The organism is Lysobacter korlensis (genome assembly GCF_042434515.1).
Window position 1 is genome coordinate 568372 of sequence record NZ_JBHLTG010000003.1, and the last position, 56803, is coordinate 625174.

The 56803-nt window shown below is 67.4% G+C and carries 53 protein-coding genes and 1 other RNA gene (2 of these 54 running past the window's edge); 29 read left to right on the forward strand and 25 right to left on the reverse strand.

What is annotated here, in order from left to right; genetic code table 11:
• The 6 genes from ACFFGH_RS15655 to arsJ form a co-directional block, all read left to right on the forward strand.
• Positions 1-5003, forward strand: partial view of an NAD-glutamate dehydrogenase gene (locus ACFFGH_RS15655; protein WP_386669851.1) — the 3' portion only. 1 nt of this gene lie to the left of the window's left edge; the window shows 5003 of its 5004 coding nt (coding positions 2-5004); only part of the start codon is in view: it crosses the left edge, with 2 bases visible at positions 1-2; the stop codon is at positions 5001-5003.
• A 189-nt stretch (positions 5004-5192) separates the two neighbouring features.
• Positions 5193-5990: an NAD kinase gene (locus ACFFGH_RS15660; protein WP_386669854.1), complete on the forward strand. Its 798-nt coding sequence runs from the start codon at positions 5193-5195 to the stop codon at positions 5988-5990.
• Between the two features lie 58 nt (positions 5991-6048).
• A complete protein-coding gene (locus tag ACFFGH_RS15665) occupies positions 6049-6957 on the forward strand; it encodes a 5'-nucleotidase (protein ID WP_386669856.1) in 909 nt (302 codons plus the stop codon).
• Positions 6958-7286: 329 nt separating this feature from the next.
• Positions 7287-7646, forward strand: coding sequence for an ArsR/SmtB family transcription factor (locus tag ACFFGH_RS15670; RefSeq protein WP_386669858.1), 360 nt, complete (start codon positions 7287-7289; stop codon positions 7644-7646).
• 36 nt (positions 7647-7682) lie between these two features.
• Complete coding sequence (locus ACFFGH_RS15675; protein ID WP_386669860.1) at positions 7683-8687, forward strand: ArsJ-associated glyceraldehyde-3-phosphate dehydrogenase; 1005 nt, start codon at positions 7683-7685, stop codon at positions 8685-8687.
• A gap of 7 nt (positions 8688-8694) precedes the next feature.
• Entirely contained in the window at positions 8695-9924 is a 1230-nt protein-coding gene (gene arsJ, locus ACFFGH_RS15680) for an organoarsenical effux MFS transporter ArsJ (protein ID WP_386669862.1), read from the forward strand.
• Between the two features lie 18 nt (positions 9925-9942).
• Here arsJ and ACFFGH_RS15685 read toward each other — a convergent pair whose 3' ends face one another.
• The 16 genes from ACFFGH_RS15685 to asnS all read right to left on the reverse strand — a co-directional run bounded on the left by ACFFGH_RS15685 (position 9943) and on the right by asnS (position 24218).
• The gene (locus ACFFGH_RS15685) at positions 9943-10521 is read right to left on the reverse strand and encodes a DUF2939 domain-containing protein (RefSeq protein WP_386669865.1); all 579 of its coding nucleotides are present in this window, start codon (positions 10519-10521) and stop codon (positions 9943-9945) included.
• A 1-nt stretch (position 10522) separates the two neighbouring features.
• Complete coding sequence (locus tag ACFFGH_RS15690; RefSeq protein WP_386669867.1) at positions 10523-11206, reverse strand: DUF2461 domain-containing protein; 684 nt, start codon at positions 11204-11206, stop codon at positions 10523-10525.
• A 12-nt stretch (positions 11207-11218) separates the two neighbouring features.
• Positions 11219-12661: an exodeoxyribonuclease I gene (sbcB, locus tag ACFFGH_RS15695; protein WP_386669870.1), complete on the reverse strand. Its 1443-nt coding sequence runs from the start codon at positions 12659-12661 to the stop codon at positions 11219-11221.
• 41 nt (positions 12662-12702) lie between these two features.
• Complete coding sequence (locus tag ACFFGH_RS15700) at positions 12703-14082, reverse strand: FAD-dependent oxidoreductase (protein ID WP_386669872.1); 1380 nt, start codon at positions 14080-14082, stop codon at positions 12703-12705.
• Positions 14072-15346 carry a kynureninase gene (gene kynU, locus ACFFGH_RS15705; RefSeq protein ID WP_386669875.1) on the reverse strand — a complete coding sequence of 425 codons (1275 nt, stop codon included), beginning with the start codon at positions 15344-15346 and terminating at the stop codon, positions 14072-14074. Before kynU ends, ACFFGH_RS15700 begins: the two co-directional genes overlap by 11 nt.
• Before the next feature lie 79 nt (positions 15347-15425).
• On the reverse strand, positions 15426-16436 hold the full coding sequence (locus tag ACFFGH_RS15710; protein WP_386669877.1) for an amidohydrolase family protein: 1011 nt from the start codon (positions 16434-16436) through the stop codon (positions 15426-15428).
• Positions 16437-16581: 145 nt separating this feature from the next.
• Entirely contained in the window at positions 16582-17112 is a 531-nt protein-coding gene (locus ACFFGH_RS15715) for a 3-hydroxyanthranilate 3,4-dioxygenase (RefSeq protein WP_386669879.1), read from the reverse strand.
• A gap of 14 nt (positions 17113-17126) precedes the next feature.
• Positions 17127-18083 (reverse strand): sodium-dependent bicarbonate transport family permease, encoded by a 957-nt coding sequence (locus ACFFGH_RS15720; protein WP_386669881.1) that lies wholly within the window; start codon positions 18081-18083, stop codon positions 17127-17129.
• 1 nt (position 18084) lies between these two features.
• Positions 18085-18525: a RidA family protein gene (locus ACFFGH_RS15725; RefSeq protein WP_386669883.1), complete on the reverse strand. Its 441-nt coding sequence runs from the start codon at positions 18523-18525 to the stop codon at positions 18085-18087.
• A complete protein-coding gene (can, locus tag ACFFGH_RS15730; RefSeq protein ID WP_386669885.1) occupies positions 18525-19187 on the reverse strand; it encodes a carbonate dehydratase in 663 nt (220 codons plus the stop codon). The genes ACFFGH_RS15725 and can overlap by 1 nt, the downstream gene beginning before the upstream one ends.
• A 6-nt stretch (positions 19188-19193) precedes the next feature.
• A complete protein-coding gene (locus tag ACFFGH_RS15735; protein WP_386669888.1) occupies positions 19194-20618 on the reverse strand; it encodes an aldehyde dehydrogenase in 1425 nt (474 codons plus the stop codon).
• Between the two features lie 77 nt (positions 20619-20695).
• On the reverse strand, positions 20696-21484 hold the full coding sequence (locus ACFFGH_RS15740; RefSeq protein WP_386669889.1) for an SDR family oxidoreductase: 789 nt from the start codon (positions 21482-21484) through the stop codon (positions 20696-20698).
• 10 nt (positions 21485-21494) lie between these two features.
• On the reverse strand, positions 21495-22115 hold the full coding sequence (locus tag ACFFGH_RS15745; protein ID WP_386669891.1) for an FMN-binding negative transcriptional regulator: 621 nt from the start codon (positions 22113-22115) through the stop codon (positions 21495-21497).
• Between the two features lies 1 nt (position 22116).
• On the reverse strand, positions 22117-22428 hold the full coding sequence (locus ACFFGH_RS15750) for a hypothetical protein (RefSeq protein ID WP_386669894.1): 312 nt from the start codon (positions 22426-22428) through the stop codon (positions 22117-22119).
• Between the two features lie 7 nt (positions 22429-22435).
• On the reverse strand, positions 22436-22744 hold the full coding sequence (locus ACFFGH_RS15755; protein WP_386669896.1) for a hypothetical protein: 309 nt from the start codon (positions 22742-22744) through the stop codon (positions 22436-22438).
• Positions 22745-22817: 73 nt separating this feature from the next.
• On the reverse strand, positions 22818-24218 hold the full coding sequence (gene asnS / locus ACFFGH_RS15760) for an asparagine--tRNA ligase (RefSeq protein ID WP_386669897.1): 1401 nt from the start codon (positions 24216-24218) through the stop codon (positions 22818-22820).
• Between the two features lie 321 nt (positions 24219-24539).
• On the opposite strand from asnS, the gene ACFFGH_RS15765 reads away from it, so the two are divergent.
• The 9 genes from ACFFGH_RS15765 to ACFFGH_RS15805 all read left to right on the forward strand — a co-directional run bounded on the left by ACFFGH_RS15765 (position 24540) and on the right by ACFFGH_RS15805 (position 32247).
• Positions 24540-24878 carry a HesB/IscA family protein gene (locus ACFFGH_RS15765; protein ID WP_386669899.1) on the forward strand — a complete coding sequence of 113 codons (339 nt, stop codon included), beginning with the start codon at positions 24540-24542 and terminating at the stop codon, positions 24876-24878.
• Between the two features lie 96 nt (positions 24879-24974).
• The gene (locus ACFFGH_RS15770) at positions 24975-26771 is read left to right on the forward strand and encodes a DUF885 domain-containing protein (protein ID WP_386669901.1); all 1797 of its coding nucleotides are present in this window, start codon (positions 24975-24977) and stop codon (positions 26769-26771) included.
• Between the two features lie 198 nt (positions 26772-26969).
• Positions 26970-27395: a 30S ribosomal protein S6 gene (rpsF, locus tag ACFFGH_RS15775; RefSeq protein ID WP_386669904.1), complete on the forward strand. Its 426-nt coding sequence runs from the start codon at positions 26970-26972 to the stop codon at positions 27393-27395.
• A 25-nt stretch (positions 27396-27420) separates the two neighbouring features.
• The gene (gene rpsR / locus ACFFGH_RS15780) at positions 27421-27651 is read left to right on the forward strand and encodes a 30S ribosomal protein S18 (protein ID WP_031372470.1); all 231 of its coding nucleotides are present in this window, start codon (positions 27421-27423) and stop codon (positions 27649-27651) included.
• Between the two features lie 193 nt (positions 27652-27844).
• Positions 27845-28297, forward strand: coding sequence for a 50S ribosomal protein L9 (rplI, locus tag ACFFGH_RS15785; RefSeq protein ID WP_386669908.1), 453 nt, complete (start codon positions 27845-27847; stop codon positions 28295-28297).
• Between the two features lie 321 nt (positions 28298-28618).
• Positions 28619-30031, forward strand: a complete 1413-nt coding sequence (locus tag ACFFGH_RS15790; protein WP_386669911.1) for a replicative DNA helicase — start codon at positions 28619-28621, stop codon at positions 30029-30031.
• Between the two features lie 9 nt (positions 30032-30040).
• Positions 30041-30256, forward strand: coding sequence for a KTSC domain-containing protein (locus ACFFGH_RS15795; protein ID WP_386669913.1), 216 nt, complete (start codon positions 30041-30043; stop codon positions 30254-30256).
• 56 nt (positions 30257-30312) lie between these two features.
• Positions 30313-31389, forward strand: coding sequence for an alanine racemase (gene alr, locus ACFFGH_RS15800; RefSeq protein WP_386669915.1), 1077 nt, complete (start codon positions 30313-30315; stop codon positions 31387-31389).
• 150 nt (positions 31390-31539) lie between these two features.
• Positions 31540-32247 carry a YiaD family glycine zipper/OmpA-like lipoprotein gene (locus ACFFGH_RS15805; RefSeq protein WP_386669918.1) on the forward strand — a complete coding sequence of 236 codons (708 nt, stop codon included), beginning with the start codon at positions 31540-31542 and terminating at the stop codon, positions 32245-32247.
• Between the two features lie 125 nt (positions 32248-32372).
• Here ACFFGH_RS15805 and ACFFGH_RS15810 read toward each other — a convergent pair whose 3' ends face one another.
• The gene (locus ACFFGH_RS15810) at positions 32373-32864 is read right to left on the reverse strand and encodes an MgtC/SapB family protein (RefSeq protein ID WP_386669920.1); all 492 of its coding nucleotides are present in this window, start codon (positions 32862-32864) and stop codon (positions 32373-32375) included.
• 98 nt (positions 32865-32962) lie between these two features.
• On the opposite strand from ACFFGH_RS15810, the gene ACFFGH_RS15815 reads away from it, so the two are divergent.
• The 6 genes from ACFFGH_RS15815 (at position 32963) to ACFFGH_RS15840 (ending at position 41535) form a co-directional block, all read left to right on the forward strand.
• Positions 32963-33976 (forward strand): ligase-associated DNA damage response exonuclease, encoded by a 1014-nt coding sequence (locus ACFFGH_RS15815; RefSeq protein WP_386669923.1) that lies wholly within the window; start codon positions 32963-32965, stop codon positions 33974-33976.
• Between the two features lie 28 nt (positions 33977-34004).
• The gene (locus tag ACFFGH_RS15820; protein ID WP_386669925.1) at positions 34005-35597 is read left to right on the forward strand and encodes an ATP-dependent DNA ligase; all 1593 of its coding nucleotides are present in this window, start codon (positions 34005-34007) and stop codon (positions 35595-35597) included.
• Positions 35594-38197 carry a ligase-associated DNA damage response DEXH box helicase gene (locus ACFFGH_RS15825; protein ID WP_386669928.1) on the forward strand — a complete coding sequence of 868 codons (2604 nt, stop codon included), beginning with the start codon at positions 35594-35596 and terminating at the stop codon, positions 38195-38197. Before ACFFGH_RS15820 ends, ACFFGH_RS15825 begins: the two co-directional genes overlap by 4 nt.
• Positions 38181-38837: a ligase-associated DNA damage response endonuclease PdeM gene (gene pdeM, locus ACFFGH_RS15830; RefSeq protein ID WP_386669931.1), complete on the forward strand. Its 657-nt coding sequence runs from the start codon at positions 38181-38183 to the stop codon at positions 38835-38837. Before ACFFGH_RS15825 ends, pdeM begins: the two co-directional genes overlap by 17 nt.
• 86 nt (positions 38838-38923) lie before the next feature.
• Positions 38924-39277: a transfer-messenger RNA gene (ssrA, locus tag ACFFGH_RS15835) on the forward strand.
• Positions 39278-39336: 59 nt separating this feature from the next.
• Complete coding sequence (locus tag ACFFGH_RS15840; RefSeq protein WP_386669933.1) at positions 39337-41535, forward strand: CHASE domain-containing protein; 2199 nt, start codon at positions 39337-39339, stop codon at positions 41533-41535.
• A gap of 12 nt (positions 41536-41547) precedes the next feature.
• On the opposite strand, the gene smpB is transcribed toward ACFFGH_RS15840, so the two are convergent.
• Positions 41548-42060: an SsrA-binding protein SmpB gene (gene smpB, locus ACFFGH_RS15845; protein WP_386669936.1), complete on the reverse strand. Its 513-nt coding sequence runs from the start codon at positions 42058-42060 to the stop codon at positions 41548-41550.
• 61 nt (positions 42061-42121) lie between these two features.
• Here smpB and ACFFGH_RS15850 point away from each other — a divergent pair, with 61 nt between their 5' ends.
• A complete protein-coding gene (locus tag ACFFGH_RS15850; RefSeq protein ID WP_386670263.1) occupies positions 42122-42565 on the forward strand; it encodes a type II toxin-antitoxin system RatA family toxin in 444 nt (147 codons plus the stop codon).
• On the forward strand, positions 42562-42825 hold the full coding sequence (locus ACFFGH_RS15855; RefSeq protein ID WP_386669938.1) for an RnfH family protein: 264 nt from the start codon (positions 42562-42564) through the stop codon (positions 42823-42825). The genes ACFFGH_RS15850 and ACFFGH_RS15855 overlap by 4 nt, the downstream gene beginning before the upstream one ends.
• A gap of 53 nt (positions 42826-42878) precedes the next feature.
• On the opposite strand, the gene ACFFGH_RS15860 is transcribed toward ACFFGH_RS15855, so the two are convergent.
• The gene (locus tag ACFFGH_RS15860; RefSeq protein WP_386669940.1) at positions 42879-43280 is read right to left on the reverse strand and encodes an outer membrane protein assembly factor BamE; all 402 of its coding nucleotides are present in this window, start codon (positions 43278-43280) and stop codon (positions 42879-42881) included.
• Positions 43281-43409: 129 nt separating this feature from the next.
• Here ACFFGH_RS15860 and fur point away from each other — a divergent pair, with 129 nt between their 5' ends.
• On the forward strand, positions 43410-43814 hold the full coding sequence (gene fur, locus ACFFGH_RS15865; RefSeq protein WP_386669942.1) for a ferric iron uptake transcriptional regulator: 405 nt from the start codon (positions 43410-43412) through the stop codon (positions 43812-43814).
• A gap of 78 nt (positions 43815-43892) precedes the next feature.
• Here the strand turns inward: fur and ACFFGH_RS15870 are convergent, their stop codons facing one another.
• From ACFFGH_RS15870 to ACFFGH_RS15895, 6 genes are all read right to left on the reverse strand, one after another.
• On the reverse strand, positions 43893-45521 hold the full coding sequence (locus ACFFGH_RS15870) for a carboxyl transferase domain-containing protein (RefSeq protein WP_386669944.1): 1629 nt from the start codon (positions 45519-45521) through the stop codon (positions 43893-43895).
• 372 nt (positions 45522-45893) lie between these two features.
• Positions 45894-46196 (reverse strand): hypothetical protein, encoded by a 303-nt coding sequence (locus tag ACFFGH_RS15875; protein ID WP_386669946.1) that lies wholly within the window; start codon positions 46194-46196, stop codon positions 45894-45896.
• A 159-nt stretch (positions 46197-46355) separates the two neighbouring features.
• The gene (locus ACFFGH_RS15880; RefSeq protein ID WP_386669948.1) at positions 46356-46703 is read right to left on the reverse strand and encodes a hypothetical protein; all 348 of its coding nucleotides are present in this window, start codon (positions 46701-46703) and stop codon (positions 46356-46358) included.
• Positions 46704-46828: 125 nt separating this feature from the next.
• Positions 46829-48004, reverse strand: coding sequence for a thiolase family protein (locus ACFFGH_RS15885; RefSeq protein ID WP_386669951.1), 1176 nt, complete (start codon positions 48002-48004; stop codon positions 46829-46831).
• A gap of 273 nt (positions 48005-48277) precedes the next feature.
• Complete coding sequence (locus tag ACFFGH_RS15890) at positions 48278-49435, reverse strand: isovaleryl-CoA dehydrogenase (protein WP_386669952.1); 1158 nt, start codon at positions 49433-49435, stop codon at positions 48278-48280.
• Between the two features lie 100 nt (positions 49436-49535).
• Positions 49536-50639, reverse strand: a complete 1104-nt coding sequence (locus ACFFGH_RS15895) for a Glu/Leu/Phe/Val dehydrogenase dimerization domain-containing protein (protein ID WP_386669955.1) — start codon at positions 50637-50639, stop codon at positions 49536-49538.
• A 395-nt stretch (positions 50640-51034) separates the two neighbouring features.
• Between ACFFGH_RS15895 and ACFFGH_RS15900 the strand changes: the two genes are divergently transcribed.
• From ACFFGH_RS15900 to ACFFGH_RS15920, 5 genes are all read left to right on the forward strand, one after another.
• Complete coding sequence (locus tag ACFFGH_RS15900; RefSeq protein ID WP_386669957.1) at positions 51035-51796, forward strand: cupredoxin domain-containing protein; 762 nt, start codon at positions 51035-51037, stop codon at positions 51794-51796.
• 10 nt (positions 51797-51806) lie between these two features.
• Positions 51807-52838 carry a hypothetical protein gene (locus ACFFGH_RS15905; RefSeq protein WP_386669959.1) on the forward strand — a complete coding sequence of 344 codons (1032 nt, stop codon included), beginning with the start codon at positions 51807-51809 and terminating at the stop codon, positions 52836-52838.
• Positions 52839-52990: 152 nt separating this feature from the next.
• Positions 52991-53932 (forward strand): DUF3034 family protein, encoded by a 942-nt coding sequence (locus ACFFGH_RS15910; protein ID WP_386669962.1) that lies wholly within the window; start codon positions 52991-52993, stop codon positions 53930-53932.
• A gap of 19 nt (positions 53933-53951) precedes the next feature.
• The gene (locus ACFFGH_RS15915; protein WP_386669964.1) at positions 53952-54437 is read left to right on the forward strand and encodes a group I truncated hemoglobin; all 486 of its coding nucleotides are present in this window, start codon (positions 53952-53954) and stop codon (positions 54435-54437) included.
• A 279-nt stretch (positions 54438-54716) separates the two neighbouring features.
• A protein-coding gene (locus ACFFGH_RS15920) for a methylmalonyl-CoA mutase family protein (protein WP_386669966.1) crosses the window boundary here: on the forward strand, positions 54717-56803 show its 5' portion. Its footprint extends 1369 nt past the window's final position; only the first 2087 of its 3456 coding nucleotides appear in the window; its start codon is at positions 54717-54719; its stop codon lies beyond the right edge, outside the window.

Genomic DNA, 56803 nt, shown 5'->3' on the forward strand with positions numbered 1-56803 from the left:
TGAGCCCGAAAACGAGCAAGCCCACCGCAGCCAAGCCCGCCGCCCGCAAATCCGTCGCGAGCCGTGCAGGCGCCGCGGCGCAGGACGTCGCCGCACGCGAAGCGGTGGCGCTGGATCCGATCATCGCAGCGGTGCGCAAGCGCCTGCCGAAGGCACGGCAGGACGAAGGTGAGGCGTTCACCCGTGCGTTCTACAAGCGCATGTCGGCGGACGAGCTGCCCCAGCACGGCCCCGATCAGTGGGCAGCGCTCGCGGCGGACTACCTCGAGTTCGCGCGCGGCCGCAAGCCGGGCTCGGCCCTGGTCCGCCTGTTCAATCCCACCGTCGCGACGCACGGCTGGGAGTCGGCGCACACGGTGCTGCAGATCGCCAACGACGACATGCCGTTCCTCGTCGACTCGGTCACGATGGCGCTGGCCGAGCAGGGCATCGGCGTGCACGTGCTCGGGCATCCGGTAGTCGAATTCGAGCGTGATCGCGCCGGCCGCGTCGTCGCCGTCGGCCGCGGCGAGTGCGAGTCGCTGATGCACCTGGAAATCGATCGCCACAGCTCCGACGAGATGCCGGCGATCAAGAGCCTCGTCGAGAATGTGCTTGCCGATGTGCGGTCGATCGTGCGCGACTGGGCTCCGATGCGCGAACGCATGCTCGCGATCGCCGACGAACTGGGCTCGCGCGTGATGCCGGTCGACGACGAGGGTCGCGCCGAGGCACAGGAGTTCCTCCGCTGGGCGGCCGACAACCACTTCACGTTCCTCGGCTACCGCGAGTACGAGGTGGCGAAGGACGGCCGCAACGAAGTGCTGTGCGCCGTCGAGGACAGCGGCCTCGGCCTGCTGCGTTCGAAGGATGTCGGCAAGCCGCGCCTGCTGACCTCGCTTGCGGCGCATTTCATGCAGAACTCCGGCGCGGTCGACGCCCTGATCCTGACCAAGACGAATGCACGTGCCACGGTTCATCGCCCGGGGTACATGGACTACATCGGCATCCTGCGCTTCGACGAGTCGGGCAAGCCGACGGGCGAGCAGCGCTTCCTCGGCCTCTACACGTCGAGCGCCTATAACCGCCGGCCGTGGGACATCCCGCTGGTGCGCCAGCGCCACCAGTACGTGATGCAGCGGTCGGGCCTTGCGCCGAACAGCCACAGCGGCAAGGCGCTGCGCCATATCCTCGAGACGCTGCCACGCGAGGAGCTGTTCCACTCCAGCGAGGAAGAGCTCTACCGCACGGCAACCGGCATCCTTGGCCTGCAGGAGCGCGTGCGCAGCCGTCTGTTCCTGCGCCGCGACCGATACGGCCGGTTCTTCTCGGCGCTGGTCTATATCCCGCGCGAGCGCATGAGCACCGATGTGCGTCACCGCATCGAGAACATGCTCAAGCGCGTGCTCCACGGCGAGCGGGTCGACACCAATGTCGTGCTCGGTGAGTCGCCGCTTGCCCAGCTGCACCTGATCATCCGCCCCACCTCGGGCGAAGCGATCCAGGTCGACACCGCCGCGATCGAGGCCGAGCTGGCCGGCATCGTGCGCAACTGGGCGGATGAACTGCGCGAGCAGCTGATCGCGCGACAGGGCGAACAGCGCGGCCTGGCGATCGCGAGCAAGTTCGGGCGTGCGCTGCCGGCGGGCTACATCGAGAACGTCTCGGCCGAAGTCGCCGCGAGCGACGTCGAGCACCTCGCCGCACTGACGGGCCCGGACGATCTTCGCCTGAGCCTGTGCCGCGCGCGTCAGGGCGAGGGCGGCCTGCGATTCAAGCTCTACCGTCAGTTCGACGATATTCCGCTGTCCGACGCGCTGCCGATGATGGAGAACATGGGGCTGCGGGTGATCTCCGAGCACCCGTACCGTATCGAGGTCGCCGGTGACGTGCCGGTCTATATCCAGGATTTCGAAGTCGAGGTCGTAGGGCCGGAACGCGACATCGACGCGATCGATGAGCAGTTCGAGGAAGCGTTCGCGAAGATCTGGCGCGGGCAGGCCGAGAACGACGGCTTCAACCGCCTGGTGATCGCGGCAAACCTGTCCTGGCGTCAGGTCGCGATGGTGCGCGGTTACAGCAAGTACCTCATGCAGGTCGGCGTGCCGTTCTCCCAGTCCTACGTCGAGCAGACGTTCGCGCACTATCCGCTGCTCGCGCGCCTGATGGTCGAACTGTTCGAGGCGCGCTTCCATCCGCGCACCGGCAGCGAAAGCAAGGCCGAGATCAAGGCCGGCGTCGAGCGTTTTACGCGCCAGTTGCAGGGCCTTGCCGGAGGCGAGGATGCGCTTCTTGCCGCGGTGCAGCCGGTCATCGATGCACGCTCGGGCAAGCGCCAGGCGCAGGTCGCAGCGACGCGCGCGGCGATTCTCGGCTTGCTCGACCGCGTGTCCAGCCTCGACGAGGACCGCATCCTGCGCAGCTTCATCGGGGTGATCGACGCGACGCTGCGCACGAACTACTACCAGCCGGCTGACGATGGCGGCGAGCGCAGCTACATCAGCTACAAGTTCGACTCGGCGCTCGTTCCGGATCTGCCAAAGCCGCGTCCATACCGCGAGATCTTCGTCTACAGCCCGCGCGTGGAAGGTATCCATCTGCGCTTCGGGCCCGTGGCGCGGGGCGGCCTGCGGTGGTCCGACCGCCGCGAGGATTTCCGCACGGAGGTGCTCGGCCTGGTCAAGGCGCAGATGGTCAAGAACACGGTCATCGTGCCGGTCGGCTCGAAGGGCGGATTCTTCGTCAAGCGGCCGCCGGCGGGCGACCGCGATGCGATCCAGGCCGAAGGCATCGCCTGCTACAGCATCTTCATCAACGGCCTGCTCGACATCACCGACAACATCGACACCGCCGGCAACATCGTGCCGCCGCGTGATGTGGTGCGGCACGACGGCGATGATCCGTACCTCGTGGTCGCGGCGGACAAGGGAACCGCGACGTTCTCGGACATCGCGAACGGCATCGCGCGTGAGCACGGCTACTGGCTCGACGACGCATTCGCGTCCGGTGGCTCGGTCGGTTACGACCACAAGGCGATGGGCATCACCGCGCGCGGCGCGTGGGAGTCGGTCAAGCGCCACTTCCGTGCGATGGGCCGTGATTCGCAGAAGCAGGACTTCACTGTCGTCGGCATCGGCGACATGTCGGGCGACGTGTTCGGCAACGGCATGCTGCTGAGCAAGCACATCCGCCTGCTGGCCGCGTTCGACCACCGCCACATCTTCCTCGACCCGAACCCCGATGCGGCGGTGACGTTCAAGGAACGGCTGCGCATGTTCAAGCTGCCGCGCTCGAGCTGGGAGGACTACAACAAGGCGCTGATCAGCGAAGGCGGCGGCGTGTACCCGCGCTCGGCGAAGTCGATCACGCTGACGCCACAGGTCAAGGTCGCGCTCGGGATCGACCTGGAGATCGAGGCCATGAGCCCGGCCGAACTGATGAGCGCGATCCTCAAGGCGCCGGTCGACCTGCTGTGGAATGGCGGCATCGGGACCTACGTGAAGGCCAGCGGTGAAACCCATGCGGACGTGGGCGACCGCTCGAACAACGCACTGCGCGTCAACGGGCGCGAGCTGCGCTGCAAGGTGGTGGGCGAGGGCGGCAACCTGGGCCTCACCCAGCTCGGTCGCATCGAGGCCGCGCAGCATGGCGTGCTGCTCAACACCGACTTCATCGACAACTCCGCCGGTGTGGATACCTCGGACCACGAGGTCAACATCAAAATCCTGCTCAACGGGCAGGTGCAGGCTAAGAAGCTCACGCTGGACGAGCGCAACAAGCTGCTCGCGTCGATGACGGACGAGGTGGCCGACCTCGTCCTCAACGACAACTACCGCCAGAACCAGGCGATCAGCCTGATGGAGCGCATGAGTGTCACGCGGCTGGGCTCGAAGCTGCACTTCATCAAGAGCCTGGAACAGCAGGGCCTGCTCGATCGGCAGATCGAGTTCCTGCCGTCGGATGCCGAGATTGCCGAGCGCAAGACGCGTGGCCAGGGCCTGACCCGTCCGGAACTCTCGGTGCTGCTGTCGTACGCCAAGCTGGTGCTGTTCCAGCAGCTGGTCGATTCGGACGTGCCGGAGGATCCGTACCTCTCGAAGGAGCTGGTGCGCTATTTCCCGCAACCGCTGCAGGAGAAGTACGCCAAGGCGATGCAGGGTCACCGGCTCAAGCGCGAGATCATTGCGACCGCGGTGACGAACTCGATGGTCAACCGCATGGGTGCGACGTTCGCGTTGCGTATGACCGAGGACACCGGTCGCAGCCCCGGCGAGGTTGCCGAGGCGTACACGATCAGCCGCGAAGCACTCGACGCGCGTAGCCTGTGGGCGCAGATCGACGCGCTCGACGGCAAGGTGCCGGAAGCCGCACAGCTGGACGCTTTGCAGACGATCTGGCATCTGATGCGCACGATGACGCGCTGGCTGCTGTCGCGCCCGGGCAAGCTGCCGGAGATCACCGCCGCGATGACGCGCTACGGCGAGGGTTTGCGTGCGGTGCGCGATGCCGTGCCGGCGACGCTGTCCGAGGCACGCCGCACTGCCTACGAGGCACGTCTGCGCGAGTGGAAGGACAAGGGCATGCCGAACGCACTCGCGACCGAGTTGGCGGCGCTGCCGCTGCTCGAGTTCGGCTGCGATATCGTCGAGGTTGCGCAGTCGCGCAAGCTGGCCCCGGCCGAGGTCGCCAAGGCGTTCTTCTCGCTCGGTGCCGCACTGCAGCTGCCGTGGCTGTACGAGCAGATCGAAGCGCTGCCGGTGGACGGGCGTTGGCAGGCCCTGGCCCGCGGCGCGCTGCGCGACGAGCTCAGCCGCCAGCAGCGCACGCTGGTCAGCGAGATTCTGGCCGAGGGCGGCCGCAAGCCGACCGAAGCGAAGGTCGACACGTGGCTGCAGCGCGATGATGCGAATCTGCGCTTCACGCTGGCGATGCTGACCGAGATGCACAACCAGAAGACGCTCGACTATCCGACCGTGTCGGTCGCGGTGCGACGCCTGGCACAGCTCGGCTCGGCCGGGCACTGACAGGCGTCACGACCGTCCGTCCGTGCAGGGAGCAGGTGATCGCTCCCTGCACGGATCGACTGACAGACGTGCGCAGGTGTAACTCCGGTCGAGATCGCTGCGGCGATTGGCACAAGGTCATGTCACGACCGCCTCGACATTGCGAGGCGGCACGGCGGGTATGCTCTGCTCGAGTGAATGGAGCTGCCGATGACCACGACGTCGCCACGCCTCGCTTTCCTTGCCAGCCCGGCGGAAGAAGCGCAGCGCCTTCTGAAGGAGCTGGCCGACCACCACGGCGCGCATGCACCGCAGGATGCGGACGTGCTCGTCGCGCTGGGCGGCGACGGTTTCATGTTGCAGACGCTGCATCGCCACGCGTCGCTCGGCAAGCCGGTCTACGGCCTGAAGCTGGGCACGATAGGCTTTCTGATGAACCACCAACGCGACGGGTCCAGCGCCGTTCCGGGCCACGGCCTGATCGAGCGCATCCATGCGGCCGAGCCCGCGGTGCTGCGTCCGCTGGAGATGGTCGCCCAGACCGAATCCGGCGCGACCGTCGGTTCACTCGCCTACAACGAGGTGTCGCTGCTGCGTCAGACGCGTCAGGCGGCGCATCTGCAGATCGATCTCAACGGGCAGACGCGGCTGGACGAGCTGATCTGCGACGGCGTGCTGGTGGCGACGCCCGCTGGCAGCACGGCGTACAACTTCTCCGCGCACGGGCCGATCCTGCCCTTGGGCGCGAACGTCATCGCGCTGACCCCGATCGCGGCATTCCGTCCTCGCCGATGGCGCGGCGCGGTGCTCAAGGCCGATACCGAGGTTCGATTCCGCGTCAGCGACCCGTACAAGCGGCCGGTAAGCGCCACCGCGGATTCGCACGAGGTGCGCGATGTGGTCGAGGTAATGATCCGCGAGTCGCAGGACCGAACGGTGACGCTGCTGTTCGACCCCGAGCACAACCTCGAAGAGCGCATGCTGGCCGAGCAGTTCAACAGCGGCTGAGCCACGCCGCTGCGGCTGGATCGCAGCAGCTGCGATGCGAGCGGGCACAATAGGGGGCATGCCTGACCGTGATGCCAATCCCCTGATCGTCGCGATCTCTTCGCGAACCTTGTTCGACATGGAGGACAGCCACCTGCTGTTCGAAAGCGAGGGGCTGGACGCGTACGCGGCCTACCAGCGCAGCCACGAGGACGATGTGCTCGCGCCGGGCATCGCGTTCCCACTGGTGCGCAAGCTGCTTGGGCTCAATCGCGATGCGCCGCCCGAAGCGCCGCATGTCGAGGTGATTCTGATCTCGCGCAATTCGGCGGACACCGGGCTGCGCATCTTCAACTCGATTGCGCACCATGGCTTGGCGATCAAGCGCGCAGCCTTCAGCAACGGCGCGCCGCCGTTCCCGTACATCCGGCCTTTCGGTGCGGACCTGTTCCTGTCGGCCAACGGCGAGGACGTGCGCAATGCACTCGCCGCCGGAGTGGCAGCGGCGACGCTGCTGCCGGCGAAGGCCGCGCAGCATCGGCACGATCAGCTGCGCATAGCGTTCGACGGAGACGCGGTTATCTTCGACGACGAGGGCGAACGCGTGTCTCGCGCAGGGGGCCTCGCGGCATTCGCCGAACACGAACGTTCACGGGCGGGCGAGCCGCTGTCGGGCGGTCCGTTCCGTGGCTTTCTCGATGCCTTGCATCGGCTGCAGGCGGCGTTTCCGACAGGACCCGACGCGCCGATCCGCACGGCACTCGTCACGGCACGTTCCGTGCCGGCGCACGAGCGGGTGATCCGCACGCTGAGGGAGTGGGGTATCCGCCTGGACGAGGCGCTGTTCCTCGGCGGACGCGCGAAGGGTCCGTTCCTCGATGCGTTCGGCGCCGACATCTTCTTCGACGACTCCGAGCACAACATCGCGTCCGCGCGTGGCCTGGTGGCGGCGGGGCATGTACCCCATGGGGTTGCGAACGGGGTGTAGGGCAGGGCCTGCGCCAGCGAGAGCTCGCTTTAGCTGGCGGTGGGCTGCCTTGGGCTGGGCTCGGCCATATTCGGACAGGCACGTCGGCACAAGCAGCGATCTCAAGTGCACGCCGGGGCCGCGCACGGAGGGGCCACGCCGTGGCGCGGGGCGCGGCCCCGGGATTGACGAAGTAAAGGGCGGTCCCCGGCCCACTGGATCAAAGCGCAGCCCCGCCACCAGTCCGGCACGTACTGCGAGCCACCGCCCCGAGCGCGGCGGCGAAGCAAGTTCTAGGTCCGCCAGGCAGCGGTCATATAACTGCCATACGGTTCCACGATACTGGAACTATGGATATACAGACTGCAGTGTCAGCTCTCGGGTCCCTCGCCCAGGCGTCGCGCCTGGCGGTGTTCCAGCGTCTCGTCGAACTCGGTCCGGAAGGGGCTTACCCGGGAGATCTGGCGCAGGCGCTGCAGATCCCCGCCACGACCCTGTCGTTCCACCTGAAGACCCTGTCGCACGCGGGGCTGATCGAGGCGGAGCAGCAGGGCCGCTTCATCCGTTATCGCGCGAACTTCGAGCGGATGCAGGCGTTGATCGACTTCCTGACCCGCAACTGCTGCGGCGGCGACGCGGCTCGCTGCCTTCCCGTCGCGCCGGACTGCGCGGTGGTCGCTGGCCCATCGACGGCCCGAAAGCGCTGCTGACCTCCGCGCGACCCGACTCAACCAACGGAGTCTTCCGTGACATTACGCATCGGCATCAACGGCTTCGGCCGCATGGGTCGCCTCGCCCTGCGTGCGGCCTGGGGCGACGACGGCCTCGAGTTCGTCCAGATCAACGACCCGGCCGGCGACGCGTCCACGTTCGCGCACCTGCTCGAGTTCGATTCCGTACACGGTCGCTGGACGCGTGAAATCCGCACGGAATCGGACGCGCTCGTCATCGACGGCAAACGCATCGCGGTCAGCCGCAATACGGATATCGCTGCCACCGATTGGTCAGGCTGCGACGTGGTAATCGAAGCATCAGGCCGGTTCCGCAAGCCCGACGTGCTGCAGTCTTACCTCGACCAGGGCGTGAAGCGCGTCGTCGTTACCGCGCCGGTGAAGTCGGCCGGCGCGCTCGACATCGTGATAGGCGTGAATCACGATCGTTTCGATCCGGCGTTGCACCGCATCGTTTCGGCAGCCTCGTGCACGACCAATTGCCTTGCGCCGGTCGTCAAAGTGATCCACGAAGGCCTCGGCATCCGCCATGGCAGTCTCACGACGATTCATAGCCTGACGAACACGCAGGTGATCGTCGACGCGCCGCACAAGGACCTGCGCCGGGCACGAGCCTGCGGAAGCAGCCTGATTCCCACCTCGACCGGATCGGCAACCGCGATTGCCGAGATCTTCCCGGAACTCAAGGGGCGGTTGAACGGCCACGCCGTGCGCGTGCCGCTGACGAATGCGTCGCTGACTGACTGCGTGTTCGAGGTAGAGAGGCCGACGAGCGTCGACGAGGTCAACGCGCTGCTGCAGCGTGCGGCCGAGGGCGAGCTGCGTGGCGTGCTCGGCTACGAAACGCGGCCGCTGGTGTCGATCGACTTCCAGACCGATGCGCGATCGAGCATCGTCGATGCGCCCTCGACGTTGGTCATCAACGGCACGCAGGTCAAGATCTACGCGTGGTACGACAACGAGTGGGGCTACGTGAACCGCGTTGCGGAGCTCGTGCGCCTGGTGGGCTCGGCGAGCTGAAAGGCCCATGTTCGCGCGCCTGTCCGCCGATGTCCGCCAGTACCTGCTGATCACCGGCAATTACTGGGCTTTTACCCTGACCGACGGCGCCCTGCGCATGCTCGTGGTGCTGCATTTCCACGAGCTGGGCTACTCGCCGCTGCAGGTCGCGCTGCTGTTCCTGTTCTACGAAATCTTCGGCGTGGTGACGAACCTCGCCGGTGGCTGGCTGGGCGCGCGCATCGGCCTCAACCGGACGATGAACATCGGTCTCGGCCTGCAGGTGATTGCGCTGTCGATGCTGCTGGTGCCGGCCGCGTGGCTGACGGTCGCGTGGGTCATGGCGGCGCAGGCGCTGTCGGGCATCGCGAAGGACCTCAACAAGATGAGCGCGAAGAGCGGCATAAAGCTGCTCGTTCCCGACGATCAACAGGGCACGCTCTATCGCTGGGTTGCTGCGCTGACCGGATCGAAGAATGCACTGAAGGGCGTAGGGTTCTTCCTGGGCGGTGCGCTGCTGACCACGCTGGGTTTTCGCGTATCGGTTGCAGCGATGGCCGGCGCGCTGGCGCTGGTGTGGCTGGCCAGCATCACGCTGCTGCAACGCGACCTCGGGCGTGCGAAAGCCAAGCCGGAGTTCCGCGACCTCGTGTCGAAGAGTCGCGCGATCAATCTGCTGTCGGCGGCACGCCTGTTCCTGTTCGCTGCGCGCGACGTGTGGTTCGTGGTCGCGCTGCCGGTCTTCCTGGCGCAGTCGCTGGGTTGGGACTACTGGAAGGTCGGCGCGTTTCTCGCGCTGTGGGTGATCGGCTACGGCATCGTGCAGTCGCTCGCGCCGCTGATCACCGGACGCAGCCGTGGCGCCGTGCCGGGTCCACGCGCAGCACCCGCGTGGGCAGGCGCGCTTGCGCTCGTGCCCGCCGCGATGGCGCTGCTGCTTGCACGCGGTGCGGCGGCGGATGTGGTGCTGATGGCCGGGCTGGCGGTGTTCGGAGTGCTGTTCGCGGTCAACTCGTCATTGCACAGCTATCTGATCGTCAGCCACGCCGCCGAGGACGGGGTCTCGCTCGATGTCGGCTTCTACTACATGGCCAATGCGCTGGGCCGGCTGTTGGGCACCGTGCTGTCGGGCTGGGTGTTCCAGATGGCCGGACTGGGCGGCTGCCTTGCGGTTTCTGGCGTGTTTATCGCGCTTGCCGCGCTGGTTTCTGTCGGGCTGCATTCGGCGCAGGACGGTGCGACGACGGCGCGCGCATAGCGGCACGCGCGGAGTGCATCAGCCCTGCTGACCCGGCGCCAACGTCGGATCGAGTGCCTGCAGCGGCAGCCGTACGTCCGTCACCCGCCAGCGCACGCCGTCGCGGGTAAGCACGAACACTACGGGCGCACCGTCGCGGTTGCGCACCGTGGCCGTGAAACGCGATGGCGACTCGTACCGGTACTGCGCCTCCGCAAGCAGGTCTTCCGGCGGCACGTGCGCGTAGGTGTCGGCCTGTGAGACCCCGTCGCCGCTGATCCGGTGCCAGGCGCTGCGTCCTTGGAGCACGAAACCGATGCCGGCCGGAGTCGCGAGCGCATCGACGATGCCGCCACTCGCGGCGCCGGCAATGCGCAGTGCGATCGCGCCGAATGGACTGGCCTGCACGTCGACGCCCGCCTTGCGCACCAGGTAGTCGTCGACCTGCGCGCGCAGGTTGACACGCAGCGTCGGGAAGTCGACGTGTTGCGACAGTGCGGCCGTGTCGTTCTGCTCGATCGCGCCCCTGATCGAATTGATGGCCAGGAACGGGCCGGCGGCCAGGTACGCGAACGCAGCGGCGAAGGCGAGCAGGGCGATGGCGAGCCACTTTTTCATCTCAGAACTCCAGGTCGAGCGCTGCGCAGAGGTAGTCGACGAACGGGGTAAGGACGGCGAGGTCCTGCTCGATCCGCGCCAGCAGGTGGTCCGCGGTCATGCCCGCATTGTCGACCGGCCTGATAGCGAGCAGGTTCTTGCGGCGCAGGTCGTCCGCGAACTCGAATTCGGGCGGAAACCCCCGCGGCCCGCGCACCAGCATGTCGCGGTTGTCGAGCGTGAACTGCGAACAGAACGGCTCGGCATGCGCGGCGGCGCGCCAGCCGGACGGATTGTCGACAATGAACTGCCGCACGCGGCGCATCGTCGCAGGCGTGGGATACCAGAGCCCCGCGCCGACGAACGAGGCGCCATCCTGCAGATGGATGAAGAACGACGGCGCTTCGGTATGGCGGCGCTCGTAGAACAGCTCGGCTCCCTGCCAGCTCTTGTAGGGTGACTTGTCCGCGTAGCGCCGTGTGTCGCGCTGGATGCGGTAGAGCGAGCCGCCGACGTTGCGCGGATCGCTGCGGTAATACGGGCTGACCGTTGCAAGCGCGGGCTGAAGGTCGACGAGCAGACGCTGGAACGGCGCGCGCACATGCGCTTCGTAGTCCGACCGGTGCGCGTTGAACCAGGCACGCTCGTTGTTGAGCGCGAGCGAGCGCAGGAAGCGGAAGGTCGAATCGCCGAAGTACGCGGCCATGGTCGCGGTCGGTCAGGCCAGCTCGGTTTCGAGCTCGCGGCCCCAGGCCTCGAGCCGGTCCAGTAGCACGAGCTTGCCGCCATCATGCGCATGCGCGGCGCGGAGCGCGGCGAGCTCGGTCGCGAAGCTTTCGAACGTGTATTCGGACAGGCCCGCATCCCTGCACAGGCGGTCGCGCCGGTAGGTGTCCCAGCGCTGGCGCTCCTCCGCGGTTAGCGACTCCGGCCAGTTGCGCGCGCGGTAGCGGAACAGCAGCTGGGTCAGTCGCGCGTCGCGGAAGCCGAACTCGCGCTTACCCAGCGCATCCGGCGGCGTCGTGCGCACGTCGCGTAGCAGGCGCTTGTCGCCTTCCCCGATGAAACCGTCGTACAGCGAAGCGTCCGGATCGGCGGGATTGCGCTGGCGCTCGCGTGCGAACACCTGTCGTACTTTCTCGACGAGCGCAGGCCCGGCGGCGCGCACGATCGCCGCGCGTTCGAGCACCTCGTCCGGCGTGATGCACAGGCGTTCGAAATCGCCACCGCGCAGATGCTCCCATGCGATCAGCGCCGGGCAGCGGTTGAGGTGGATCTCCTTCAGCGCGACGCGGCGCTCGCCTTCGGGCAGGTCGGCGGTCGGCGTGTAGAGACGGTCGGCGATCTGCTCGGCCGTGTAGTCGAGCAGCGGCGTCGGGTCTTCGCCCAGGTCGAACACGATCACGCGGCTGTCGATGTACGGGTGCCGCGCCAAGGGTAGAACCGGGGCCGCGCACAGGCGGCTCACCGGGAACCGTTGCGACACGTGCAGCACCGGCGTCATCTGGACCACGTCGAGCATGTGCGCGGCGAAGCGTTTGTCGCGCAGGCGAAGCGCGTAATCCCACATTTTCGGTTGCCCGGCCTTGAGCTTGCGCGCCAGGCCGATCAGCGCACGCACGTCCGAGAGCGCCTCGTGAGCATCGCCTTCGCGTACGCCGTTCGCTTCGGCGAGGTGTTCGAGCTTGAATGACGGTTTGCCGTCCTCGCGCTTCGGCCAGACGATGCCGTCGGGCCGCAGCGCATGCGCCAGGCGCATCACGTCCAGCAGGTCCCAGCGGCAGTTGCCCGCGCGCCACTCACGCTCGTAAGCGTCGAAGAAATTGCGGAACAGCCCGTGGCGGATGAACTCGTCGTCGAAGCGCAGCGAGTTGTAGCCGAGCGTGCAGGTCTCCGGCCGCGACATCTCCTCGAAGATCAGCGCGAAGGCGGCGGCCTCGGTCATGCCGTCGCGCAGTGCGTCCTGCGGTGCGATGCCGGTGATCAGCGTGGCCATCGGCGATGGCAGCAGATCGTCGGCGGGGCGCACGAAGATGCTGATCGGCTCCTCGATCTCGTTGAGGTCGGCATCGGTGCGGATCGCGGCGAACTGCGCGATCCGGCTCGTGCGCGGGTCAGCGCCGAAGGTTTCGAGGTCGTAGAAGAGAAAGCTGGCGGGCATGACAGGTGGTGTTTCGTCCGGGCGGCTTTGGTCGGGCCGGGTCAGAGGTCAGCCGCGAGCGGCTCCAGCCGTTCGCGAACGACCGCGTCGACGCGGTTCCAGTCGAGCGTGTCGAGCGAAGCGTGGCCGCGGGTCAGCTCGACCAGCAGCTCGCGCTGCGCATTGCCGCGTTCGAGCGCGACCGCGTAGGGCACGCGACGGAACGAGACCATCGTGTAGCGCGGCACGAAGCGGTCAGGGTGACGGTCGGCTAGTTGCCGTTCCAGCGCACGTTGCAGCAGGTAGTCGTCGTCGTCGACACGGTCCCGCATCTCCAGGTAGTTCTCGAGTGCCATCTGCTGGATCGCACGGGCGTTCGGCAGGCGCTCGGCCTGGAAGCGGGCGAACGCGGCCTCGCGATCGCTCTCGCGGTCGAGATGATCGGCCAACGCAACGCAGTCCTCGAACGCGCAGTTCATGCCCTGGCCGTGGAACGGCACCATCGCGTGGGCGGCATCGCCGAGCAGCACGGCGCGGTCGCGAAGGTGCCAGCGTTCGAGGTAGAGCGTGGCGAGCAGGCCGGTCGGGTTGTGCTCGAAATCGTGCTCCAGCCGCGGGATCAGCGGCAGCGCGTCGCCGAAGTCGCGTTCGAACAGCGCGCGGGCGTCCGCGCCGGTACGCACCGACGCGAAGCTCGGCTCGCCCTCGTTCGGCAGGAACAGGGTGACGGTGAAGGTGTGCTCGTCGTTCGGCAGCGCGATGCACATGTAACGGCCGCGGGGCCAGATGTGCAGGGCGTTCGGCTCGATGCGGAAGTCGCCGTCCTGCGCCGGCGGAATCTCGAGTTCCTTGTAGGAGTGACCCAGGTACTCGGTGCGCTCGCCAAGGTCGGTCTCGCGCGCCATCGCGGCGCGCAGCGACGAGCCGGCCCCGTCCGCGCCAACCAGTGAGCAGAAGTCGACGGTTTCGACCTCATCGCTTGCCGGATTGCGGAACGAAGCGCGCCTGGCGGCGAAATCGACGCTTTCGAGCGCGCGGTCGAAATGCAGCCGCGCGCCGGCACGCTCGGCGATATCGAGCAGGATCACGTTGAGCTCGCCGCGGTGCACCGACCAGATCACTTCGCTGTCGTCGCGGCCATAGCGCTGCAGGTCGGTGCGGCCATCCGCGAAGTGCACCATGCGACCCCGCATCATCACTGCCTGTGCCATCACCGCATCGTCGCCGCCCGCCAGCCGCAGCGCATGGCGACCGCGCTCGGCCAGCGCGAGGTTGATCGAGCGGCCGCCGGCGTAACCCGCGACGCGCGGGTCGCCGCGTTTTTCGTAGACGTCGACCTGCCAGCCGCGGTTGGCCAGCAGGGTCGCCAGCACGGCACCGGCCAGCCCGGCGCCGATCACGGTGATGCGTCGCTCGTTGCGGGGCTCGCCGTCAGCGGACATCACGCCACTCCGCGACAGTGCGCGCAAAGCGCAGCACGTCGGCATGGGTGTTGTAGAGCGGGGCGGGCGAAATGCGGATTACGTCGGGCTCCCGCCAGTCGCCGAGCACGCCCCGGCTTGCCAGATAGTCGAACAGTGCGCGACCGGCGTCGCGACCGCCTGCAACGCGCAGCGACAGCTGGCAGCCGCGGCGTGCGGGCTCGGCCGGTGTGAGCACCTGCAGCACGTCGCCGAGGCTGTCGCGGATCAGCGATTCCAGATAGCCCGTCAGCGAACGCGACTTTTCGCGCAGTGCAGGCATGCCCGCACGGTCGAACAGATCGAGCGACGCACGCAGCGGTGCCAGCGCGAGCACCGGGGGATTGCTGAGCTGCCAGCCTTCCGCGCCCGGGGTCGGTACGAACTGCGGGCCCATTGCGAATCGGCTGCGCGCTTCATGCCCCCACCAGCCCGCGAAGCGCGGCCGGTCGGTGTCTGCATGGCGCTCGTGCACGAAGCAGCCAGCGACTGCGCCGGGACCGGAGTTGAGGTACTTGTAATGGCACCACACGGCGAAGTCGGCACCGCTGTCGTGCAGCGCGAGGTCGATGTTGCCGGCCGCATGAGCCAGGTCGAACCCGCAGTTAGCGCCCTGCGCGCGTGCAAGCCGCGCGACCTCGCCGAGGTCGAACGCCTGCCCGGTGCGGTACTGCACGCCCGGCCAAAGGACGAGCGCCAAGCGCGAGCCGTGCGTTTCGATTGCCCGCTGGATCGCCTCCATCGAAATCGTGCCGCCGGGCTCGTCGGGCTCGACCTCGATAAGGTCGTGCGCCGGGTCGAAGCCGTGGAAGCGGATCTGCGATTCGACCGCGTGGCGGTCGGACGGAAACGCGCCGGCCTCGATCAGGATTGCCGGCCGCTCCGCGGTCGGCCGGTAGAAGCTCACCATCATCAGGTGCAGGTTGACGGTCAGCGTGTTCATCGCGACCACTTCCGATGGCGCTGCGCCGACCAGCCGCGCGAGCGGCTCGCGCACCAGCTCGTGGTAGGTCATCCACTGGGCCGGCGCGGTGAAATGCCCCTCGACGGCCTGCGTCGCCCATTTGCCGAGCACTTCCTCGATGCAGCCGCGCGCGCCGCGCGGCTGCAGGCCCAGCGAGTTGCCGACGAAGTACGCCATCTCGACATCGTGGTGCTGCGGAATTAAAAACTCGTCGCGCAGGTGGCGCAGCGGGTCGGCCGCGTCGAGGGCGAGGGCCTGGGTGTCGTGCTGGAAGTCGGTCATGGTGGACATCATCGGGGCCGGGCGGCCGCGCGTGGTGAACGCGCCGCGTGACGCGGAAAAATGGAGGAGGTCGCTTCGTTCATGCGAATCGCGACATCGGCAGGCCCAGCCATTCCAGCGCTGTGCCGTGGAAGAGGCGCGCCTGCTCGGTGGGGTCGAGGCCCAGCGATGCGATCCCGGCGCCGGGTTCCTGCTCGCCAAGCGGGAACGGGTAATCGGTGCCGAGCATCACGCGCGAAACGCCGCAGGTATCGAGCAGGTAGCGCAGGGCCCGCGCATCGGCGACCCAGGAATCGAAATACAGCCGGTCCAGGTACTCGCGCGGGTTACGCGGATTGTCGGTGGCGACCAGGTCGGGACGCATGTTGAAGCCGTGCTCGATGCGACCGATCGTGTACGGAAACGCGCCGCCGCCGTGGGCCATGCAGATCTTGAGCTTCGGCAGCCGTTCGAGCACGCCGCCGAACACCAGGCAGCACGCCGCGCGCGCCTGTTCGGCCGGCATGCCGACCAGCCACGGCAGCCAGTATTTCGGCATCGACTCGGCGCCCATCATGTCCCACGGGTGCACCAGCACCGCGGCACCGAGGTCGCTCGCGGCCTGGAAGAACTCGAACAGCTCCGGCGCGTCGAGGTTCCATGCGCCCACGTGGCTGCCGATCTGCACGCCCTGAAGGCCCAGTTGATCGATACAGCGCTCGAGTTCCTGCACGGCAAGCCGCGGCGACTGCAGCGGCACGGTGCCGATGCCGGCGTAGTGGCGCGGATAGGCGCGCACCGACTCGGCCATGTGGTCGTTGAGCGCCTGATGCAGCGCCAGCGCCTGGTGGCCCTTCGCCCAGTAGCAGAACATCACCGGCACGGTGCTGATCACCTGCACCTGCACGCCGAAGCGCGCGTAATCGGCGATGCGTTCGGCCGGGTCCCAGGTCTTGGACCAGATCTCGCGGAAGAACTTGCCGTCCTTGTAGATGCGGTGGCGGCCGTCGTCCGTGTGGTGGATCACCGGAAACCGGTTGTCGCCGTATTTGCCTGCCAGGTCGGGCCAGTCGCGGGGCAGGTAGTGGGCGTGGATGTCGATCTTCAGCATCGTCGGGTGCGGTCGCGCGTCGCATCAGTCCTGATGGCCCACCATAACCGACCGGCCGTGCGGATGGCCGCTGCGCGCGGCGCCGTTCAATGGTCGAGCCTGCGTCGAGCAGACGCATGTGTCGGCGCGCAGCGATGGGGCCCGGTCAATTGACGGGCGCTTCGTACTTTGCCGGCGCCGGATTCAGGTGACCGCAGTTGTCGCAGGTGCGCAGCTCGCGCGACGCGTAGAACCGGTCGAACACGGGCGGGAAATCCTGCTCGATACTGGCCAGTTCGAAAAATTCCTCGTAGAGCTTGTGGTTGCAGCGCTCGCAGAACCACATCAGGCCGTCACGCTCGCCGGCCATGCGGCGACGCTCGATCACCAGGCCGACCGAGCCCGCCATGCGCTGCGGCGAATGCGGCGTGCGCGCGGGCAGTAGAAACGTCTCGCCGGCCCGGATCGGGATGTCGCGCGCCACACCATCGTCCTGCACCTTCAGCACCATCTCGCCTTCGAGCTGGTAGAACCACTCCGGGCCTTCGTCCCAGTGGTAGTCCGTGCGTGAGTTCGGGCCGCCGACGATCATCACGATGAAGTCGCCGTCGTAGATGCACTTGTTGCCGACCGGCGGCTTCAGCAGGTGGCGGTGCTCGTCGATCCAGACCTGCAGGTTGATCGGGGCGGACAGCATGGCGGTCTCCTCGTTCAGCGGGCGAGCAGTTGCGCCAGCCCGGCGTATAGCGGAATGCCGATCGCGAGGTTGAACGGGAACGTGATGCCGAGCGCCGCGGTCACGCAGCGGCCGACGTCGGCTTCCGGAAGTCCCGCGCGCACGGCGGCCGGTGCAGCGATGTACGACGCACTCGACAGCATGGTGCCGAACACCGTGGCGCCACCGACCGACAGCCCCATCGCAAGTCCGATCGCAACGCCCGCCGTGCCGTGCAGCAGCGGCACGGCAACGCAGAACAGCACGAGCCGGGCCCAGCCTTGCCGCAGTGCCGCCAAACGACCGGCCGCGATCATGCCCATGTCCAGCATGAAGAGCATCAGCACGCCCTGGAACAGCGCGAAATACATCGCGTCCACGGCCTTGATGCCGCCCGGGCCGGTGATCGCGCCGATCGCCAGGCCGCCGAGCAGCAGCACGGCCGTCTTGCCGGTGAACACTTCGCGCAGCGTGTGGTGGCTCGAACCGCCGCCGGGCTGGTCCTTCTGGCCAAGCGCCAGGCCGATCAGCAGCGCAGGCACCTCCAGCGCCACCAGCAGCGCGACCAGCACGCCCTCGGCCGGCGCGCCGCTGCGCTCGACGAACTGGTTCGCCGCAATGAACGTCACCGCCGAGACCGACCCGTAATGCGCCGCCATCGCGGCTGCCTCGCGCCGGATGTCGCCGAGCACCCAGCGTGCGAGCAGGTAGGCGCTGAGCGCCGTGACAGCGCCGGCGGCGAGCGTGACCGCCAGCATCACGAGCAGGCTCAGCGGCTCCTGGCCACGCAGCGCGACGCCACCCTTCAGGCCGATCGCGAGCAGCAGGAAGATCGACAGATAGACCTGGATCTGCGGTGGGATCTCGAGATCGCTGCGGATCGCCCGCGCGAACAGCCCCAGCGCGAACGCGAGTACGACCGGGGCGGTCAGGTTGGCGACCAGCAGTTCCATCTCATTCCCCAACGAAGCGCGACGGCGCAGCCGCCACGCACTTCAGCTCGATCGCGATCGGCGTCGGCAGTGCGGTGATGCCCAGCGTCGTGCGGCACGGCGCCGTGTCGATGTCGGGGAAGTACTCGGCCCACAACGCGTTGTACGCGGCGAAGTCGCGTGCCATGTCGGTCAGGTAGACGGTCACGTCGACCAGGTCTTCCCAACGCGCACCGCTGGCTTCGAGCACCGCGCGGACATTCGCAAACACCGACCGGGTCTGCGCCTCGATGTCATAGGCGACCAGCCGGCCCGCCTCATCGTGTTCATTGCCCGGAACCGCGTTAGTCCGCGCGTCGCGGGGGCCGATGCCCGACAGGAACAGCAGATCTCCGATGCGCCGCGCATGTGGATACCGGCCGACCGGTGCCGGCGCGTCCCCGGTGCGGATGACGTTGGCCATCAGCGATCCTCCCGGTCCGCACAGATGCTCGCAAGCGCAGTGCCGTACTCGCCGGCGAGGTCGCTGGACGCGTTCAGCCCGATGCCGAGGTCGTGCACCAGCCCGTTGCGCAGGCTGTACACCCATCCGTGCACGGTCAGGTCCTGACCGCGCGCCCAGGCGTCCTGCACGATCGTGGTCTGCGCGACGTTCATCGCCTGCTCGAGCACGTTGAGCTCGCACAGGCGGTCATGCTGGAGGCCTGCGCTGCCGATCTCGTGCAGGCAGCGGCGGTGTTTGTCGGCGACGTCGCCGACGTGGCGCACCCAGTTGTCCGCGAGGCCGACACGGCGCCCTTCGAGCGCAGCAAGCACGCCGCCGCAGCCGTAATGGCCGACGACCATGATGTGCCGCACCTTCAGAACGTCCACGGCGTACTGGATCACCGACAGGCAGTTGAGGTCCGTGTGGACCACGACGTTGGCGATGTTGCGGTGGACGAACACTTCGCCTGGGGCGAGGTCGATGATCTGGTTCGCCGGCACGCGTGAATCCGAGCAGCCGATCCAGAGGTATTCGGGCGCCTGCAGCTTGGAAAGCCGGGAGAAAAAGCCGGAATCTTCGTTGACGACGCGCTCCGCCCAGTCGCGGTTGCGTTCGATCAGGTGGGCAAGTGAACTCATGCGGTCCTATTCGATGTGGAGGCCGACGTTTTTCGCGTCGGTGAAAAAACGCATCGCCTCGAAGCCGCCTTCGCGGCCGAGGCCGGAAGCTCCGCTGCCGCCGAAAGGCGTGCGCAGGTCGCGTTGCATCCAGGTGTTGATCCAGACCATGCCGACGCGCAGGCGCGCAGCCAGTCGATGCGCACGGTTGATATCGCGCGTCCACACGGACGCGGCGAGGCCATAGTCGCCGCAGTTCGCAAGGCGCAGCGCTTCGGCTTCGTCGTCGAACGGCTGCAGGGTGACGACCGGCCCGAAGATTTCCTCGCGGTTGCTCGCGCAGTCCGGGCCCAGTCCTTCGATGACGGTCGGTTCGATAAACCAGCCCGGCCGCTGCAGTGCACGTCCACCGCAGAGCACGTGGCCACCTTCCTGCTTCGCCCGGTCGATCGCGGCATTCACTTTGTCGAAGTGCGCCTGCGAGACAAGCGGGCCGATGCGCACGTCGCTGTCGATCGGGTCGCCGACGCGCAGCGCACTAGCGGCTTCGACGAAGGCATCGCGGAACTCGACGTAGATGCGCCGCTCGACGAGCAGGCGCGAACCGCACAGGCAGATCTGCCCAGTGTTCTGGAACGCCGAGCGCACGAGCGTGTCGAGGTGCTCGCGCCAGTTCGAATCGGCGAACACGAGCGTTGCGTTCTTGCCGCCGAGTTCCAGCGAGAGTTTCTTGAGTTGCGGCGCGGCCACCGACGCGATGCGCCGGCCGACCGCCGTGCTGCCTGTGAACGACACGGCCTTGATGCGCTCATCGGCGATCAGCGGCTCACCGACCTCCGGCCCGCGGCCGTGCACGATGTTCAGCACGCCTCGCGGCAGGCCGATCTCGGCCGCGACTTCACCGAGCATCGTTGCGGTCGCCGGTGTGACTTCGGAGGGCTTGGCGACCACGGCATTACCTGCTGCAAGCGCGGGCGCGATCTTCCAGGTCAGCAGGTACAGCGGCAGGTTCCAGGGCGAGATGGTGGCTACGACGCCGAGCGGGTCGCGCAGTGTGTAGTTCAGCCCGGCCTGGCCGTGGTGTGATTCGCTTGCAAACTGCGTCGCCGCATGCGCGAAGAAGCGCAGGTTGCTGATCGCGCGCGGGATCTCCACCTCGCGCGCGAGCTTCATCGGCTTGCCGGCATCACGCGACTCGGCGTGCACGAAATCCTCGAGCCGCCGCTCGATGCCGTCGGCAAGGCGCTCGAGCCAGCGCGAGCGTTCGCTGTTCGGCAGCGCGGACCAGCCGGGGAAAGCGCCCTGTGCTGCGGAAGTCGCGAGGTGCACGTCTGCCGCATCGCCGTCGGCGAGCTCCGCGTACGGGCGGCCGTTCGACGGATCGACCACTTCCAGCCAGCGGCCATTCGCCGCCGCACGGAATTCGCCGTCGATGAAGTGGCTCAGTCGCATCGCGCTAGCTTATCAGCGCCGACATCGTGGTCCGTCGAAGCACGTCCATTCCGCGGGCCGGTTGCACCGCGCACGACTCACAGTGATCGCGTGCGTCCGCCATCGACCGGCAGGTTGATGCCGGTGATGTACGCCGCGGCGGGTGAGCACAGGAACGCGACTGCCGCAGCGGTTTCCTCGGGCTGTGCGAACCGGCCCATCGGGATCTCCGCCACCATTTCGGCGTAGACCTCGTCACGGCTGCGGCCGGTCTTCGCAACGCGCGTGTCGATGATCTGGTCGATGCGCGGCGTCTGCGTCGAACCCGGCAGCACGTTGTTGACCGTGATGCCATTGCTCGCCACCTCGGTTGCGAGCGTCTTCGCCCAGCTCGCGACCGCCCAACGCGTCGTGTTCGACACGCCGAGACCGGCGATTGGCTCTTTCACCGAGGTCGAGATCACGTTGACGATGCGGCCATAACCATCGCGCTCCATGCTTGGAATCACCGCGCCTGCGAGCACGTGGTTTGCAAGCAGGTGCTGGCGATACGCAGCCTCGAACGCCGCTAGGTCGGCGCCCTGCACCGGGCCCGGGGCAGGGCCGCCGCTGTTGTTGACGAGGATGTGCACCGGCTTGCCCGCCACCAGTGCCTCGGCCTGGTTGCGCAGGCGGTCGAGGTCGCCGGTGTCCGCCGCGATCCAGCCGTGCGCCTGCGCGTCGTGTGTGCGGGGCAGCTGCGGCGCAAGTTCGGCAAGCAGCGCTTCGCGTCGTGCGAGCAGCGTGACGTCGGCCCCGAGCTGGGCGAGTGCACGCGCGGTGGCCAGCCCGATGCCTTGGCTTGCACCGCAGACGAGGGCGTGACGCCCGATGAGGCTCAGGTCCATTGCAGCTCCTTCAGACAGGGGTCCGTTCGCGCATCAGGCGGGCGACTTCGGGCCCGGTGCCCTGGGCGAGCGAGTCGAGATTGGCGGCGACCGACAGGCGGTTCGCTGCAGGGTGATTCTGGTTGAGCTTGAACGTGAGCTGGATGCGCCGCGGTACGAGCCGGAAGCCGACGATGCCGCGCAGCTGCGACCGGTGGTCGTCGCGCTCGTGCTCGAAGCGCCAGTCGCCGCCCACCGCGAATTCGTGGTGCACGCTCAGTGCATCGACGATCGAAGCCACGCTCGGCTCGTCATCGAACAGCTCCAGCTCGCCTTCGAGATGCGCGACCGCATAGTTCCATGTCGGCACGCGCGACTGCGCTTCCTTGTCCGGATACCACCCGGGAGACACATATGCATGCGGGCCGTGCACGATCGCCAAGACTGGCCCAGCTACACGCGCCTGCGGGTTGGGCCGGGCGAGGTGGCCGCGCAGCTCCACGTGCTGATCATCACGCCGGTAGAGCACCGGTAGGTGGGTCGCGTGCGGCACGCCGTCCACGATCCCGACCAGGGTGACGAAGCTGTCTCGCTCGATGAGCCGGTCGAGTGCGGCCAGGTCCGTCTCGGCGAACGCGCGCGGCACGTACACGTCAGTGCTTCCGCGGCAGCTTCTGCACCATCAGGGCGCGCAGTTGCGCTTCGTCATCGGTCTGCGGCGGGGTCAGCTCGTCGAGCGCGAATCCGCGATCGGCGGCGTCGTCCTCATCAAGCCCGCTGAGCGCCACGAACTCCGCGTCCATCAGTGCGGCCCGCGCGCTGTCCTCGCTGTCGTACGGAAGCGTCTTGCCATCACTGTCGAAAACCTCGGCCGTGCCGGCGTCGAGCACCCTCAGGCGAGCCCACACCACGGTTCTGCCAAGGGTCGCAAGCCACCATTCGTCGTGGGGTCGGTCGTCATGCATGTTCGGGTCACCAGGCGATGAAGTTGGACAGCAGCCACAGCGCGCCCGACATCAGCAGCCCTGCAATGATCGTGAGCAGGGAGACGCGGGACGGCGTTGCGAGGCCGTTGAGATTGCGGTCGCCCAGCGCGCGATAGCGGGCCGCCAACAGCCACACCAGTGCCTTCGGATTGAGAAACGCGAACGGGCCCAGTTCGGGCCCAAGCTGCGGGTGCCGGTCACGGATGTGCACCAGCGCCAGCGGCCAGAAGATCACGAATGCCGTCGCGCCCGCGATTGCGAGGGCCAGCGCCACGAGTGCGAAGAACAGAATCACGCTGTTGCTCCGTCAGGCGCTCGCGCGCCGGCAGCGCATGCCCCCGCACGCTGCGGGCCCGGCGTGGACATGCTCAGAACTCCGCCTGGCCGGGCGCACGCGGGTACGCGATCGCGTCCCGGATGTTCGACAGTCCGCAGACGTAGACGACGAGACGCTCGAAGCCGAGGCCAAAGCCCGCGTGCGGCACCGAACCGTAGCGACGGAAGTCCCGGTACCACTGGTAGTGCGCGGGATCGAGCCCGAATTGCGCCATGCGCGAGTCGAGCACGTCGAGGCGCTCTTCGCGCTGGCTGCCACCGATGATCTCGCCGATACCCGGCGCCAGCACGTCCATCGCGGCAACGGTCTTTCCGTCGTCGTTGAGGCGCATGTAGAACGCCTTGATGTGCTCGGGGTAGTTCATCACGACGACGGGGCGGCCGACGTGCTGCTCGGTCAGCCAGCGCTCGTGCTCGGTCTGCAGGTCCAGGCCCCATTCGACCGGGAAGTCGAACTTGTGGCCGGATTTCTGCAGCAGCGAGATCGCATCGGTGTAGTCGATGCGCTCGAACGGTGCGTTGACGAACGCCTCGAGCCGCGTAACGGCATCCTTCTGCACGCGCTCGGCAATGAACGCCATGTCGTCGGCGCGCTCATCGAGTACCGCGCGGAACAGGTACTTGAGGAAATCCTCGGCCACCTGTGCGTTCTCGAGCAGGTCCGCGAACGCGATCTCCGGCTCGACCATCCAGAACTCGGCGAGGTGGCGCGTGGTGTGGCTGTTCTCGGCGCGGAACGTCGGACCGAACGTGTAGACCTTGCTGAGCGCGAGGCAGTAGCCCTCGACGTTGAGCTGGCCCGACACGGTCAGGAAGGTTTCCTTGCCGAAGAAATCGCGCGAGAAATCCACCGCGCCGGATTTGTCGCGCGGCAGGTTCGCGAGGTCCAGCGTGGAGACGCGGAACATCTGGCCCGCGCCTTCGGCGTCCGAGGTCGTCACGATCGGCGTGCTGATCCAGTAATAACCGCGCTCGTGGAAGAAGCGGTGCACGGCCTGCGACAGGCAGTGGCGGATGCGGGTGACGGCACCGAACAGGTTCGTGCGCGGGCGCAGGTGAGCGACTTCGCGCAGGAACTCGAGCGAATGCGCCTTCGGCTGGATCGGGTAGGTCTCGGGATCATCGACCCAGCCGACGACCTCGACATTCGACGCCTGGATCTCGAACGACTGACCTTGGCCCTGCGACGGCACCAGCGTTCCGGTGGCGATCACCGAACAGCCGGCCGTGAGGTGCTTCACCTCGGTGTCGTAGTTGGGCAGCGTGCTCGGCGCAACGACCTGGATCGGCGCGAAGCACGACCCGTCGCTGACGTTGACGAAGCTCAACCCGGCCTTCGAGTCGCGCCGCGTGCGCACCCAACCGCGGACCGTCACTTCGCCGCCGGCAGGCATCTTGCCTGCGAGCGCGTGCTGCACGCTGACCACCGTCATCGCCCGAGATCCTTGCCTGTACGGCCAAATGGAAGACCGCGGAGTTTAATGCGTGCGCGCAGGGGCTGCGAGGCGCGCCGTGACGGGGGGGGCTGCAGCCCGTTCGAGAGTAGGGCAGCGGTGGTGCGGATCCTGGCGCGACCGGCACACCACCGTGCTGGTTGGAAGGAGGAGCGCCAGTCGGAGTGCCGCCGCGGTTGGCGGCCGGATGCTGCGTGCGCCTCAGGCGAGCGAAGCGCACCGTTGCGTTGCAGGCGCGTTGCGGTCCCGTTCCCGCGCCCACTCCTATAATCGCGCCACTGCTTCGACGCTGGAGATTGCATGGCCGTTACCCTGACACCCGCTGCCGCCGAGCGCGTCCAGCGCTACCTCACCGAGGCCCCGGATGCGATCGGCCTGCGTTTCGGCGTGACCAAAACCGGCTGCTCCGGCTGGCAGCACATCGCCGACCTGGCTCGGGACCAGCGCGACGGCGACCACGTGTTCGAGCACGAGGGCGTGCGCATCTACGTCGATCCGCAAAGCCTGCCGGTCGTCGACGGCACCCAGATCGATCTCGTCCGCCAGCGGCTGGGCGAGCAGTTCGTGTTCCGCAACCCCAACGCGAGCGCCGAGTGCGGTTGCGGCGAGAGCTTCACGACCGATCCCGACCGGGCCTGAGCCCGCGCGGTCCACGGGCCGCCAAGTTTGATCATGGCCAGCAGCGCCCGGCAGGGGGCTAGACTCCGGTGATCCCATCCGCCGGAGCCGCCCGAGATGATCCGTACCCTGCTGCTGTCCGTTGCGATTGCCACCGCGTTGTCGACGCCCGCGGTGGCCCAGCAGCCCGCCACGGCTGCATCGGCGCAGCAGAACGATGCCGCGCAGGCGCTCCACCGGCTGTTCGAGGAGGAGTGGGAGCGCTCGCTGCGCGAAAACCCCGAGAACGCGAGCTACCGGGGCGACAAGCGCTACAACGATCGCTGGACCGACGTCAGCCTGGCGGCGATCCAGGCCCGTGAGGCGACCGACCGCGAGGTGCTGCAGCGGCTGCGCGCGATCGATCGTGCCCGGCTGAGCCCGGCCGACCGGCTCAACTACGACGTCTTCGCCTGGCAGCTCGAGCGTGACGTCGAGCGCCAGAAGTATCGCGAACACGAGCGGCCGCTGAGCCAGCGCGGCGGGGTGCAGACGGCGGACGAGATCGTCGAGGTGCTGCCGTTCGCCACGGCGAAGGACTACCAGGACTGGCTGAAGCGGCTCGAAGGCGTGCCGGCCATGGTCGAGCAGACGACCTCGCTGATGCGCGAGGGGCTCAAGGCCCGCAACACGCCGCCGCGCGTGCTGATGCAGCGCGTGCCCGCGCAGATCGGTGCGCAGGTGGTCACCGACCCCGAGAAGAGCCCGTTCTACAAGCCGTTCCTGAAGATGCCCGAGTCGATTCCTGCCGCTGAGCAGGACGCGCTGCGCGGGGCCGCGCGCCGGCTGATCGCCGAGCGCGTGATCCCTTCGTACCGCACGTTCTCGACGTTCTTCAACGACGAGTACCTGCCAGGCACGCGCGAGTCGATCGCCGCGGCGGATCTGCCGGACGGCAAGGCGTATTACGACTTCCTGGCCGGGCATTTCACGACCACCCAGCTGAGCGCCGACCAGATCCATGAGATCGGCCTCAAGGAGGTCGCGCGCATCCGCGCCGAGATGGAGAAGGTCAAGGCCGAAGTGGGCTTCAAGGGCACGCTGGCCCAGTTCTTCGAGCACCTGCGCACCGACCCGAAGTACTTCCACAAGAGCCCGGAAGAACTGTTCGAGGCCTACCAGGCGATCTCCAAGCGCATCGACCCGGAGCTCGTGAAGGTCTTCAAGACGATCCCGCGCCTGCCGTACGGCGTGCGCCCGATCCCCGACAAGATCGCGCCCGACACCACGACCGCGTACTACCAGCCAGGCGCGGTGGACGGCACGCGGGCGGGCTTCTACTACGTGAATCTGTACAAGCCCGAGGTGCGGCCGACCTGGGAAATGATGGCGTTGTCGCTGCACGAGGCCGTGCCGGGCCACCATTTCCAGTTCGCCCGCGGTATGGAGCTGCCGGACGTGCCGGTGTTCCGCCGGGTCGGCTACTTCGTCTCGTATGGAGAGGGCTGGGCCCTATATGCCGAGCGACTCGGTTACGACATGGGCCTGTACGACGACCCTTACGACCGTATGGGGCAGCTCGCCTACGACATGTGGCGCGCGGTGCGACTGGTCGTCGATACGGGCATGCACAGCAAGGGGTGGAGCCGCGACAAGGCGATCAAGTTCTTCATGGATAACGCCCCGAAGACCGAGCAGGACGTCGTCAACGAGATCGATCGTTACATCGGATGGCCGGGGCAGGCGCTGGCCTACAAGATCGGCCAGCTGAAGATCTCCGAGCTTCGCGACAAGGCCAGCCGCGAGCTTGGCGACCGGTTCGACCTGCGCGAGTTCAACGATGCGGTGCTCAACACCGGCTCGGTGCCGCTCGCCGTGCTCGAGGCGCATATCGAGGCGTGGATCGCCGCGCAGAAGGCGAAGCCGCCGGCCTGAGTGGTGGCCAGCGGAGAAAAGGGAAGGGGCCCCTGCCTGAACATCCCACCCGTCCGTTTGCTGAGGGGCGGGACCAGCTGCCATACTGTCTGGCTCCCGCAGGCTTGACCTGCCGGGACCTTGCTCCACCGCGCCCACCCTGGGTGGCGGGGGGCTGAACAGGCCGCCGTCCGCGGTCGTCATCCACAAGGAACCACCATGCGTCATTACGAAGTCGTGTTCCTGGTCCATCCGGACCAGAGCGAGCAGGTGCCCGCCATGATCGAGCGCTACCGCGGTCTGATCGAGAACGGCGCGGGCAAGATCCACCGCCTCGAAGACTGGGGCCGCCGTCAGCTGGCGTACCCGATCGAGAACTTGGTCAAGGCGCACTACGTGCTGCTGAACATCGAGTGCAACCAGGACGTGCTCAACGAGCTCGTCGATGGCTTCCGCTTCAACGATGCCGTGCTGCGTCACCTCGTCATGAAGCGCGACGAGGCCGACACCGAGCAGTCGCTGATCATGAAGTTCAAGGACGAGAAGGGCGACAAGCCCGAGCGCGGCGAGCGCCGCCGCCGTGACGAAGACGGCGACAACGCGGTCGGCAATGCCGACTCCGCCGATAACGCCGAAGCCGCCTGATCACGCCCTGTAGGAGCCGCGTCCCATGTCCAAGTTCTTTCGTCGTCGCAAGTTCTGCAAATTCACCGCCGAGGGCGTCAAGGAGATCGATTACAAGGATCTCAACACCCTGCGCCAGTACCTGACCGAGACCGGCAAGATCGTGCCGAGCCGCGTGACGGGTACGAAGTCGAAATACCAGCGCCAGCTGGCGACGGCCGTCAAGCGCGCCCGTTTCCTCGCGCTGATCCCGTACACCGACAACCACAACGCGTAAGCCGGGTCTTCCGGAAGCGCCCGCACTTCGATGTGCGCGCTTCGCAGGGAAAAGCCCGCTTCGTTGCAAGTGGTCGATCCGTGAAGCCTGCTTCGGCGGGCTTTGCGTTTCCGGGTCATGAATCGTTTCACCGTCCATTCGGACAGCCATCGCTGCGGCGCATCGCGTCGCTAACGAATACGGAATCAATCCAATGCAACTGATCCTCCTGCAGAACGTCACAAACCTCGGCAAGCTCGGCGACAAGGTCACCGTCAAGCCCGGTTACGGCCGCAACTTCCTCGTCCCGCAGGGCAAGGCCGTGCCGGCCACCGCCTCGAACCTTGCCGACTTCGAATCCCGTCGCGCCGAGTTCGAAGCCAAGGCCAAGGCCCAGCTCGAGGGCGCGGAAGGCCGCAAGGCCGCGCTCGACGGCGCCGAAGTCACGATTAGCGCGAACGCGTCGACCGAGGGCAAGCTGTACGGCTCGATCAGCCCGCGCGATATCGCCGAGGCGCTGAGCAAGCACGGCAACAAGGTCGACAAGTCGGAAGTGGTGCTGGGCGAAGGCCCGCTGCGCCGCACCGGCGAGTACGAGATCGTCGTGCGCCTGCACGCCGATATCGAAGCGACGGTGAAGGTGATCGTGGTCGGCGAAGCCGCCTGATCCCGTAGCTACCGTGGTTTGGCAGAAGGCGCCGAAAGGCGCCTTTTGTTTTGTCCGACCCGCAGCCTCGCGCTGCGCGGACGTGCCGAGCACGGCGTGCCCGGCCGCGTTGTCGGGGTCGCACAGAGGCCAGGGGATGGCGGGCCCACGGGCCGCGCAGGACGCCCGTACCTGATCCGAGCGTTTGAGACGCGCGCCCGCTAAAACGTCAGTTATCCACAGGTTGCTCCATCGCGCGTCCACAGGCGCGGTCCCTACGATGGCTGTCCGATCGCATCGCCGCCGCGCTTCGCGCGTCCCGGCTTCAGGAGTTCCCGTCCCATGAATGCACGCCCCGGTTTCCGCAAGGACAAGCGGTTCGAGACCCGGGCCGAGCAGCGCGTCGACCAGCTGCGCGTGCCGCCGCAGTCCGTCGAGGCCGAGCAGGCCGTGCTCGGCGGCCTGATGCTTGCCCCGGACGCGTACGACCGCGTCGCCGACCAGCTGACCGACAATGACTTCTACCGGCGCGACCACCAGCTGATCTTCCGCGCGATCCGCGAGCTTGCCGAGAAGAACCGTCCGTTCGATGCGGTCACGCTGGGCGAGTGGTTCGAATCGATGGGCCAGTCGGAACTCGTCGCCGGCGGCGCGTACCTGATCGAACTGGCCAGCACCACGCCTTCGGCCGCGAACATCGTCGCGTACGCCGAGATCGTTCGCGACAAGGCCGTGCTGCGGCAGCTGATCGAAGTCGGCACCGGCATCGTCAACGATGGCTTCCAGCCCGATGGGCGCGAAAGCGGCGAGATCCTCGCGAAAGCCGAGCAGGACGTGTTCGCGATCGCCGAAGCTGGTGCACGCGGGCGCACGGACTTCGTCCCGATGAACAAGGCGCTGTCGGAAGCGTTCGACGTGCTGCAGACGCGTTACGCGAACGGCGGCAGCGTGACCGGCCTGCCCACCGGCTACACCGAGTTCGACGACATGACGGCCGGCCTGCAGCCAACCGACCTGATCATCCTCGCGGCGCGTCCTGCGATGGGCAAGACGACGTTCGCGCTCAACATCGCCGAGCACGCCGCGATACGCACCAAGAAGGCGGTCGCGGTGTTCTCGATGGAAATGTCTTCGAGCCAGCTGGCGCTGCGCCTGATCTCTTCGAACGGCCGCGTCAACGCCCAGCGTTTGCGCAACGGCCAGCTCGAGGACGAGGACTGGAGCCGGGTGACGAGCGCGATTCGAATGCTGCGCGAGGCGAAGATCTTCATCGACGACACGCCGGGTCTGTCGCCCGAGGTGCTGCGTGCGAAAGCTCGCCGACTCAAGCGCGAACACGACCTCGGCCTGGTGGTGATCGACTACCTGCAGCTCATGAGCGTGCCGGGCAACACCGAGAATCGCGCAACCGAGATCTCCGAGATCTCGCGCTCGCTCAAGCACCTCGCCAAAGAGCTCAACGTCCCGGTGATCGCGCTGTCCCAGCTCAACCGCTCGCTCGAGCAGCGCGCCGACAAGCGTCCGGTGATGGCCGATCTTCGCGAATCCGGCGCGATCGAGCAGGACGCCGACATCATCCTGTTCATCTACCGCGATGACTACTACAACAAGGAAAACTCGCCGGACAAGGGGCTGGCCGAGATCATCATCGGCAAGCAGCGTAACGGCCCGACCGGCTCGGTAAAGCTCAAGTTCTTTGGCGAGTACACGCGCTTCGACAACCTTTCACATGATTCGGTTGGCGCGTTCGAATAACGTGCGCGGATGGAGCGCGTACCGGTCGAATCGCAAGCTCTCAGCAGCGTCGGTTATGACCCGGCGCAGCGCGTGCTGGAAGTCGAGTTCAGCAGCGGCGAGGTCTATCGGTACTTCAACGTCCCCGAGAACGAATACGTCGCGCTGATGGAGGCCGATTCGTTCGGCCTGTACTTCATCGAGAATGTCCGCAAGCGCGGCTACCGGTTCCACCACGTCGGCTGAGCCGGGCGGGGATGTGGCGACGCGGCTGCCGTCATCGGCTGGCTAAACTAGCGCGCATGGCACGACCGACCTCAGCGACCATCCATATCGACGCGCTGCGCCACAACCTCGGCCAGGTGCGCCTGCGCGCGCCTGGGAGCCGGGTGATGGCGGTGGTGAAGGCCGACGGTTACGGCCACGGCCTGGAGCGCGTTGCCCGCGCGCTGGCAGGTGCGGATGCGTTCGGCGTCGCCGCGCTGTCCGATGCCGAGCGGCTGCGTGCCGCGGGCATCTCTCAACCGATCCTGCTGCTGTCGGGTTTCGACGAGCCAGCCGATATCGCGCGCCTGCGTCAGCTCCAGGTCGACACGGTGGTGCACCACATGAGCCAGCTGCAGATGCTCGAGCAGGCCGACGTGGGCGAGCCGATCCGGTGCTGGCTCAAGGTTGACTCGGGCATGCATCGGCTCGGGTTCGCGCCGGAGTTCGTGCGGGAGGCGCATGCGCGGCTGTCCGCGTTGGACGGGGTCGTCGGCGAGATCGTGCCGATGAGCCATTTCGCGAGTTCGGACGAATTCGACGAGCCCCAGACCGCCGAGCAGATGCGCGTGTTCGGCGAAGCCACGGCGGGGCTGCCCGGGCCACGCTCGCTTGCGAACTCGGCGGCCGTGCTCGGTTGGCCTGATGCGCATGCGCAGTGGGTACGTCCCGGTGGTGCGCTGTACGGCATGTCCGTGGTCGCGGGCACCACGGGAGCGGATTTCGGTCTGCGCCCTGCGATGACGCTCGCGACGCGACTGATCGCAGTGAACCACGTGCGCAAAGGCAGCCGTATCGGCTACGCGGCCACTTGGGAGTGCCCGGAGGACATGCCGGTCGGCGTGGCCGCGATCGGCTACGGCGACGGCTACCCGCGCGCCGCGCCGGCGGGTACTCCCGTGCTGGTTGCCGGGCAGCCGACGCAGCTGATCGGGCGTGTATCCATGGACCTGATGACCATCGACCTGCGCGGCGTGCCGGGCGCGAACGTCGGAGACCCGGTGACCCTGTGGGGGCCCGATCTGCCGGTCGAGCGCATCGCCGCGATGGCGGGAACGATCTCGTACGAGTTGACCTGCTCAATCACGCGGCGGGTTCGCTTCGTCGAATCGTGAGCGACTGCTGGGTGGGCCTGTTGCATCGCGCGGCGCCCTTGCACGAGCAGTACGACTGCAAGCTGAACAGGCTCGGCGGCCGCTCACCTCCCAGATACTGTTGCGCCCGTAGCGTGGAGTGCGTCGTTTAACGTCCATGAGAGGAACGCCATGAATACCAACCTGAAGCTTGCACTGGCTGCTGCCGCGGTCAGCACTGCACTGGCCGGTTGCGCTACGACCGGCGGCGGTTATTACGGCGGCCAGGGCCAGGCCGGCTATCCGCCGCCGCAGCAGAGCGAGTACGACAAAACCCGCCGCAATGCCGCGATCGGCGCCGCCGTTGGTGCCGTCGCCGGCCTGCTGAGCGGTGATGATGCGACCGAGCGTCGTCAGCGCGCGCTGGTCGGTGCCGGCGTCGGCGGCCTCGCCGGTGGCGCGGTCGGCGCGTACCAGGATCGCCAGGAGCGCGTACTGCGCGACCAGCTGGCCGGCAGCGGTGTGGAGGTCGTGCGTCAGGGCGACAACATTACGCTGAACATGCCAGAGGCGATCACGTTCGGTTTCGACCGCTCGGATCTGCAGTCGCAGTTCTATCCGGTGCTCGACCGCCTGGCCGGCACGCTGCAGCAGTACAACCAGACGATCGTCGAGGTTGCCGGCCACACTGACAGCAAGGGTGCCGATGCGTACAACCAGCAGCTGTCGATGCGCCGCGCCGACTCGGTGGCGAACTACCTGATGGGCCGTGGCCTGATGCGTGATCGTTTCATCGTGACCGGTGCTGGCGAATCGCGTCCGGTGGCGAGCAACGAAACCGAGTCCGGCCGCGCGCAGAACCGCCGCGTCGAAATCACGCTGGTGCCCGTGCGTTCGTAAGCGCAGTTGGAACGTTTGTTGGCCCGCGGGCACACGGGGTCGGCAGTTTCGGAAGGGCGAAGCCAGTGGCTTCGCCCTTTTTCATGCGCGATGCCCACAGGACGACGGCCCGGGGCTCGCATCGCTCAGCCTTCGGGATCGTGTTCGCGCCTGAGGCCCGCGCGGTCCCGAAGCCGGCGATCGAGCAGGCGGAGCACGGTCAGCACCGCCAGCGTGAGGATCGTTGCCGCGAACGACAGCACGAAATAGTTGAGGCCCGCGGCGATGCCGATAACCGCCACCATCAGCAGCGATGCTGCGGTGGTGATTCCGGTGATGTTGTCCGCGCGACCGTGCGAGAAGATCGTGCCGGCACCAATGAACGCGACGCCCGCGATGACCGCCTCGATCAGGCGCAGCGGGTCGCTGGCGATGCGCACGGTCTGGGTGGCCTGGCGACTGTCGTCGACCCAGAGCATTCCGATGCCGAGCAGCAGCGATGAGGCGCCTGCTACCAGCATGTGGGTACGAAAGCCCGCGGGGCGGTTACGCAGCTCGCGCTCGACGCCGATGACGCCGCCGAGCAGCATCGCGTAGCCGGTCGCAAACACGATCGTGAGTTGTTGGGTCCAGTCCATACGGCCGACCCTGCGGCACGACGCATCAAAACCTCGTCATCGGCCCCGGCCGCGCGGTGTATGCGGGGCGCTGACACCGCCGGCGATACGGTGCGTCGATGCGCGCCCGACCCGACCTCGTCGTCCTGCGCCCGGAGGGCCTGTACTGCCCCGCGGGCGACTTCTACATCGACCCGTGGAAGCCGGTCGCGCGCGCCGTGATCACTCATGGGCACGGCGACCATGCCCGCAGCGGCATGGGCGTCTATCACGTCGTAGCCGACGGGCTGCCGATCCTGCGCTGGCGTTTGGGCGAGCAGGACTACCGGGTCTACGAATACGGCGAGCCGTTCGACCTGGGCGACGCACGCGTCTCGCTTCACCCGGCCGGTCACGTGCTGGGGTCGTCGCAGGTGCGTATCGAAGTCGACGGCGAAGTCTGGGTTGCTTCGGGCGACTACAAGCGGCAGCCCGATCCGACCTGTGTGCCGTTCGAGGTTGTGCACTGCGATGTGTTCATTACCGAAAGCACATTCGGACTGCCGATCTACCGCTGGCCGCACACGCCCGACGTCGCACGCGACATCGTGGAGTGGCGCAACGCCTGCGGTGAGCGTGGTGAAGCGGCGGTGCTGCTCTGCTATGCACTCGGCAAGGCGCAGCGGCTCCTCGCGGAACTCGAGGCGTTCACCGACCGGCCGGCGCTGCTGCACGGCGCGGTCGCAGCCGGGGTGGAGGTGTATCGCGGCGCCGGCGTTCGGATGCTCGAGACGCGGCTGGTCAGCGAGACCGCGAAAGGCGCCGAATTTGCGGGCGAGCTGATTGTCGCGCCGCCGTCGGCCGCGGGCAGTTCGTGGATGCGCCGTTTCAAGCGCGCGCAGACCGGCTTCGCATCGGGCTGGATGCGCGTGCGCGGCAACCGGCGCCGCCGCAATTACGACCGCGGATTCGTAGTGTCCGACCATGCCGACTGGCCGGACCTGATGCGGACGATCCGTGCAACCGGCGCGAGCCGCGTCATCGCCACGCACGGCAGCACCGATGCGATCGTGCGCGCGCTCAACGAATCGGGCATCGCCGCGGAAGCGCTGCGCACGGAATTCGGCGAAGCGGTGGAGGGCGAACAGGAATGACAGCCCACGCGCCGCCCCGGAGGCCGCGATGAGACGCTTTGCGGCGCTCTACCGAGAGCTCGACCGCAGCACCGCGACGCTCGACAAGCGCGCTGCGCTGATCGCGTATTTCCGCAGCGCACCGCCCGAGGACGCTGTGTGGGCGCTCTGGCTTCTCTCCGGCGGCAAGCTTGCGCGCATCGCGACCACGCGCGAGCTTCGGCAATGGCTCGGAGAAGTCACGGGCACGCCCGAATGGCTGGTCGAGGATTGCCATGCGCACGTCGGCGACCTCGCTGAAACCCTCACGCTGCTGCTCGACGACCCGCCCGTGCCCGAGGACGACGTGCCGCTGCGCGAGTGGATCGAGCGCCGCCTGCTTCCCTATGCCGGACGCGACGTTCCGCTTCGACGGGAAGCGGTGGTCAACGGCTGGCGGCAACTGAGGTTCGACGAGCGTTTCGTATTCAACAAGATGCTGACCGGCGCGCTGCGTGTCGGCGTCTCTCAGCGGCTCGTGCAGCAGGCGCTGGCCGAAATGTCCGGCGTCGATATCGCGCGCATTGCGCAACGCATGCTCGGCGCGTGGACGCCATCGCCGGGGTTCCTGCGCGACCTGCTCAGCGAAGGCGAACTTGCCACCGACCGCCAGCAGCCGTATCCGTTCTTCCTCGCATCGCCGCTCGAAACCGGGCCGGAATCGCTTGGCGCGGTCGAGGACTGGCTGCTGGAGTGGAAGTGGGACGGCATCCGCCTGCAGCTGATCCGGCGCAGCGGCGAGGTGGCGCTGTGGTCGCGTGGCGAGGAGCGCCTCGACGGGCGCTTTCCGGAAATCGAAGCCGCAGCCGCAACGCTGCCGCGCGACTGCGTGATCGACGGCGAGCTGCTCGGATGGCGCGGGTCCGAGCCGCAGCCCTTGCCATTCACCGCGCTGCAGACGCGAATCCAGCGTCGCAAGCCGGGCCCCAAGACGCTGGCGGACACGCCGGTGCAGGCGCTGGCCTATGACCTGCTCGAACTCGACGGCGAAGACCTTCGCGAGCGGCCGCTGGCGGAGCGCCGCGCCGCGCTTGCCCGGTTGTTGGAGGCGCATGCCAGCCCGATCATTCGCGTGTCGCCGCAGGTGGCTGCGGCGTCGTGGGAAGAAGCGGCCGCGCTGCGCGAAAACTCGCGCGCGCAGGGCGTCGAAGGCCTGATGATCAAGCGCGCGGCCTCGCCCTACCAGTCCGGCCGGCGGCGTGGCGACTGGTGGAAATGGAAGATCGACCCGCTGACAATCGATGCGGTGCTCGTCTATGCGCAGTCGGGCAGCGGCCGGCGCAGCACGTTGTTCACCGATTACACGTTTGCGCTCTGGAACGGCGATGTGCTGGTGCCGGTCGCCAAGGCGTATTCCGGACTCGACGACAAGGAGATCCTCACGCTCGACCGCTGGATCCGCGCGCATACCGTCGAACGTTTCGGCCCCGTGCGCTCGGTAGAACCGGTGCACGTGTTCGAGCTGGGCTTCGAGGCGGTGAACCGTTCGACGCGACACAAGTCGGGCATCGCGGTGCGCTTCCCGCGCATTCTTCGATGGCGCCACGACAAGCCGGTGGCGGAGGCTGATCGCGTCGACACGCTGCGGGCGCTCGCGCGGTGAGCGCGGCGCGAGCGCGCAAGCCGGCTGCCGCGGCGGCGCGCGACCCGCAGGAACGTCTGGACGGGTGGTTCGCATCGCGCGGCTGGACGCCACTGCCGTTCCAGCGCGAGGTCTGGCGTCGCTACCTCGCAGGCGAGTCCGGTCTGCTGCACACCCCGACGGGCAGCGGCAAGACGCTGGCGGCGTTCGGTGGGCCGTTGCTGGAAGCACTCGCTGACGATGTCGGCGCACGATCGCCGCGCAAAGCCGCGCAGGCCCCGGCACCTCCCGCACTGCCTGAAGGAAGGCTCCGCGTCGGTCGCAATGGTCGGCTGGTCAGGACCGCTGCCGCGCCTCCGGTCGCCGGGCGGGGCAGGGCGCGCGACCTCAAGCTGCTGTGGATCACGCCGCTCCGCGCACTGGCGACTGACAGCGTCCGCGCGTTGCGCGAGCCCGTGGACGCACTCGGGCTCGACTGGGAAGTCGGCCTCCGCACCGGGGATGCGAGCGCACGCGACCGCCGCCTTTCGCGCGACGGCAAGTTGGACGCGCTCGTCACCACGCCCGAGTCGTTCGCACTGCTGTTGTCCTACCCCGAGACCGCGCCGCAGCTCGCTTCGCTGCGCGCAATCGTCATCGACGAATGGCACGAACTGGTCGGCAACAAACGCGGCGTGCTGCTGCAGCTGTGCCTGGCGCGGGCGCGTGCACTCGCGCCGGAGTTGCGCATCTGGGGGCTGTCAGCCACGCTCGGCAACCTCGACGAAGCGCGCGACGTGCTGCTGCCGCACCGACCGGGCGCGGCCATCGTGTCCGGCGTCGCACCGCGCACGGTGACGCTCGAGTCGCTCGTGCCCGAAGCCGGTGAGCGTTTCGCCTGGGCCGGCCACCTCGGCCTGAGCCAGCTCTCGCGCGTGGCCGAGCGGGTATTGGCGGCCCGCACGAGCCTGGTGTTCACCAACACACGCGCCACGGCCGAACTGTGGCATCAGGCGCTGTCGGCGGTCTGGCCGGAAGACCCGGCGACGCTCGCGCTGCACCACGGCTCGATCGACGCGAAGCTCCGCGTCCGAACCGAGGCCGGTCTGCGCGACGGCAGCCTGAGGTGCGTCGTCGCCACGTCTAGCCTCGACCTGGGCGTGGATTTTCCCGCCGTCGACCAGGTGTTCCAGATCGGCAGTCCGAAAGGCGCCGCGCGCCTGCTGCAGCGCGCGGGACGCGCGAAGCATCGGCCCGGCGAAGCGGGGCACGTCGTATGTGTTCCGACGAATGCACTCGAACCGGTGGAATTCGCCGCCGTGCGCGAGGCGATCACCGGTGGACGCATCGAATCGCGCACGCCACCGCGGCTCAGCCTCGACGTGCTGGCCCAGCACTGCGTCACGCTCGCGCTCGGGGGCGGATTCGAAGCCGACGCGTTGTACGACGAGGTGCGCGGAACGCACGCGTTCGCGCAGCTCGATCCCGTCGCCTGGGGCGGGGTCCTGCAGTTTGTCGTGCAGGGCGGACGCGCACTCGAGCACTATCCCGACTACCGCCGTGTGGTGATCGGGGACGATGGCGTCTATCGCGTGGAGGACCGGCGGATCGCGACGCGGCATCGGCTGTCGATCGGCACGATCACGAGCGAGGGCTCGATCGCGGTCAAGCTGCTGCGTGGCGGCGCGCTGGGGACGGTCGAGGAAAGCTTCATCGCACGGCTGCGCCCGCGCGACCGTTTCCAGTTCACCGGCCGCATGCTCGAACTGGTGCGGCTGGAGCAGATGACCGCGTTCGTGCGCATCGTGCGCGGTGGTGAAGGGCAAGTGCCGAAGTGGCAGGGAGCGCGCATGTCCCTGTCGCGCGAGCTTGCGCATGGTGTCGAGCGGCTGCTCGAAGCACCAGCCGACGACCCGGAACTGCACGCGCTTGCGCCATTGCTCGAGTTGCAGGCCCGATTGTCGGAGCGGCCGGGGGCGGGACGGCTACTGGTCGAAGCCGTGAAGGCGCGCGACGGCCAGCACCTGTTCGTCTACCCGTTCGAAGGCCGCCAGACCCATGAGGGGCTTGCCGCGCTGCTCGCGCTGCGCTGGGGGCGTCTGCGTCCGAATACGTTCGGGTATGCGGCGAACGACTATGGCTTCGTGCTGTCGCCGGCCGAGCCGGTGCAGATCGACGAGGAGGAACTGCTGCAGCTGCTGCAGCCGGACAGCCTCGTCGAGGATCTTCGTGAAAGCCTGAATCTCGCCGAGCTGGCGCGTCGGCAGTTCCGCGAGATTGCGCGCGTAGCCGGACTGCTGCCGCCTTCGTTGCCGGGGCGGGCGCCACGGTCGATGCGGCAATTGCAGGCATCCAGTGGCCTGATCTACGACGTGCTGGCGCGCTACGACCCCGAGCACCTGCTGCTGCAGCTCGCCGAGCACGAGGTGCTGAGCCAGCAGCTCGAGGTGGGCCGGCTGCAGCGCGCGCTGCACGAATGCGCATCGCGCGATTTACGGTTGGTCCGGCCGCGCAGCCTCACGCCGCTGTCGTTCCCGCTGTGGGCGGAAGGCAAGCGCGGCCAGCTCAGCACCGAAGACTGGAGGACGCGCGTGCAGCGCGCCGCCGAGCAGCTCGAACGTCGCCATGCTCGAAAGCGTTGATATCGAACTTGCGGGCGAGCCGGTGCGTCTCTATGCCGACCGCGCCCTGTACTGGCCGCGCCGGGGGAGACTCATGGTGGCCGACCTCCATCTCGGCAAGGCCGATGTGTTCCGGCGTGCCGGCATCGGCCTGCCGCGCGGCGGCACGACCCACGACCTGCAACGGCTCGACCGGTTGCTCGCGGCGAGCGGCGCGAGCGCGCTTTGGGTACTCGGCGACGTGCTCCACGGCCCGGCGCCCGACGCGGCGTGGCGCGAGTCCTGGGTGCAGTGGCGGGAAGCGCATCGGGATATCCACGTCGCGGCCTTGGTCGGCAACCACGACCGGGCACTCGCAGGGGCGGGACTCGCGATCGAACTGCTAGGCGAGGCACTCGACGATCCGCCGTTCGCGCTGCGGCACGAACCGGCCCTCAGTCCCGGCCTCCACGTGCTCTGCGGCCATCTGCACCCGTGCGTCGGGTTGCCGGGACTCGGCGCGCGGCGCTGGCCTGCATTCTGGCTGCGCGAGGACCTCACGGTGCTGCCTGCCTTTTCAGCGTTCACCGGTGGTGTGGCGGTCGCGCACGGCCGCACCGAAGGCGTTGCCGTCTGCGTCGAAGGCACGATCACGTTGATCGGTGCGCACGCGCGCCGATGAACCCGCGCTGGCCCGTCCTTAAGCAACGCTTGTGATACGGGGGCAGGGGCCTATACTGGCCGGGTCAGCGATTCTGTCTGGCTCCCGGGGGTGCACTGGCTTCGACGGGGGTTGCGAAATCGCCTGGTGCATGCCGAGGGGGTAGCTTTCCTCGTAAATCCAGCTGCAAACTTTTAGTTGCCAACGACGACAACTACGCTCTCGCCGCTTAAGGCGTAAGCCCCGAAACTGCTTGTGTCCGTGCTCGCAGTGTAGGGTCATTATCACGGAATCGCCGGTGATGGCTGCCCGTCAGTCTCCGGTTAACTCAAAGCGGGCTTGTCGCAGGGTGCGCTTTGCACGCCGTGCTGCCATGCGACGAGAACCAACGGCGAGCTAAGCATGTAGTGCCGGGGATGTAGTGCCTTCGGACGGCGGTTCGATTCCGCCCACCTCCACCACTTCCCGAAAGCCCGCCGCAAGGCGGGCTTTTTCGTGGCATCGCGTATCCTGTCGGCGAATGGATGCGTCCCCCGACATCCCGCGTTCCAGCCGCTTCGAGAAGCACTTTCTCCCTCATGGTGGCCACCTCCTGGCGCTCGCCGTCCTGATCGGTGCGCTGGTGCTCGTGTTCGCGACCTGGCATAGCGTGCGCCAGCGCGAGCTGCGCGCGGCCGAGGCGCGCTTCATCGCCACGACTGCCGAAGTCGCCGACCTGCTGCAGCAGCGGCTCGTGCAGTACGAGCTGGTAACCCGTGGCGGCGCAGCGCTGTTCGCTTCCGTGAACCGTCCGACGCCACAGCAGTGGGCGTCCTACGTTGAAGGCATGGACATCGGCACGCGCTTCCCCGCGATGCTCGGTCTCGGATACGCGGCCTACGTCGATGGCGGCCGGATCGGGGACCTGCAGCTCGAGTGGCGCGATGCAGGCAACGGAATGCTCGCGGTGTTTCCGCGCGGGGTGCGGGAGGTGTACGGACCGGTGCTCTACCTGGAGCCGAGGTCGCCGGCTAACCAGCGTACGATCGGGTTCGACATGTTTTCCGAGCCCACGCGGGGTGCCGCGTTGCAGACCGCGCTCGAAACCGGCAGGGCGCGCCTGACCGGTCCTGTGCAACTGCTGCAGGACGGGCCGCTCAAGGCGACAGGGCTGCTGCTCTACCTGCCTGTGTACCGGGGCGGGGAGCAGCCGGCCGATGTCGAGGCGCGGCGCATGCTGATCCAGGGCTGGGTGTACGTCCCGTTCCGCATGCGGCAGTTCGTCGCCAGTTCGCTCGGCAACATCCGCCCGAATGCGCGGTTCCGCATCTACGACGTGACCGGCGGCAACGAAGTGCTGCTTTTCACGAACGCGTTCGGCCAGAGCGAGGAAACGCCGGCGTTCCGCTACAGCCGGCGCGTCGAGCTGTACGGTCGTGACTGGCGGATCGACTTCGACTCGCCGCCGATCGCGGTTGCCGCGCCGCGAATGCAGGCACTGCAGAACACGCTCGCGCTCGGCATTGTCGCGTCGCTGCTGATGTACGCGGTGGCGTGGATGCTCGCGCAGACGGAGGCGCGTGCGCGCATCATCGCGAGCCGGCTCACCGAGGACTACCGCCGCAGCGAGCAGCGCTTCCGCGGCGCGATGCAGTACTCGGCGATCGGCATGGTGCTACTCGACAGCCAGGGCCTCATCGTCGAGGCCAATCCGGCAATGGGCCGCATCATCGGCCGCGATCCGGCCGCGCTGGCGGGCACGCCGTTCCGCGCGCTGTTCGACGAGGACGAGGTGCGACGCGGGGAAGCCACACCGCTGCCTGCCGAAACCGGCGACGTGCGCCGCACGACACGGCGCTTCCACCACGAGGATGGCATTCCCCGCCACGTGCAGCTGACCTATGCCTCGGTGCCGGGCAACGTCGGTCAGGACGTCGCCGGGCTGGTGCAGGTCGAGGACGTCACCGAACGCCTGCGCGCCGAGGCGCGCGTGCACGCACTCAACCGCACATTGGAGGCACGCGTCGCGCTGCGCACGCGCGAGCTGAGCCAGGCCAACCAGGAGCTCGAATCGTTCGCGTACAGCGTGTCGCACGACCTGCGCGCGCCGTTGCGCGCAATCGAAGGATTCGGCCGCATCCTCTCCGAGCGCTACGGCGCGGCGCTCGACGACAGCGGCCGCGATTACCTGGGCCGGGTTCGCCGCGCGGCGTCGCGGATGGGCGAGCTGATCGACGCGATGCTGAAGATGTCCCGCCTCACGCGCGGTGAGCTCAAGCCCGAGGCCGTCGACCTCAGCCGCATGGCGCAGGAGATCGGCGAAGAGCTTCGCGCCGAGGATCCGCAACGTGAGGTGGAGTTCGTCGTACAGCTTGGCCTTGCGGCTTCCGGCGATCCCGCTCTGCTGCGCAACCTTCTGTCGAATCTGCTCGGAAACGCGTGGAAGTTCACACGCGGCCGCGACGCGGCACGCGTCGAGTTCGGCCTGCTCGCGGAGACGGATGAGTTCTTCGTGCGCGACAACGGCGCCGGTTTCTCACAGGCGTATGTCGACAAGCTGTTCCGCCCGTTCCAGCGCCTGCACAGCCAGGAGCAGTTCGCTGGCCACGGCATCGGCTTGGCGACGGTCAAGCGTATCGTCGAGCGCCACGGTGGCACGATCCGCGCCGAGGGCGCCGAAGGGCAGGGCGCGATGTTCCGGTTCACCCTGCCGGGCGACGCCGCGCACGATCACCGCTGACGCGAAGAGGCGTCAGGCGTTCTTGTTGTGCCGGCGCAGCACGCGCTGCTTCTCGCGCGCCCAGTCGCGTTCCTTGCTCGCTTCGCGCTTGTCGTGCGACTGCTTGCCCTTCGCGAGCACAACCTCGGCCTTCACCTTGTTGCCCTTCCAGTACAGCGCGGTCGGCACGACGGTGTAGCCCTCGCGCTGCACACGGCCGATCAGGTTGTCGATCTCGTGCCGGTGCAGCAGCAGCTTGCGCGTCCGCCGCTCTTCGGCCACGACGTGGCTCGACGCCGAGATCAGCGGCGTGATCTGTGCGCCGAACAGGTACATCTCGCCGTTACGGATGACCGCGTAGCTTTCGGTGATGTTCGCGCGTCCGGCCCGGATCGACTTCAGCTCCCAGCCCTGCAGGGCCAGGCCCGCCTCGAATTTGTCCTCGAAGTGATAGTCGTGCCGCGCACGCTTGTTCAGCGCGATGGTCCCGCCCGCGGAGGGCTTTCCCTTATCCTTGCCGGTCTTGTTCGTCGCATTCTTCGCCATCGCGCCATTGTCCCTGATTGCCGGGGATTTGCGTGAAGCAACACGCCCGCAGCCCGAATCCATGCCCGATATCCGCAGATCCGCCCTCGTCGAACACTCCGCAGCGCGCATGTTCGCGCTGGTCAACGACGTGGAGGCTTATCCGCGCCGATTCGACTGGTGCGAGAAAGCGCAGGTGCTTGAGTCGTCGGACAACCGTAAGGTCGCGCGGCTGGATCTGCGCATGGGCGGGCTGCGCACGTGGTTCGTCACGGAGAACACGCTCGCGCCGCCGCACCACATCGACCTGCGTCTCGTCGACGGTCCATTCAAGCAGCTGGGCGGGCGGTGGGAATTTCACGCGCTTGATGAATCAGCCTGCCGCGTGACGCTGACGCTGAGCTTCGAGCCCAAGGTACGGCTGCTCGCGCCTGCGCTTGCCCTGGGCTTCCAAGGGCTGGCCGACCGCATGGTCAACGACTTCGTGCGCGTTGCCGACCGCGACCCGGACACGAGCGTCCGGTGAAGGTCGAGGTCATTCGCGCCTGGCCGCGCCGGTTCGAAACGACGTTGCTCGAACTGCCGCTCGGAAGCACCGTCCGCGACGCATTGCGCAGCGTGCCGATGGCCGGCGGGGAGGTCGCGGTTGCGATCCACGGCCTGCGTGTGACGACCGATACGCCGTTATCGGATGGAGACCGGATCGAACTGCTGCGCCCGCTGGTGGCCGACCCGAAGGAGTCACGGCGCCGGCGGGCACGCGAACGGCAAGCTCCTGCCCGCTGACGCTGCGGCGATTCCCAGCCCGCAGGCGGAAAACCGAAGAGCAGGTGCGAAGGTCAGCGGCCGCCGCGGCGCTGCTTCTTCTTGTCCTTCGCCAGATTGCGGCCGAACTGCTTGACGGAGTTCTCGGCCAGCGCCTGGTCCTGCTCCGGGAAATAGTCGCCTTCCCAGCGCGCGAGCGTGTCGCCTTCGAACCACAGCGTGAAGTTCTTCACCCGGGTGTTCCCCGCGCGACCGATGCGCTGGCTTGCGGTGTAATCCCAGCGGTTCTGGTTGAACGGGTCAGCGATCGACGGCGTGCCGAGCAGCGTCACGACCTGCTGCTTGCTCATGCCAGCCTGCAACTGCTCGACTGCGGACTGCTCCAGCAGGTTGCCCTGGTAGATCGGCTGGCGATAGATCACGCCACAGCCGGCAGTGAGAACAGCGACGAGGAGAACGGGCAGGAGCTTGCGCATGGTGTGCATTGGCACCGGAAGCCGGCAGAGGAAACCGGCGCCGATGATACACTGCCGGCCCCGCCGAGGCCCGCTGACGCGGCCGTGTTCATCGCGGGTTTGGACAGCGCATCGTTACCGGAGGATTCCATGGAGTCGCAAGAGCTGCGCAAGGCCGGCCTGAAAGTCACGCAGCCGCGGATGCGCATCCTCGAGCTCCTCGAGAGTTCCAAGTCACGCCACGTCACGGCCGAAGACATCTACCGGATGCTGCTGGACCAGGATGAGGACATCGGCCTTGCAACGGTCTATCGCGTACTTACTCAGTTCGAAGCCGCGGGCCTCGTGTTGAAGCACAACTTCGAAGCGGGTCAGTCCGTCTACGAACTCGATCGCGGGCAGCACCACGACCACATGGTCGATATCGAAAGCGGCAAGATCGTCGAGTTCGAGAGCGCGGAAATCGAAGAACTGCAGCGCCGCATCGCCGAGAGCTTCGGCTACGAGATCGAGGACCATTCGCTGGTCCTGTACGTGCGCAAGAAGCGGCGCTGAGCCCGCGGCGACCGCAGCGGTCGCCAGTTACCTCCCGATGCCCGGCCGGAGCGCCGGGCGCCGCGACTATCCGACCGACTACATCCGGAATACGCCGAACCGCGTGCCATTCGTCTGACCCGGCGCGGGTTCGATCGGCGCGTTAAGGCTGGCTGACAGGCCGAGTCCGAGCACGCGGCGTGTGTCGGCGGGATCGATGATGCCGTCGTCCCACAGTCGCGCGGTGGCGTAGTAGGGGTTGCCCTGCGTTTCGTACTGGTCGCGGATTGGCGTCTTGAACGCTTCTTCTTCTTCGGGCGTCCACGCCTTGCCGGCCGCTTCGATGCCGTCGCGACGCACGGTCGCGAGCACGCTCGCGGCCTGCTCGCCGCCCATCACGCTGATACGCGCGTTCGGCCACATCCACAGGAAGCGCGCGCCGTACGAGCGCCCGCACATCGCGTAGTTGCCCGCACCGAAGCTGCCGCCGATCACCACGGTGAACTTCGGCACGTGCGAGCACGCCACTGCGGTGACCATCTTCGCACCGTCCTTTGCGATGCCCGCGTTCTCGTACTTGCGGCCGACCATGAAGCCGGTGATGTTCTGCAGGAACACGAGCGGAATGCCGCGCTGGTTGCACAGCTCGATGAAGTGCGCGCCCTTGAGCGCGCTCTCCGCGAACAGGATGCCGTTGTTCGCGACGATGCCGACCGGGTAGCCGTGCAGGTGCGCGAAGCCGGTCACGAGCGTCTTGCCGTAACGTGCCTTGAATTCCTGGAAATCGCTTCCATCGACGATGCGCGCAATGACCTCGCGGATGTCGAACGGTCGGCGGGTGTCCTTGGGCACGATGCCGTACAGCTCCTCGGCGGCGAACAGAGGCTCGCGCGCAGGCTGTACAGCAACCGGCAGCGTCTTGCGACGATTGAGGTGGCCGACGATATCCCGCGCGATCTGCAGCGCGTGGCGGTCATCCTGGGCGAAGTGGTCCGCAACGCCCGACACGCTGGTGTGCACCTCGGCGCCGCCGAGGGCCTCCGCATCGACAACCTCGCCCGTTGCGGCCTTCACCAGCGGCGGGCCTCCGAGGAAGATCGTGCCCTGTTCCTTGACGATGATCGACTCGTCGCACATCGCCGGTACGTAGGCGCCGCCCGCAGTGCAGCTGCCCATGACCACGGCAATCTGCGGGATGTTCTCGGCGCTCATTCGCGCCTGGTTGTAGAAGATGCGGCCGAAGTGCTCCTTGTCGGGAAACACTTCGTCCTGCAGCGGCAGGAATGCGCCGCCTGAATCGACGAGGTACACGCACGGGAGCCGGTTCTCGCGCGCGACTTCCTGCGCGCGCAGGTGCTTCTTCACCGTCATCGGGAAGTAGGTGCCGCCTTTGACCGTCGCGTCGTTCGCCACAATCACGACTTCCTGCCCCATGACGCGCCCGATACCGCAGACCATGCCGGCCGCAGGCGCTGCGTCGTCATACATGCCCTCGGCCGCCAGCGGAGCGATCTCCAGGAACGGCGATCCGGGGTCGAGCAGGGCAGTGATGCGATCGCGCGCAAGCAGCTTGCCGCGCTCGGTGTGTTTCGTGCGTGCCTTGGCGCCGCCGCCTTCTGCTGCGCGCGCCAGACGTGCGTCGAGCTCCTCGACGAGCGACCGGTGGTAGGCCACGTTGTCACGGAATTCTTGCGAGCGCGGATCGAGCTGGGAGGTCAGTGCAGGCATCGGCTTGGCGGCATCGAAGGAAGCGCGGCATCAAACCACAAAGCGCGTGTACGGTCCAAGTAAGCGCCGTGGAAGAGCGTGGATGCCGGTCTGCGCGGGTCTACGCCGCGCTGTGCACAGCAGCGGGGGATGGCAGCGTAGATGCCGAAGTTTTTCGCTGCGAGGGAGCGCACGAAGGCCGGCGCACGTCGGTCGCCTCGGCGCCGGGTCAGGCCCATGTGCGCGAACGCGGCGGCGCACGGATAGCGAGGCGCTTGTCGCGCGCACCTGAGCTCTCCGACCGACTCGGTCGCGCACGCGAGCGCCGGTCCTGCCGGACAAAAAAAGGGCCCGCTTGCGCGGGCCCTTCGTACTGCGTGTACCGCTAACCGATTACTGCTGGACTTCTTCGGTAGCAGCAGCGTCGGCGGCCGGAAGGGCAGCGTCGGCAGCCGGAACAGCGGCGTCGGCCGGGACAGCAGCCGGGTCGATCGCTTCAGCGGTCGTGGTGGCAGCAGCGTCGACGCCTTCAACGGCAGCGGCGCCAGCGGCGTCGGCAGCGACGACGGTCTCGTCGGCAGCCACTTCGGTGGCAGCAGCGGCGTCAGCAACTTCGGCTTCGGCAGCCGGCTCGTTGTTGCAGGCCGACAGGGCGAAAGCAGCGGCGAACAGGGCGACGTAGAGCTTGGTGTTCATGGGTATCTCCGGATGAAGGCTTAGGGTGGGTAAACAACGGTGAAGCAACGCCAGTGCTTGCGTCGGCTCGGCTCATCGCGTCGCGTTCATTCACTGACAAGGAAAAGCCGCCAGAAAGCTGGCGGCCTTCCCGATACAGCAAGCGGCATTACGGGGTGATCAGTTGCCCGAAGCGGCTTCGGCGGCTTCGCCAGCCTGCTCGGCAGCGTCGGCAGCCTGCTCGGCAGCGTCCGCGGCGTTGTCGGCATTGCCCAGGTCGGTCGCGCCGACAGCGGCATTTGCGGAGGTCGCAGCGGCGTCGGCAGCCACGGCTGCAGCATCGGCAGCAGCCTGTGCAGCGTCAGCGGCAGCAGCGTCGCCGGCGGCAATGGCGCCGGTCGCAGCGTCCTGAGCCTCGGTCGCGGCTTCGGCAGCTTCGGCGGCGGAATCGGCGGCCTGCTCCTGGTTGGAGCAAGCGGCCAACGCAAAGCCCAGGGCCAGGGCGAGCAGCGCCTTGTTGATCGTCATGATGCGGTTTCCTCGTCAGAGTATAGGCAACGCGAAACCGCGCGCCCATAACATGATGACAAGCCCTTTACGCGTGTCAAGCGTCGACAAGCGAAAAATTTCATCGGACTGAATAGGGACGCTGGTCAGAGAAGCTCAATCGCCATCGCCGTGGCCTCGCCGCCGCCGATGCAAAGCGAGGCCACGCCACGCTTTCCGCCGCGCTGGCGCAGGGCGTTGATCAGCGTGACCATCAGGCGCGCGCCGCTGGCGCCGATCGGGTGGCCGAGCGCGGTCGCGCCGCCGTGCACATTGAGCTTGTCGTGGGGAATGCCCAGGTCCTTCATCGGCGCCATGGCGACGCACGCGAACGCCTCGTTGATTTCGAAGAGGTCCACGTCGTCAACCGTCCAGCCCGCCTTGCGCAGCACGTCCTCGGTCGCCTTGACCGGCGCGGTGGTGAACAGCTCCGGTGCGTGCGAGTAGCGAGCGTGGGCCACGATGCGCGCGATCGGTTTGATGCCGCGCTCGGCGGCGGCCTCGGCGCTCATGAGTACCGCGGCGGCGGCGCCGTCGGAAATCTTCGACGAGGTGGCGGCCGTGAGCAGGCCTTCCTTGCCGAACGCGGCGCGCAGGCCGGAAATCTTGCTGGGGTCGATGCGGGCCGGCTCTTCGTCCGTGTCAACGACGACCTCGCCCTTGCGGCCCTTGACCGTCACCGGGACGATCTCGTCCTTGAATGCGCCGCTGTCCTGCGCGGCCTTCGCGCGGTTGACGCTCTCGGTTGCGTACGCATCCAAGGCTTCGCGGTCGAAACCGTAGGTCGAGCACATCGCATCGCCGAACACGCCCATCGCCTTGCCGTCGTACGGGTTGGTGAGGCCGTCGTGCGCCATGTGGTCCAGCATTTCCGCGCTGCCGTAGCGGGCGCCAGTGCGCGAGCCATTGAGAAGGTGCGGCGCGTTCGTCATCGATTCCATGCCGCCGGCCACGATCACGCTGGCCGAGCCGGTCTTGATCATGTCGTGCGCGAACATCATCGCCTTCATGCCCGAGCCGCAGACCTTGTTGATGGTCGTGCAGCCGGTGGAGTTCGGCAGGCCCGCCGCGAGCGCCGCCTGGCGAGCAGGCGCCTGCCCGAGGCCGGCCGGCAGCACACAGCCCATGATTACTTCTTCAACCTGGTCCGCCGCGAGGCCAGCATCTTCGAGTGCGCCGCTGATCGCCGCGGCGCCGAGCGTCGGGGTCGGTACTCCGGTGAACTGGCCGAGGAAGGAACCGATGGCGGTGCGCTTGGCACCGACGATGACGACGTCGCTCATGGCGTACTCCTGATGAGGCTGGACGGCCGGGGCCGGAACGTCCCGATTATGCGGCGGTGCAACAGAGGCGGCAAACGCATGGCCTTCACGCGTTGTGGCGGTTCGCGCCCCGGGGGCGTCGCGCCCCCGTCCGGAGCGCAGGGCCCCGCCAAGTCGCGGTCGTCTCCTCGCGGAACGAGAAAAATCTGAGTGGGACGGTTCGTACTAGACCGACCGAGAAGCAAAAGAGAAGGCGGCCAGCGGCCGCCTTTTCCGGACGAACTGTCGGACCGATCAGGAGTTGCCGTTGAACAGCTCCCGGCCGATCAGCATGCGTCGGATCTCATTCGTGCCCGCGCCGATCGCGTAGAGCTTCGCATCGCGCAGGATGCGGCCGGTCGGGTACTCGTTGATGTACCCGTTGCCGCCCAGCGACTGGATCGCCTCCAGCGCCACCTGCACCGCACCTTCGGAGGCATGCAGCAGGCACGACGCCGCATCGATACGGCTGCGATGGCCGGCGTCGTAATCGCGCGCGACCTGGTACGCAAATGCGCGTGCCGACTGCAGCGAGGTGTACATGTCGGCGATCTTCGCCTGCATCAATTCGAAGCAGCCGATCGGCGTGTCGAACTGCTTACGCTCGCGCACGTAGGGCAGGGCGATGTCCATGGAAGCCTGCATCAGGCCGATCGGTCCGCCCGACAGCACCAGACGCTCCGTGTTGAGCCCGCTCATCAACACCTTGACGCCGTTATGCACTTCGCCAAGCACGTTTTCCTGCGGGATCTCGCAGTTCTCGAACACGAGCTCGCAGGTGTTCGACCCGCGCATGCCGAGCTTGTCGAGCTTCTGCGCGGTCGAAAAGCCCTTCATGCCTTTCTCGACCAGGAACGCGGTCATGCACTTGCTGCCCGCTTCCTTGCCGGCGGTGCGCATGTAGACGATCAGCACGTCGGCTTCCGGGCCGTTCGTGATCCACATTTTGTTGCCGTTCGCGACCCAGACGCCGTCGCGCAGTTCTGCGCGGCAGCTCATCGAGCCGACAACGTCGGAGCCCGCGCCCGGCTCGCTCATCGCAAGTGCACCCTTGAACTCGCCGGTGCACAGTTTCGGCAGGTACTTCTGCCGCTGCGCCTCGTTACCGTTCGCATAAAGGTTGCTGACGCACAGGTTGGAATGCGCGCCGTAGCTCAGGCCGATCGAGCCCGACGCCCGCGAAATCTCCTCCATCGCAACCAGGTGCGCGAGATAGCCCATCTCGCTGCCGCCGTACTCGCCCGGGATCGTCAGACCCAGCAGCCCCATCTCGCCGAGCTTCGGCCACAGCTCCTGCGGGAACGCGTTCTCGTGGTCCACCCGTTCGGCAATCGGGGCGATCTCGGCCTCGGCAAAGCGGCGCACGGCATCGCGCAGCGCATCGATTTCTTCACCCAACGGGAAAGGACGCATTGGAACTCCTGGACGGGGTGGCAGCAGCCACGTGGTGCTCTGGAAGGCGGAAATGACGACGGGGCACTAGGCCCCGTCGCTACAACGTACGAATTGCGGCTCAGTGGCCGCCGCGGATGCGGCCCTGGAAACGCGGCACCGAGCGGCCCAGCGGCAGCTTCAGCTTGCCGATCGCGGCGATGCGCTCCTCGGCAAGGCGGTCGGCGGCCTTGTAGGTAGGGATGCCGTCGCGCTCGGAGATCTCGAAGATGCGGCCGACGTTGTGGTAGATCGTGCGCATCATGCGCATGGCGCGCTCACGGTTGTAGCCGTCGAGTTCCAGCGCCACGTTCATCACGCCGCCCGCGTTCACCGCGTAGTCCGGCGCATACAGGATGCCGCGCTTGGCCACTTCGTCGCCGATCGCGTTGTTGGCGAGCTGGTTGTTGGCCGCGCCGCAGATGATCTTCGCCTTGAGGCGCGGGAGCGTCTGCTCGTTGACGGTGCCGCCCAGCGCGCACGGCGAGTAGATGTCGGTCGGCACGTCATAGATCTCGTCCAGGCCCACGGCTTCGGCGCCGTACTCGGACACGGCCTTGTCGACGAGGCCCTTGTTGATGTCGGTGACGAAGATCTTCGCGCCGCGCTCCTTGAGCAGCTTCACGAACTCCATGCCGACGTGGCCGAGACCCTGCACCGAGTAGGAGTACTTGCCGACTTCCTCATCGCCGAAGCGCTTGCTCAGCGAGGCCATCAGGCCCTGCAGCGTGCCGTACGCAGTGAACGGCGACGGGTCGCCCGAGCCGCCGTGGACCTGGTGCACGCCGGTGACGTACTCGGTCTCGCGGTAGACGTATTCCATGTCGTTGACGTCGATGCCGACGTCCTCGGCCGTGATGTAGCGGCCGCCGAGCGACTCGACGAACTGGCCGAACGCACGGAACAGGGCCTCGGACTTGTCCGTCGCCGGGTCACCGATGATCACCGCCTTGCCGCCGCCGATGTTCAGGCCCGCGACCGCGTTCTTGTACGTCATGCCGCGCGACAGCCGTAGCACGTCATTGAGCGCGTCGGCCTCGGTCTTGTACGGCCACATGCGCGTACCGCCGAGCGCGGGGCCGAGCACCGTGTTGTGGATCGCGATGATGGCCTTCAGGCCTGCGTCCTTGTTGTGGCAGAACACGACCTGCTCGTGGCCGAAGGTGTCGAGGGTTTCGAAAATCATCCGGTGCTCCGCGTCGGCAGGCGGTCGCACGGGCCACCACGCCGGCTAAGTTAGTAACTCGTTGAATCGGAAAGGATTCGCCTCTGCATGGGGCCCGAGGGCGCCTGGCGCAGGGCCGACATTCTAATGCAAACGATTGCAGGGCCCGTGACGCGGCCACGACGGGGCCGGCACTCGAGTCCGCATACGCCAGTGTCGGCACAGCGCGCTGCACGCGCGCCTGCCTTCGATTAAGTCAGCTGGCGTGCGTGCAGGGCGCGCGCCGAGTAATCGCCGTCGCGGTTGCAATCATCGCGGCGGGCCCCGTGCATCCATCCGCCACCGTCGCGCGTATCAGCCGCTGTCCAGCAGTCGCCGGCGTTTCCGGCGGGCTCGATCGACGACAGGGGATGACGATGAAAAACATTGTTGGCGCATGCGTGCTTGCATGTGGCATGGCCGCGGGGCTGCACACGACGCCCGTAATTGCGAAGGCGGGAATGCACCCGGATCATCCAACCGATGAGCCGCGGCAGCAGGAAGTCCGCAAGCGCGCCCGCACGGAGCGCGCCACGATCCGGAAGCGCGAAACGGCCCCGGTCCGCGAGGCCAGCGCCGAGATCAGCGGGCGAATCGCCCTGGCCGCGGGGCCGCGCCAGGACGTGCTGCAGGGCGAAGTCTCGCAGACGGTCGTCTACTTCCTGCCGGCCGCGGGTGCCGACAAGCCATCTCCCGAACGTTTCACCGCGGCCACCTATACCAAGGGCTTCGATCCGAACCTGCTGGTCGTGCCGGTCGGCAGCACGGTGAGCTTCCCGAACCGCGACGTCATCATCCACAACGTGTTCTCGTCGACGCCGGGGTCGGCGTTCGATCTCGGCATGTATCGACCCGGCGAAACACGCTCGCAGCGCTTCGACCGTGCCGGGCTCGTCGTCGTCGGCTGCAACGTGCACCGCGGGATGCGCGCGAACGTGCTCGTTCTGGAAACGCCGCACTACACCCGCGCCGCGGCCGACGGCAGCTTCAAGCTGTCGGGCCTGCCTGAGGGCAAGGGCACGCTGGTGATCTGGCATCCCCGCGCAAGCGCGCAGGCCGTCGCGGTCGATGGCCCCGTGGCCGCGCCCGTCATCCGCACGCTGGTCGCGAGCCGACCGCGCATCGCCAGTTACCAGTGAGGATCGGACAATGAGTGCGAAACGTTTTCTTACCGTGTGCGTGGCCGCCGGCCTGCTGCTGATCGGCCTGCTGGCTGCAATGCTGATGTGGCAACGCGCCCGGGTGCTGTCTGCCCACGACGCGCAACTGAGCGAGCAGGTCCGTGCGGCGCAACGCGTGGTCGAGACCCAGCACCGCGATGCCCTGCGCATGCGTGCGGAACAGGTGGCCGATGACCCCGCGTTCGCGGGCTACGTCGAGCAGGCGATGGGCGGCGCACTGCCGGGCATGCCGGTCGACACGACATCGATCGCCGACCTGCTGCGCGAACGCCAGAACCAACTGGGCCACTCCGCGTCGGCCGTCCTGGACCGTAACGGTCGCATCATTGCCGCGACCGCCGACCTCGCGCCCTCGGGCACGCTGCAGGGCGACCCTGTGTTCGAACGCGCGCGTGCCGGACTCACGGCTTCGACCGGCATCCGCGTGCAGGGCGAGGGTCTGGCGCACACCGCTGTGCTGCCGCTCGCCGCCGTGGGGGTCAGCGAAGGCTTCCTGCTCGTCGCGAGCCCGGTCGACCTGCGCTTTGCACAATCGATCGCGTCGGCGACCGGTACCGACGTGATCCTCAAGAAGACCGGCAGCCCGCACCCGGTCGCCTCGACGCTTGGAACGACTTCGCTTGATGCTGCTACCAAGGCCAGCCTGTCGACTGCTGCGTCCGCCCGCATCGCCGGCGCCAAACGGCCCGTGCTGCGTTTCCCGCTGCTCGATTCCAGCGTTGCTCAACTGATCGTGGTTGCGCCCGATGCGCCGCGCGCGGCCCTCGCAGGTGCGCTGACCGTGCCCTGGCTGTTGCTCGGCGCGGCTCTACTGACCGCGCTTGCCGCAGCAGCCTGGTCGCTGTGGCGCTTCGTGCTGCAGCCTGCGGAGGAAGTCGCCACGCGTCTCGATCGTGCCAGCGGCGGTGATTACCGGCTGCAGTTTCCGGAGGGCGAGGCGGGTGCGATGGTGCCGCTCGCATCGGCGTTCAACCGGCTCATGGTCAGCCTGCGCAGCTAAGCGCAGATGCCGCACCGCGTCACACGCGCGCTTTGCCGATGCAGGTCAACAGCGCGTTGCGCATCGGCTGGCGCATCCGCTGCATCGGCCCAGCCGTATAGCGCGATGACGGTGCGCAAGGCACGTCGGACATCGCACAGGGGAGAACGAACTTGAACCAGGTTTTGCCGTATCGAATGCCGCGCCTGCAACTGGCGCTCGGGGTGTCGCTGGCGCTGCTCGCATTGAGCGCGCCGGCGCAGGATCTGTCGTCGCTCGAGGCCCCGGCCGAAGAGACGATCGACGACCGCAACGGCACCAGCGGAAAACTGCTGCTCACCGGCGGCGTGACGCAGGTGGAAGGCGCGGCTGGTGGTGGCCTGACGCCATGGGCCGTGATCGGCGGCTACGGCACTCGCAACCAGATCGGTGGGAATGCGTACTTCACCCGCGTCGACGTCGACGACTACAGCCTCGACAGCTACGGCGCGCTGGTGGGCTTCTACGATCGCGTCGAGCTGAGCGTCGCGCGCAACGAGTTCGACACCGAGAACGTCGGCGCTGCGCTCGGCCTCGGGCGAGGCTTCACGATCAAACAGGACGTGTTCGGCGTGAAGGTCAAGGTTGCCGGCGATGCGGTGCTCGAGCAGGACTCGATGCTGCCGCAGATCGCGATTGGTGCGCAGTACAAGCGCAACGATCAGGGCGCACTGCTGGCGGCAATCGGCGCAAAGGACGACAGCGGGGTCGACGTTTACATCAGCGCGACCAAGCTGTTTCTGAGCCAGAGCCTGCTGCTCAACGGCACCGTGCGTTTCACCGAGGCGAACCAGTTCGGCATCCTCGGCTTTGGCGGCGACAAGCACGACGGCTACGAAGCGCAGTTCGAGGCGTCGGCCGCCTATCTGGTGACGCGCAACCTCGCCATCGGCGCCGAATACCGAACCAAGCCCGACAACCTCAACATCGCCGTCGAAGACGACGCGTTCGACGTGTTCGTCGCCTGGGCGCCGGTCAAGCACGTCTCGCTGACGGTCGCCTATGTCGACCTCGGCAATATCGTTATCGCGGACAAGCAGCGCGGCGTCTACGCGTCGCTGCAGGTCGGCTTCTGAAACACGGGGGAACACACAGATGAACTTCTACCGATCCATATTGGCCGCCGCGCTTTCGCTCGGCCTCACGTTCAGTGCTGCCGCACAGACGGCTGCCCCAGCGCAGCAGGACCCGACCGCGCCCAACCCGGCGCCGGTGCACCCCGAGCTCAAGGGTGTCTTCGAGGACTTCGGCGGCGAGGCCGGCCTGACTGCGCTGATGGACGAGTTCATGGTCGTCATGCTGGCCGACCCGCGCATGCGCCCGTTCTTCGAGAACACGGACCAGCCGCGCGTCAAACGCCAGCTCGTCGAGCAGTTCTGCGCCATCCTCGGCGGCGGCTGCACGTACACCGGGCGCGACATGAAGTCGGCGCATGCCGGCCTGAAAATCGATCGCGCGGATTTCAATGCGCTGGTCGAGGACCTGCAGGTCGCGATGGACCGCAAGGGCGTGCCGTTCCGCTCGCAGAACAAGCTGCTGGCGGTGCTGGCGCCGATGCACCGGGAAATGATCAACCGCTGAGACCGGTCGGACGCGGCGGCGCGCTGCCGCCGTGTCCCCAAGCTACGCCGCGGCCCTCGAACCGCGGCTGCCGGCGTCAGCGCACCCGAGGGCGGCACCTGACCCCGGCCCCGCCGTTCCGCGCCCAGCGGCTGAACAGGCAAGAGTCCCGCACGGTGCCTCGATCCGCCCCTCGCGCTCATACCAGCAGGCTCCCCGGGGCGCCCGATCCAGTGCATAAGCCGTTGAAGTTGCCCGCGCTACAATCGGGCCATCCCGATTGTCGATCCGAGGCCGCCCGTGAGCACGCCTGCCAGCAATTTGCCTGAAGCCCAGTCGCCGCAGCCCGAGGCCGCCACGCCGCTGCGCTTCGTCACCGCCGCCAGCCTGTTCGACGGGCACGACGCGGCAATCAACATCATGCGCCGCCTGATTCAGGGGCAGGGCGCCGAAGTCATCCACCTCGGCCACAACCGCTCGGTCGAGGACGTCGTGCGCGCCGCGCTGCAGGAAGACGCCGACGGCATCGCGCTGTCGTCCTACCAGGGCGGCCACGTCGAGTACTTCAAGTACATGGTCGACATGCTGCGCGAGCGCGGCGCCGGCCACATCCGCGTGTTCGGCGGCGGCGGCGGCACGATCACGCCCGAGGAGATCCGCGAGCTGCAGGACTACGGCGTCGAGCGCATCTACCACCCGAACGACGGCATGCACATGGGCCTCGTCGCGATGATCGAGGACGTGATCCGCCGCGCGAGCGAAGGTCGCCAGGCCGACGTCACGCCGGACAAGGCGGCTGACATCGATGACGAGATCACGATCGGCAAGATGCTCTCGGCGATCGAGGAAGGCCTGCTTGACGAAGGCCAGCTCGCGCACGCGCGCAAGCAGTGGCAGCTCGCAGGCGGCAAGACCCCGGTCATCGGCATCACCGGCACCGGCGGCGCGGGCAAGTCGTCGGTCACCGACGAGCTGCTCAACCGCTTCCTCGCCAGCTTCCCCGAGATACGCATCGCGGTGATCTCGGTCGACCCGACCCGCCGCCGCAGCGGCGGCGCGCTGCTCGGAGACCGCATCCGCATGAACTCGCTGCGCTCCAAGCGCGTGTACATGCGCTCGATGGCCACGCGCCGCCAGCACGCGGCGACGAACGCCGTGCTCAAGGATTCGATCGGCTTCCTCAAGGGTCTGGGCTACGACCTCGTCATCGTCGAGACCGCCGGCATCGGCCAGTCCGACTCGGAGATCGTCGACCTCGTCGATTTCCCGATGTACGTGATGACCAGCGACTTCGGCGCGCCGAGCCAGCTCGAGAAGATCGACATGCTCGACTTCGCCGAGCTCGTCGTGCTCAACAAGTTCGACAAGCGTGGCGCCGAGGACGCGCTGCGCGACGTGCGCAAGCAGTGGAAGCGCAACCGCGTCGCGTTCCAGACCAAGGACGAGGACGTCCCGGTCTACCCGACGATCGCGAGCCAGTTCAACGACCCCGGCATCAGCTGGATGTTCTCAAACCTCTGCCGCCTGCTGCGCGAGAAGCTCGGCCTGCCGGCCGAGAAGTGGACGCCCGAGATCGATACCTCGCTCAAGGAGCCGCGCGCGACGGTGCTGATCCCGGGCAGCCGGGTGCGCTACCTCGCCGAGATCGCCGAGCAGGGCCGCAGCATCAACCGCCAGATCGAGACCCAGGCCGAGATCGCCGACCGCGCGCAGAGCTGCTGGCAGGCGCTGGAGGCACTGGAGGACGAGGCGCTGCCGAAGGCGCTCGACCTGTACCCGGCCGAGGCCCTGACCGGCGGCGGCGACAAAACGCTGCTCACGTTGCGCCAGCGCTACAACGACGCCGTGCAGTCGCTCACGTCCGAAGCGCTCAAGCTGCTGCGTGAGTGGCCCGCGCGCCTGAAGTCGATCACCGACGAGGTCAACGAGTACAAAGTTCGCGACAAGGTCATCCGCGTCGAAAACTACCGCGAGTCGCTGAGCCACCAGAAGATCCCGAAGATCGCCGCGCCCACCTACAAGGGTTGGGGCGACCTGCTGACCTTCCTGCAGAAAGAAAACCTGCCGGGCTACTACCCGTACACCGGCGGCGTGTACCCGTACCGCCGCACCGGCGAGGACCCGATCCGCATGTTCGCGGGCGAGGGCACGCCCGAGCGCACCAATCGCCGCTTCCATTACCTCTCGGTCGGCCAGCCGGCCGCGCGCCTGTCCACCGCGTTCGACTCGGTCACGCTCTACGGCGAAGACCCGGCGCCGCGCCCGGACATCTACGGCAAGATCGGCAACTCGGGCGTCAACATCGCCACGCTCGACGACATGAAGAAGCTGTACTCCGGCTTCGACCTGTGCGCGCCCACCACCTCGGTGTCGATGACGATCAACGG

Bases quoted from the DNA above. Each gene is read 5' to 3' on its own strand.
- ACFFGH_RS15660 (WP_386669854.1), top strand. From the start codon at position 5,193: ATGACCACGACGTCGCCACGCCTCGCTTTCCTTGCCAGCCCGGCGGAA.
- ACFFGH_RS15665 (WP_386669856.1), top strand. From the start codon at position 6,049: ATGCCTGACCGTGATGCCAATCCCCTGATCGTCGCGATCTCTTCGCGA.
- ACFFGH_RS15670 (WP_386669858.1), top strand. From the start codon at position 7,287: ATGGATATACAGACTGCAGTGTCAGCTCTCGGGTCCCTCGCCCAGGCG.
- arsJ (WP_386669862.1), top strand. From the start codon at position 8,695: ATGTTCGCGCGCCTGTCCGCCGATGTCCGCCAGTACCTGCTGATCACC.
- ACFFGH_RS15685 (WP_386669865.1), bottom strand. From the start codon at position 10,521: ATGAAAAAGTGGCTCGCCATCGCCCTGCTCGCCTTCGCCGCTGCGTTC.
- ACFFGH_RS15690 (WP_386669867.1), bottom strand. From the start codon at position 11,206: ATGGCCGCGTACTTCGGCGATTCGACCTTCCGCTTCCTGCGCTCGCTC.
- sbcB (WP_386669870.1), bottom strand. From the start codon at position 12,661: ATGCCCGCCAGCTTTCTCTTCTACGACCTCGAAACCTTCGGCGCTGAC.
- ACFFGH_RS15700 (WP_386669872.1), bottom strand. From the start codon at position 14,082: ATGTCCGCTGACGGCGAGCCCCGCAACGAGCGACGCATCACCGTGATC.
- kynU (WP_386669875.1), bottom strand. From the start codon at position 15,346: ATGACCGACTTCCAGCACGACACCCAGGCCCTCGCCCTCGACGCGGCC.
- ACFFGH_RS15710 (WP_386669877.1), bottom strand. From the start codon at position 16,436: ATGCTGAAGATCGACATCCACGCCCACTACCTGCCCCGCGACTGGCCC.
- ACFFGH_RS15715 (WP_386669879.1), bottom strand. From the start codon at position 17,112: ATGCTGTCCGCCCCGATCAACCTGCAGGTCTGGATCGACGAGCACCGC.
- ACFFGH_RS15720 (WP_386669881.1), bottom strand. From the start codon at position 18,083: ATGGAACTGCTGGTCGCCAACCTGACCGCCCCGGTCGTACTCGCGTTC.
- ACFFGH_RS15725 (WP_386669883.1), bottom strand. From the start codon at position 18,525: ATGGCCAACGTCATCCGCACCGGGGACGCGCCGGCACCGGTCGGCCGG.
- can (WP_386669885.1), bottom strand. From the start codon at position 19,187: ATGAGTTCACTTGCCCACCTGATCGAACGCAACCGCGACTGGGCGGAG.
- ACFFGH_RS15735 (WP_386669888.1), bottom strand. From the start codon at position 20,618: ATGCGACTGAGCCACTTCATCGACGGCGAATTCCGTGCGGCGGCGAAT.
- ACFFGH_RS15740 (WP_386669889.1), bottom strand. From the start codon at position 21,484: ATGGACCTGAGCCTCATCGGGCGTCACGCCCTCGTCTGCGGTGCAAGC.
- ACFFGH_RS15750 (WP_386669894.1), bottom strand. From the start codon at position 22,428: ATGCATGACGACCGACCCCACGACGAATGGTGGCTTGCGACCCTTGGC.
- asnS (WP_386669897.1), bottom strand. From the start codon at position 24,218: ATGACGGTGGTCAGCGTGCAGCACGCGCTCGCAGGCAAGATGCCTGCC.
- ACFFGH_RS15765 (WP_386669899.1), top strand. From the start codon at position 24,540: ATGGCCGTTACCCTGACACCCGCTGCCGCCGAGCGCGTCCAGCGCTAC.
- ACFFGH_RS15770 (WP_386669901.1), top strand. From the start codon at position 24,975: ATGATCCGTACCCTGCTGCTGTCCGTTGCGATTGCCACCGCGTTGTCG.
- rpsF (WP_386669904.1), top strand. From the start codon at position 26,970: ATGCGTCATTACGAAGTCGTGTTCCTGGTCCATCCGGACCAGAGCGAG.
- rpsR (WP_031372470.1), top strand. From the start codon at position 27,421: ATGTCCAAGTTCTTTCGTCGTCGCAAGTTCTGCAAATTCACCGCCGAG.
- rplI (WP_386669908.1), top strand. From the start codon at position 27,845: ATGCAACTGATCCTCCTGCAGAACGTCACAAACCTCGGCAAGCTCGGC.
- ACFFGH_RS15790 (WP_386669911.1), top strand. From the start codon at position 28,619: ATGAATGCACGCCCCGGTTTCCGCAAGGACAAGCGGTTCGAGACCCGG.
- ACFFGH_RS15795 (WP_386669913.1), top strand. From the start codon at position 30,041: ATGGAGCGCGTACCGGTCGAATCGCAAGCTCTCAGCAGCGTCGGTTAT.
- alr (WP_386669915.1), top strand. From the start codon at position 30,313: ATGGCACGACCGACCTCAGCGACCATCCATATCGACGCGCTGCGCCAC.
- ACFFGH_RS15805 (WP_386669918.1), top strand. From the start codon at position 31,540: ATGAATACCAACCTGAAGCTTGCACTGGCTGCTGCCGCGGTCAGCACT.
- ACFFGH_RS15810 (WP_386669920.1), bottom strand. From the start codon at position 32,864: ATGGACTGGACCCAACAACTCACGATCGTGTTTGCGACCGGCTACGCG.
- ACFFGH_RS15815 (WP_386669923.1), top strand. From the start codon at position 32,963: ATGCGCGCCCGACCCGACCTCGTCGTCCTGCGCCCGGAGGGCCTGTAC.
- ACFFGH_RS15820 (WP_386669925.1), top strand. From the start codon at position 34,005: ATGAGACGCTTTGCGGCGCTCTACCGAGAGCTCGACCGCAGCACCGCG.
- pdeM (WP_386669931.1), top strand. From the start codon at position 38,181: ATGCTCGAAAGCGTTGATATCGAACTTGCGGGCGAGCCGGTGCGTCTC.
- ACFFGH_RS15840 (WP_386669933.1), top strand. From the start codon at position 39,337: ATGGATGCGTCCCCCGACATCCCGCGTTCCAGCCGCTTCGAGAAGCAC.
- smpB (WP_386669936.1), bottom strand. From the start codon at position 42,060: ATGGCGAAGAATGCGACGAACAAGACCGGCAAGGATAAGGGAAAGCCC.
- ACFFGH_RS15850 (WP_386670263.1), top strand. From the start codon at position 42,122: ATGCCCGATATCCGCAGATCCGCCCTCGTCGAACACTCCGCAGCGCGC.
- ACFFGH_RS15860 (WP_386669940.1), bottom strand. From the start codon at position 43,280: ATGCGCAAGCTCCTGCCCGTTCTCCTCGTCGCTGTTCTCACTGCCGGC.
- fur (WP_386669942.1), top strand. From the start codon at position 43,410: ATGGAGTCGCAAGAGCTGCGCAAGGCCGGCCTGAAAGTCACGCAGCCG.
- ACFFGH_RS15870 (WP_386669944.1), bottom strand. From the start codon at position 45,521: ATGCCTGCACTGACCTCCCAGCTCGATCCGCGCTCGCAAGAATTCCGT.
- ACFFGH_RS15875 (WP_386669946.1), bottom strand. From the start codon at position 46,196: ATGAACACCAAGCTCTACGTCGCCCTGTTCGCCGCTGCTTTCGCCCTG.
- ACFFGH_RS15880 (WP_386669948.1), bottom strand. From the start codon at position 46,703: ATGACGATCAACAAGGCGCTGCTCGCCCTGGCCCTGGGCTTTGCGTTG.
- ACFFGH_RS15885 (WP_386669951.1), bottom strand. From the start codon at position 48,004: ATGAGCGACGTCGTCATCGTCGGTGCCAAGCGCACCGCCATCGGTTCC.
- ACFFGH_RS15890 (WP_386669952.1), bottom strand. From the start codon at position 49,435: ATGCGTCCTTTCCCGTTGGGTGAAGAAATCGATGCGCTGCGCGATGCC.
- ACFFGH_RS15895 (WP_386669955.1), bottom strand. From the start codon at position 50,639: ATGATTTTCGAAACCCTCGACACCTTCGGCCACGAGCAGGTCGTGTTC.
- ACFFGH_RS15900 (WP_386669957.1), top strand. From the start codon at position 51,035: ATGAAAAACATTGTTGGCGCATGCGTGCTTGCATGTGGCATGGCCGCG.
- ACFFGH_RS15905 (WP_386669959.1), top strand. From the start codon at position 51,807: ATGAGTGCGAAACGTTTTCTTACCGTGTGCGTGGCCGCCGGCCTGCTG.
- ACFFGH_RS15915 (WP_386669964.1), top strand. From the start codon at position 53,952: ATGAACTTCTACCGATCCATATTGGCCGCCGCGCTTTCGCTCGGCCTC.